Annotated in this window: 51 protein-coding genes and 1 pseudogene (2 of these 52 cut by a window edge); 28 read left to right on the top strand and 24 right to left on the bottom strand. The window is 59.1% G+C overall.

Features of this window, described 5'->3' with window-relative positions; genetic code table 11:
* The 3 genes from ACMXYH_RS06935 to ACMXYH_RS06925 form a co-directional block, all read right to left on the bottom strand.
* Positions 1-983 carry the 5' portion of an extracellular solute-binding protein gene (locus ACMXYH_RS06935; RefSeq protein WP_129437944.1) on the bottom strand. Its footprint begins 121 nt before the window's first position, so only the first 983 of its 1,104 coding nucleotides appear in the window; its start codon is at positions 981-983; its stop codon lies beyond the left edge, outside the window.
* Positions 984-1,214: 231 nt separating this feature from the next.
* A complete protein-coding gene (locus tag ACMXYH_RS06930) occupies positions 1,215-2,663 on the bottom strand; it encodes an aldehyde dehydrogenase family protein (RefSeq protein ID WP_415766680.1) in 1,449 nt (482 codons plus the stop codon).
* 8 nt (positions 2,664-2,671) lie between these two features.
* The gene (locus ACMXYH_RS06925) at positions 2,672-4,309 is read right to left on the bottom strand and encodes a 5-guanidino-2-oxopentanoate decarboxylase (RefSeq protein WP_415766679.1); all 1,638 of its coding nucleotides are present in this window, start codon (positions 4,307-4,309) and stop codon (positions 2,672-2,674) included.
* Positions 4,310-4,468: 159 nt separating this feature from the next.
* Between ACMXYH_RS06925 and ACMXYH_RS06920 the strand changes: the two genes are divergently transcribed.
* Positions 4,469-5,350 carry a LysR substrate-binding domain-containing protein gene (locus tag ACMXYH_RS06920; RefSeq protein ID WP_415766678.1) on the top strand — a complete coding sequence of 294 codons (882 nt, stop codon included), beginning with the start codon at positions 4,469-4,471 and terminating at the stop codon, positions 5,348-5,350.
* Positions 5,351-5,478: 128 nt separating this feature from the next.
* Here the strand turns inward: ACMXYH_RS06920 and ACMXYH_RS06915 are convergent, their stop codons facing one another.
* Positions 5,479-6,093, bottom strand: coding sequence for an NAD(P)-dependent oxidoreductase (locus tag ACMXYH_RS06915; protein WP_415766677.1), 615 nt, complete (start codon positions 6,091-6,093; stop codon positions 5,479-5,481).
* A gap of 41 nt (positions 6,094-6,134) precedes the next feature.
* On the bottom strand, positions 6,135-7,016 hold the full coding sequence (locus ACMXYH_RS06910; protein WP_415766676.1) for an MBL fold metallo-hydrolase: 882 nt from the start codon (positions 7,014-7,016) through the stop codon (positions 6,135-6,137).
* Positions 7,017-7,237: 221 nt separating this feature from the next.
* On the opposite strand from ACMXYH_RS06910, the gene ACMXYH_RS06905 reads away from it, so the two are divergent.
* Both ACMXYH_RS06905 and ACMXYH_RS06900 read left to right on the top strand, forming a co-directional pair.
* Complete coding sequence (locus ACMXYH_RS06905) at positions 7,238-8,143, top strand: LysR family transcriptional regulator (protein ID WP_415766675.1); 906 nt, start codon at positions 7,238-7,240, stop codon at positions 8,141-8,143.
* Positions 8,144-8,360: 217 nt separating this feature from the next.
* Positions 8,361-8,537: a hypothetical protein gene (locus ACMXYH_RS06900; RefSeq protein WP_415766674.1), complete on the top strand. Its 177-nt coding sequence runs from the start codon at positions 8,361-8,363 to the stop codon at positions 8,535-8,537.
* A gap of 9 nt (positions 8,538-8,546) precedes the next feature.
* Here the strand turns inward: ACMXYH_RS06900 and ACMXYH_RS06895 are convergent, their stop codons facing one another.
* On the bottom strand, positions 8,547-9,443 hold the full coding sequence (locus ACMXYH_RS06895) for a helix-turn-helix domain-containing protein (protein WP_415766673.1): 897 nt from the start codon (positions 9,441-9,443) through the stop codon (positions 8,547-8,549).
* 179 nt (positions 9,444-9,622) lie between these two features.
* Between ACMXYH_RS06895 and pobA the strand changes: the two genes are divergently transcribed.
* Both pobA and ACMXYH_RS06885 read left to right on the top strand, forming a co-directional pair.
* On the top strand, positions 9,623-10,816 hold the full coding sequence (pobA, locus tag ACMXYH_RS06890) for a 4-hydroxybenzoate 3-monooxygenase (protein WP_415766672.1): 1,194 nt from the start codon (positions 9,623-9,625) through the stop codon (positions 10,814-10,816).
* 80 nt (positions 10,817-10,896) lie between these two features.
* Positions 10,897-12,414, top strand: a complete 1,518-nt coding sequence (locus ACMXYH_RS06885) for an MDR family MFS transporter (RefSeq protein ID WP_415766671.1) — start codon at positions 10,897-10,899, stop codon at positions 12,412-12,414.
* Positions 12,415-12,567: 153 nt separating this feature from the next.
* On the opposite strand, the pseudogene ACMXYH_RS06880 reads toward ACMXYH_RS06885, so the two are convergent.
* The 4 genes and pseudogenes from ACMXYH_RS06880 to ACMXYH_RS06865 form a co-directional block, all read right to left on the bottom strand.
* Positions 12,568-12,845 (bottom strand): annotated as a pseudogene (locus ACMXYH_RS06880) (cache domain-containing protein); the annotation flags it as partial.
* A gap of 275 nt (positions 12,846-13,120) precedes the next feature.
* Positions 13,121-13,996, bottom strand: coding sequence for an ATPase (locus tag ACMXYH_RS06875; protein ID WP_415766670.1), 876 nt, complete (start codon positions 13,994-13,996; stop codon positions 13,121-13,123).
* 117 nt (positions 13,997-14,113) lie between these two features.
* The gene (locus ACMXYH_RS06870) at positions 14,114-15,106 is read right to left on the bottom strand and encodes an NAD-dependent epimerase/dehydratase family protein (RefSeq protein WP_415766669.1); all 993 of its coding nucleotides are present in this window, start codon (positions 15,104-15,106) and stop codon (positions 14,114-14,116) included.
* Positions 15,107-15,160: 54 nt separating this feature from the next.
* The gene (locus tag ACMXYH_RS06865) at positions 15,161-16,054 is read right to left on the bottom strand and encodes a LysR family transcriptional regulator ArgP (RefSeq protein ID WP_008156078.1); all 894 of its coding nucleotides are present in this window, start codon (positions 16,052-16,054) and stop codon (positions 15,161-15,163) included.
* A 96-nt stretch (positions 16,055-16,150) separates the two neighbouring features.
* On the opposite strand from ACMXYH_RS06865, the gene ACMXYH_RS06860 reads away from it, so the two are divergent.
* From ACMXYH_RS06860 to ACMXYH_RS06850, 3 genes are all read left to right on the top strand, one after another.
* Positions 16,151-16,552: an ACT domain-containing protein gene (locus ACMXYH_RS06860; protein WP_415766668.1), complete on the top strand. Its 402-nt coding sequence runs from the start codon at positions 16,151-16,153 to the stop codon at positions 16,550-16,552.
* A gap of 7 nt (positions 16,553-16,559) precedes the next feature.
* Positions 16,560-17,162: a LysE/ArgO family amino acid transporter gene (locus tag ACMXYH_RS06855; RefSeq protein ID WP_415766667.1), complete on the top strand. Its 603-nt coding sequence runs from the start codon at positions 16,560-16,562 to the stop codon at positions 17,160-17,162.
* 176 nt (positions 17,163-17,338) lie between these two features.
* Entirely contained in the window at positions 17,339-17,935 is a 597-nt protein-coding gene (locus ACMXYH_RS06850) for a superoxide dismutase (RefSeq protein WP_074874062.1), read from the top strand.
* Positions 17,936-18,109: 174 nt separating this feature from the next.
* Here the strand turns inward: ACMXYH_RS06850 and ACMXYH_RS06845 are convergent, their stop codons facing one another.
* Entirely contained in the window at positions 18,110-18,376 is a 267-nt protein-coding gene (locus tag ACMXYH_RS06845; RefSeq protein ID WP_415766666.1) for a DUF6124 family protein, read from the bottom strand.
* 1,212 nt (positions 18,377-19,588) lie between these two features.
* Between ACMXYH_RS06845 and ACMXYH_RS06840 the strand changes: the two genes are divergently transcribed.
* The 7 genes from ACMXYH_RS06840 (at position 19,589) to ACMXYH_RS06810 (ending at position 31,517) form a co-directional block, all read left to right on the top strand.
* A complete protein-coding gene (locus ACMXYH_RS06840) occupies positions 19,589-21,640 on the top strand; it encodes a putative bifunctional diguanylate cyclase/phosphodiesterase (RefSeq protein ID WP_415766665.1) in 2,052 nt (683 codons plus the stop codon).
* A 208-nt stretch (positions 21,641-21,848) separates the two neighbouring features.
* The gene (locus tag ACMXYH_RS06835) at positions 21,849-23,195 is read left to right on the top strand and encodes an imelysin family protein (RefSeq protein WP_415766664.1); all 1,347 of its coding nucleotides are present in this window, start codon (positions 21,849-21,851) and stop codon (positions 23,193-23,195) included.
* Positions 23,196-23,491: 296 nt separating this feature from the next.
* A complete protein-coding gene (locus ACMXYH_RS06830) occupies positions 23,492-24,919 on the top strand; it encodes a di-heme oxidoredictase family protein (protein ID WP_415766663.1) in 1,428 nt (475 codons plus the stop codon).
* Between the two features lie 26 nt (positions 24,920-24,945).
* Positions 24,946-26,010 carry an imelysin family protein gene (locus ACMXYH_RS06825; protein ID WP_134417439.1) on the top strand — a complete coding sequence of 355 codons (1,065 nt, stop codon included), beginning with the start codon at positions 24,946-24,948 and terminating at the stop codon, positions 26,008-26,010.
* 14 nt (positions 26,011-26,024) lie between these two features.
* On the top strand, positions 26,025-27,125 hold the full coding sequence (locus ACMXYH_RS06820; RefSeq protein ID WP_415766662.1) for a DUF1513 domain-containing protein: 1,101 nt from the start codon (positions 26,025-26,027) through the stop codon (positions 27,123-27,125).
* Between the two features lie 203 nt (positions 27,126-27,328).
* Positions 27,329-28,477 carry an efflux RND transporter periplasmic adaptor subunit gene (locus tag ACMXYH_RS06815; RefSeq protein ID WP_415766661.1) on the top strand — a complete coding sequence of 383 codons (1,149 nt, stop codon included), beginning with the start codon at positions 27,329-27,331 and terminating at the stop codon, positions 28,475-28,477.
* 13 nt (positions 28,478-28,490) lie between these two features.
* Entirely contained in the window at positions 28,491-31,517 is a 3,027-nt protein-coding gene (locus tag ACMXYH_RS06810) for a multidrug efflux RND transporter permease subunit (protein ID WP_415766660.1), read from the top strand.
* Between the two features lie 197 nt (positions 31,518-31,714).
* Here ACMXYH_RS06810 and ACMXYH_RS06805 read toward each other — a convergent pair whose 3' ends face one another.
* The 5 genes from ACMXYH_RS06805 to colR all read right to left on the bottom strand — a co-directional run bounded on the left by ACMXYH_RS06805 (position 31,715) and on the right by colR (position 35,443).
* Positions 31,715-31,942 (bottom strand): hypothetical protein, encoded by a 228-nt coding sequence (locus ACMXYH_RS06805; RefSeq protein WP_134417431.1) that lies wholly within the window; start codon positions 31,940-31,942, stop codon positions 31,715-31,717.
* 2 nt (positions 31,943-31,944) lie between these two features.
* Positions 31,945-32,658 (bottom strand): lipopolysaccharide kinase InaA family protein, encoded by a 714-nt coding sequence (locus ACMXYH_RS06800; protein WP_415766659.1) that lies wholly within the window; start codon positions 32,656-32,658, stop codon positions 31,945-31,947.
* 4 nt (positions 32,659-32,662) lie between these two features.
* Positions 32,663-33,331: a class I SAM-dependent methyltransferase gene (locus ACMXYH_RS06795; protein ID WP_129445063.1), complete on the bottom strand. Its 669-nt coding sequence runs from the start codon at positions 33,329-33,331 to the stop codon at positions 32,663-32,665.
* 161 nt (positions 33,332-33,492) lie between these two features.
* Positions 33,493-34,770, bottom strand: coding sequence for a sensor histidine kinase (locus ACMXYH_RS06790; protein ID WP_134417429.1), 1,278 nt, complete (start codon positions 34,768-34,770; stop codon positions 33,493-33,495).
* Complete coding sequence (gene colR / locus ACMXYH_RS06785) at positions 34,760-35,443, bottom strand: two-component system response regulator ColR (RefSeq protein WP_008155536.1); 684 nt, start codon at positions 35,441-35,443, stop codon at positions 34,760-34,762. Before colR ends, ACMXYH_RS06790 begins: the two co-directional genes overlap by 11 nt.
* A gap of 204 nt (positions 35,444-35,647) precedes the next feature.
* Here colR and ACMXYH_RS06780 point away from each other — a divergent pair, with 204 nt between their 5' ends.
* Together ACMXYH_RS06780 and ACMXYH_RS06775 are read left to right on the top strand one after the other, a co-directional pair.
* Positions 35,648-37,597, top strand: coding sequence for an LTA synthase family protein (locus tag ACMXYH_RS06780; protein WP_415766658.1), 1,950 nt, complete (start codon positions 35,648-35,650; stop codon positions 37,595-37,597).
* Between the two features lie 54 nt (positions 37,598-37,651).
* A complete protein-coding gene (locus ACMXYH_RS06775; protein ID WP_415766657.1) occupies positions 37,652-38,395 on the top strand; it encodes a phosphatase PAP2 family protein in 744 nt (247 codons plus the stop codon).
* 200 nt (positions 38,396-38,595) lie between these two features.
* Here the strand turns inward: ACMXYH_RS06775 and groL are convergent, their stop codons facing one another.
* The 4 genes from groL to ACMXYH_RS06755 all read right to left on the bottom strand — a co-directional run bounded on the left by groL (position 38,596) and on the right by ACMXYH_RS06755 (position 42,108).
* Entirely contained in the window at positions 38,596-40,239 is a 1,644-nt protein-coding gene (groL, locus tag ACMXYH_RS06770; RefSeq protein WP_129438004.1) for a chaperonin GroEL, read from the bottom strand.
* 49 nt (positions 40,240-40,288) lie between these two features.
* Positions 40,289-40,582 carry a co-chaperone GroES gene (locus ACMXYH_RS06765; protein WP_047532658.1) on the bottom strand — a complete coding sequence of 98 codons (294 nt, stop codon included), beginning with the start codon at positions 40,580-40,582 and terminating at the stop codon, positions 40,289-40,291.
* Between the two features lie 248 nt (positions 40,583-40,830).
* Positions 40,831-41,310, bottom strand: coding sequence for an FxsA family protein (locus ACMXYH_RS06760; protein ID WP_033057490.1), 480 nt, complete (start codon positions 41,308-41,310; stop codon positions 40,831-40,833).
* A 66-nt stretch (positions 41,311-41,376) separates the two neighbouring features.
* Positions 41,377-42,108, bottom strand: coding sequence for a HugZ family protein (locus ACMXYH_RS06755; RefSeq protein WP_415766656.1), 732 nt, complete (start codon positions 42,106-42,108; stop codon positions 41,377-41,379).
* A gap of 171 nt (positions 42,109-42,279) precedes the next feature.
* Here ACMXYH_RS06755 and ACMXYH_RS06750 point away from each other — a divergent pair, with 171 nt between their 5' ends.
* The gene (locus ACMXYH_RS06750) at positions 42,280-43,038 is read left to right on the top strand and encodes an SDR family oxidoreductase (RefSeq protein ID WP_415766655.1); all 759 of its coding nucleotides are present in this window, start codon (positions 42,280-42,282) and stop codon (positions 43,036-43,038) included.
* 119 nt (positions 43,039-43,157) lie between these two features.
* On the opposite strand, the gene apbC is transcribed toward ACMXYH_RS06750, so the two are convergent.
* On the bottom strand, positions 43,158-44,252 hold the full coding sequence (apbC, locus tag ACMXYH_RS06745; RefSeq protein WP_046055352.1) for an iron-sulfur cluster carrier protein ApbC: 1,095 nt from the start codon (positions 44,250-44,252) through the stop codon (positions 43,158-43,160).
* A 341-nt stretch (positions 44,253-44,593) separates the two neighbouring features.
* On the opposite strand from apbC, the gene metG reads away from it, so the two are divergent.
* The 8 genes from metG (at position 44,594) to ACMXYH_RS06705 (ending at position 51,482) form a co-directional block, all read left to right on the top strand.
* Positions 44,594-46,645 carry a methionine--tRNA ligase gene (gene metG, locus ACMXYH_RS06740; protein WP_046047100.1) on the top strand — a complete coding sequence of 684 codons (2,052 nt, stop codon included), beginning with the start codon at positions 44,594-44,596 and terminating at the stop codon, positions 46,643-46,645.
* A gap of 143 nt (positions 46,646-46,788) precedes the next feature.
* Positions 46,789-47,358 (top strand): electron transport complex protein RnfA, encoded by a 570-nt coding sequence (locus tag ACMXYH_RS06735; RefSeq protein ID WP_129438012.1) that lies wholly within the window; start codon positions 46,789-46,791, stop codon positions 47,356-47,358.
* Positions 47,355-48,365, top strand: coding sequence for an electron transport complex subunit RsxB (gene rsxB, locus ACMXYH_RS06730; protein WP_415766654.1), 1,011 nt, complete (start codon positions 47,355-47,357; stop codon positions 48,363-48,365). Before ACMXYH_RS06735 ends, rsxB begins: the two co-directional genes overlap by 4 nt.
* On the top strand, positions 48,352-49,344 hold the full coding sequence (locus tag ACMXYH_RS06725) for an RnfABCDGE type electron transport complex subunit D (RefSeq protein WP_415766653.1): 993 nt from the start codon (positions 48,352-48,354) through the stop codon (positions 49,342-49,344). Before rsxB ends, ACMXYH_RS06725 begins: the two co-directional genes overlap by 14 nt.
* On the top strand, positions 49,341-49,952 hold the full coding sequence (locus ACMXYH_RS06720) for an RnfABCDGE type electron transport complex subunit G (RefSeq protein ID WP_415766652.1): 612 nt from the start codon (positions 49,341-49,343) through the stop codon (positions 49,950-49,952). Before ACMXYH_RS06725 ends, ACMXYH_RS06720 begins: the two co-directional genes overlap by 4 nt.
* A complete protein-coding gene (locus ACMXYH_RS06715) occupies positions 49,945-50,532 on the top strand; it encodes an Rnf-Nqr domain containing protein (protein WP_129438020.1) in 588 nt (195 codons plus the stop codon). Before ACMXYH_RS06720 ends, ACMXYH_RS06715 begins: the two co-directional genes overlap by 8 nt.
* 25 nt (positions 50,533-50,557) lie before the next feature.
* On the top strand, positions 50,558-51,196 hold the full coding sequence (nth, locus tag ACMXYH_RS06710; protein ID WP_129438022.1) for an endonuclease III: 639 nt from the start codon (positions 50,558-50,560) through the stop codon (positions 51,194-51,196).
* A 106-nt stretch (positions 51,197-51,302) separates the two neighbouring features.
* On the top strand, positions 51,303-51,482 hold the full coding sequence (locus ACMXYH_RS06705) for a PA3496 family putative envelope integrity protein (RefSeq protein WP_007898493.1): 180 nt from the start codon (positions 51,303-51,305) through the stop codon (positions 51,480-51,482).
* Positions 51,483-51,569: 87 nt separating this feature from the next.
* Here ACMXYH_RS06705 and ACMXYH_RS06700 read toward each other — a convergent pair whose 3' ends face one another.
* On the bottom strand, positions 51,570-52,196 hold the full coding sequence (locus tag ACMXYH_RS06700) for a response regulator transcription factor (RefSeq protein WP_008155570.1): 627 nt from the start codon (positions 52,194-52,196) through the stop codon (positions 51,570-51,572).
* A 495-nt stretch (positions 52,197-52,691) separates the two neighbouring features.
* Here ACMXYH_RS06700 and ACMXYH_RS06695 point away from each other — a divergent pair, with 495 nt between their 5' ends.
* Positions 52,692-53,396, top strand: coding sequence for a hypothetical protein (locus ACMXYH_RS06695; RefSeq protein ID WP_129438024.1), 705 nt, complete (start codon positions 52,692-52,694; stop codon positions 53,394-53,396).
* A gap of 156 nt (positions 53,397-53,552) precedes the next feature.
* Here ACMXYH_RS06695 and ACMXYH_RS06690 read toward each other — a convergent pair whose 3' ends face one another.
* Positions 53,553-54,770 (bottom strand): argininosuccinate synthase, encoded by a 1,218-nt coding sequence (locus tag ACMXYH_RS06690; RefSeq protein ID WP_007898502.1) that lies wholly within the window; start codon positions 54,768-54,770, stop codon positions 53,553-53,555.
* 129 nt (positions 54,771-54,899) lie between these two features.
* Positions 54,900-55,808 (bottom strand): flagellar protein MotY, encoded by a 909-nt coding sequence (locus ACMXYH_RS06685; protein ID WP_415766651.1) that lies wholly within the window; start codon positions 55,806-55,808, stop codon positions 54,900-54,902.
* A 159-nt stretch (positions 55,809-55,967) separates the two neighbouring features.
* Between ACMXYH_RS06685 and pyrC the strand changes: the two genes are divergently transcribed.
* Positions 55,968-56,368, top strand: partial view of a dihydroorotase gene (gene pyrC / locus ACMXYH_RS06680; protein ID WP_129438028.1) — the 5' end (the start) only. The gene runs 646 nt beyond the window's last position; 401 of the gene's 1,047 nt are visible here — the first part of the coding sequence; its start codon is at positions 55,968-55,970; its stop codon lies beyond the right edge, outside the window.

Genomic DNA, 56,368 nt, shown 5'->3' with positions numbered 1-56,368 from the left:
TTGCGCGCTTCGGCGGAGATGATCGCCTTGGCGTTGACCGGGCCGTTGTAGATGTCTTCAGCCATCTTGCCCTGCACCAACGGGTCCAGAGAGTGGTTGATGAAGGCGTACGCCATGTCGGTGTCGCCCGGACGGTTCTTCGGCATCACCGATTGCATCAAGTCGGTGTAGAAACCTTCCTTCATGCCAAAGGTTGCACTCAGACCGTAGGCCGGATCGCGGATCTGTTTCGGGAAGAATGCCGGCGCGTACAGGCCGCCCATGTCCAGGGAACCGGTGCGGAACAGCTCGGCGATCTGGTTCGGGTTTTCACCCAGGGTTACCACGCGATCTTTCAGCTCGGCGAGTTTCTTGAAGCCCGGCTCAATGTTGTGTTCGTCACCACCGGCCAGTTTGGCGGCGATGATGATCAGGTCCATGGCCTCGGTCCAGTTTGGCGGCGGCAGGAAGATGTTCGGTGCCAGGTCCGCGTCCCACAGGGCGGCGTAGCTGTCCGGCGCTTCTTTCTGAGTGCGCGTGCTGTAGACCAGGCTGTTGCACCAGAGCAGGTAACCGATACCGTGGCCATTGGCGCCGGTGCGGTATTTTTCCGGTACATCGACCAGGTTCGGGATGCGGTTGAGATCGGGTTTTTCCAGCAGGTTGGCCGCGGCCAGACCTTCGGCGCCGACGCCTGCCAGGGTGATGATGTCGTACTGCGGACGATCACCGCCGGCCTTGAGTTTGGCGACCATTTCCGAGGTACTGCCGGTACGGTCAGCGATGACCTTGCAGCCGTACTTGTCTTCGAAGGTCGCGGCGATGTTGCGCAGGGCTGCCAAGCCGGTGTCATCGGACCAGGTCAGCAAACGCAGGGTCTTGCCCGCAAAGCGTGTGTCGCTGGCGTTAGCCTTGATGAACGGCATGCTCATGGCGGCCGCTGCCACCGAGGCTACGCCCACGGTTTTGATGAATTGACGTCTGTTCAGATCATGCTCGCCCATTACGGACTCCCTTTGTTTTTGTAGGTATGAGGCTGGTCGCAACCGTTGCATCTGCGCCGCCAGATCTGCTCCAAGCCCCCGTATTCACGGGGTTTGCGCTGAGCCGACGGGTTCATCCTGAGGTCGTGCAAAAAACCTGACTATCGATAAAAACTCATTGAAGCCATGACGCCAGCGCATGCCACGCTTTTTGAAACATAAGCCGAGGCATGCACTGACCCTTTCGAGTAGTCAGACCGCTCGAATCACGTGTTTGATTTCCTGGAAAGCCTGCAAACCCCACGGCCCCAATTCGCGGCCGATGCTGCTCTGTTTGTAGCCACCCCAAGCGGTCTGCGGGAAGATCACTTGCGGCGCGTTGATCCACACAAGCCCCGCCTGCAAAGCGTTGGCGACCCGATCTGCCGCTTCGGCGTCGCGGGTGACCACGCTGGCCACCAGACCGAACTGGCTGTCATTGGCCAAGGCAATCGCCTCGGCCTCGGTGGCAAAACTGCGTACGCAGATCACCGGCCCGAATATCTCTTCACACCACAGCGCACTGTCGAGGGGCACTTCGGTGAAAATCGTCGGCTGCAAAAAATAACCGCGTGACAGGTCTGCCGGACGATTGCCGCCGCAAACCAGTTTGGCGCCAGCACTCAAACCACGATCGATGTGGCCCAGCACACGCTGGTATTGCGCCTGATTGACCAGCGCGCCCATTTCCACGTTCGGGTCGAACGGGTCGGCTACACGAATGGCTTCGGCGCGGGCTTTCAAACGGATGAGGAATTCGTCCGCCAGTTCATCGGCGATCAGCACGCGGCTGGTGGCCGAACACATCTGCCCGGCATTGAAGAAACCGCCACCACAGGCCACTTCGACGGCCAATTCGAGGTCGGCGTCCTTGAGCACCAGCAGCGAGGATTTGCCGCCCAGTTCCAGGCTCACGCCCTTCACGGTTTCTGCGGCACGTTGCATAACTTGAACACCGACGGCGTTGCTGCCGGTGAAGGAAATCTTGGCGATGCGCGGGTCAGCGGACAACGGCGCGCCGACCGCCAAACCAGTTCCGCAGACCAGGTTGAACACACCCTTGGGCAGACCGGCCTCGGCAATGATCGTCGCCAGTTCCAGTTCTGGCAGCGGTGTCACTTCGGACGGCTTAAGCACCACGCAGCAACCGGCGGCCAGGGCCGGGGCGAGTTTCCAGGCGGTGGTGACCATCGGGAAATTCCACGGCACGATCAGGCCGACCACACCGCAGGGTTCGCGGCGCACACGAGCGCTGAAGTCGTCGGTTGGCAGCTCCACATTGCTGTCTTGCTTGGCATCGAGACCTTCGGCTAAACCTGCGTAGTACTCGAAGGTGGCGATCACGTCGTCGACATCGATGGCGGCTTCAAACAGCGGCTTGCCGTTGTTACTCGACTGCAAATGCATCAACTGTTCGCGACCGGCCTGCACGCCCACAGCAATTTTGCGCAGGATCGCGCCGCGCTCGGTGCCGGTGGTTTCCGACCATTCCGTGAAGGCATTGGATGCGGCAGTGACGGCTTGATCGACCGCCAGCTCATCGCCGCCGTTAACTGTGGTCAACAGGGCTTCGGTTGCCGGGTTGATCACGCGCAGGTGTTCGTTGCCAGCGGACCATTGGCCGTCGATGAACAGACCGTTGAGTGCCGTTGGGAAAGTCATGCGGAAAGTCATTTCGACACCGCCTTCATCCACACAGCCTGATCGATTTCAATCAGGGTCGGCCCCTGGCGATCGGCAGCGGCGCGCAGAGCGCTGCGCAGTTGCTCGACACCGCAGACGGCTTCGGCTGCACAGCCCAGCGCCTTGGCCACACCAATGAAGTCGGGGGTGTAGATGTCGACGCCAACCGGCTCGATGGCGCGGTTGACCATGTATTTCTTGATCTCTTCGTAGCCCTGGTTATTCCACAGCAGGACGATCACCGGGGTGCGCGCTTCAACGGCGCTGGCCAGTTCCGGCAAGGTAAATTGCAGGCCGCCGTCGCCGATCAGGCACACCACTGGAGGACGCGCGCCGTTTTCAACGCTGCCGCCGAGCCAGGCGCCAATCGCTGCCGGCAAGGCGTAACCGAGGGTGCCGTAACCGGTGGACGAGTTAAACCAGCGACGCGGGCGCTCCGGGTTGAACGTCAGGTTGCCGGTGTACACCGGTTGGGTCGAATCGCCGACGAAGACTGCGTTTGGCAGTTCGTGCAAGACGGTTTCCAGGAAGCGGGTCTGGGCCAGGGTCGGAGCATCCCAGGTGGCAGCCAGTTCGTCGCGCAAGCGTGCGGCACGGACCTGGCCCCAATCGTTACGGCGCTCAGCCAGCGAGTGGTGGGACAGTTCGCTCAGCAAGGCTTGAGCCGCGTTGCGCGAGTCAGCCACCAACGCGACTTTCGGCGGGTAGTTGCGCACGGTCTGGTCGGGGTCGATGTCTACACGCAACAGCACGCCGGGAATCTCGAAACCGCCGGCGAAGGTCACGTCGTAATCGGTCTCGGCCAGTTCGGTGCCGATTGCCAATACCACGTCCGCTTCAGCCACCAAAGCACGAGTCGCGACCAGGCTTTGGGTCGAGCCGATCAGCAACGGATGGTTTGATTCGAGCATGCCTTTGGCATTGATGGTCAGGGCTACCGGGGCGTCCAGCAGTTCGGCCAGTTCAGTCAACTCGGCCGCGGCATCGATGGCGCCGCCACCGGCGAGAATCAGTGGGCGCTTGGCCCCGGCCAGCAGCGCGGTCATGCGGCTGATTGCACTCGGCGAGGCACCGGCGCGGTCGATGTTCACCGGGACGCTGGCGAGCAGGTCATCGGCCTCTTCGACCAATACGTCCAAAGGAATTTCGATATGAACCGGACGCGGACGGCCGGCCTGGAACAGCGCAAAAGCGCGAGCCAGGACGCCCGGCAATTCAGCCGCCGACATCAAGGTGTGGGAGAACGCCGCAACGCCACCGACCAATGCGCTCTGGTTTGGCAGCTCGTGCAGCTTGCCGCGACCGCCGCCCAACTGGCTGCGCGATTGCACGCTGGAGATCACCAGCATCGGGATCGAGTCGGCGTAGGCCTGGCCCATGGCGGTGGTGATGTTGGTCATGCCTGGGCCGGTGATGATGAAGCACACACCCGGTTTGCCGCTGGTGCGAGCGTAACCGTCGGCCATGAAACCGGCGCCCTGTTCGTGACGCGGAGTGACGTGGTTGATGCTCGAACGGGCGAGCCCGCGGTACAGCTCCACGGTGTGAACCCCGGGAATGCCGAACACCTGCTCAACCCCGTAATCTTCGAGTAACTTGACCAATACTTCGCCGCACGTCGCCATGTCTTTGCCCTTCTTGTTCGTTTGAGACGCCGGACCTGCGCAGTGTTTATGATGAGTGGGCAGGTCCAGGGATGACCTCATTGGAACGGGCGACACGTAGCCGCAACAATGGATAAAAAGTCATACTAGCCATGTCCTCACGTCATACCTTGGATCCCAATGAAACGATTGCCTCCCCTGCCGGCGCTGCACACTTTTCTGATTACCGCGCAGTGCTGCAACTTCACCCGTGCTGCTGAACAGCTGTACATCACCCAAGGTGCGGTGAGTCGGCAGATCGCCGGGCTGGAAGAACATCTGGGTTATGAACTGTTCATTCGCCAGGCCCGAGGCCTTGACCTGACTGCCGAAGGAAGGGAATGGCTGCCACGGGTCCAGCAGATTTTCGGCTTGATCGACGAGGCGGTGGAGCAGATCGGCGAGAAGCGCGAAACCCTGCAACTCAAGGCCCCGACGTGCGTCATGCGCTGGCTGTTGCCACGGTTGTTGCAGTGGCAACGGGAACGCCCGGATGTGCCGGTGGAATTGACCACCACGGTCAAACACGGCGTGGATTTTCATCGCGAGCAATTCGATGCAGCGGTGATGTACGGCGCACCGCCGGACAGCTCATTGGTGTCTCAACATTTGTTTGATGAACAGCTGACGCCGGTCTGTTCCAAGCCGTTGCTCGAAGGTCCGGTGCCGCTGCTGACGCCGGAGGATCTGGAGCAGCACATGCTGCTGCACCCGACCCGGGATGAACGGGACTGGAAGGCCTGGCTGGCCACCGCCGATATTCGCTTGAGCAATGTCGCCAAGGGTCAGCATTTCGAAACGCTGGACCTGGCGATGTCGATGGCATCCCAAGGGACAGGCGTGGCGATCGGGGATTGGTCGTTGATTGGCGATGATTTGAGTGCGGGGCGGCTGGTCATGCCGTTTGAATTGAAGGTGAAGACGGGGTTGGCGTATTACCTGGTTTTCCCCGAGAAACCCGGACCTTCGCCGAAGCTGCGTGAGTTGATGGGATGGTTGGTGGAGCAGGCTCAGAGCCGCTGAGCCCTGCAGGATTGGCGCGCATCCTGTGGGAGCGAGCTTGCTCGCGATAGCGGTTGATCATTCAACGAATATGTCGACTGACCCACCGCCATCGCGAGCAAGCTCGCTCCCACAGGTTTTCAGTGAACTCAATAACCGACGGTGAACCGCTGCCGAGGGTGCTTTGGCACTTCCACTTCATCCAGCATCGCAATCGCATAATCAGCAAAAGCAATCCAGCTCCGCCCTTCGCTACTCACCAGCAAATCATCCTTGCCGATCCGAAACGTCCCCGTGCGCTCACCTTCGACAAACTCTGCCGACGGCGACACAAAGGTCCAGTCCAGCTCTTTTTCCTGCCGCAGGTTTTCCAGAAACAGCGCACCCGCGCTGGCCTCAGCCTTGTACGCCTGCGGAAAACCCTCGCTGTCGATGACGCGGGTTCCGTCCGGCAGCAACAGCGAACCGGCACCGCCCACCACCAACAGACGTTTTACGCCGGCCTTCTGCACCGGCTCGATGACGGCGCTGGCAGGAAGGGTCGCGAAGTGCGCAGCGCTGATCACCACGTCATGGCCAGCGACTGCCGCTTGCAAGGCTTCGGCGTCCAGGGCATCCACATTTCTGCTCACCACACCGGCACGTTGGCCGATCTTCGACGTGTCGCGGGCGATGGCGGTGATGCTGTGACCACGACGCAGGGCTTCTTCCAGCAGTTGGCTACCGGCACGACCGGTGGCACCAATGATTGCGATCTTGCTCATGACGTTCTCCAGTGTTGATCAGTGAGAGTAGGTGAATCGGGTTACCACTTCATCTCGCCCTTGGCGACTTTGGCGCTCAGTTCAAGCGAGCTTTCTTCACCCAGCTTCGGGTAGCGTTTTTTCATCGCTGCGATCAGCGCGGCAGCGTCCTTTGCCTTCGCGGTTTCCTCGTCGAATGCCTTGATGTAATCGGCGGTGAACTGCACGGCGGCCAGCGAACGGGCGCTCTCACCGAGGTAATGACCCGGCACAATGGTTTTCGGTTTCAGGGTTTCGATGGCATGCAGCGTAGTCAGCCAATCGGCGTGGGACTGCGGCGTCTGGGTGTCAGCCATCCACACATGGATGTTTTCTGCGACGACGACGCCACCGACCACAGCCTTGATCGACGGAATCCAGACAAAGGTGCGATCCGGCTGCTTGCCCTCCAGACCCACTACCTGCAACTTCTGCCCTTCGAGCATCAGGCTGTCGCCTTTGAGTACATCCGGCACGATGGTTTTGGCAGGCACGTCGGTGCCCATTTTCGGCCCCCAGAACGCCAGTTTGCCGTCGACGGTTTTCTGGATGTGATCCACGGTCGGCTGCGAGGCGAGCACTTTGGCGTTGGGGAATGCGGCGGTCAGGGTCTCGAGGCCGAAGTAGTAATCCGGGTCACCGTGGCTGATGTAAATGGTGGTCAGTTGCTTGCCGCTGGCGCGGATCTTTTCGACCACTTGCTCGGCCTGGGATTTGCCAAATTGTGCATCCACCAAAATCGCGTCTTTCTCGCCGCTGACCAACACCGAGGTCACCGGGAAGATCGCCTTGTCGCCCGGGTTGTAGACGTCCAGGGTCAGGCTCGATGCAGCCGCTGCGTGGGCGGCGAAACCGAGGGTGGCGGTGGCCAGCAAAATACGTTTAAGCGAGGTGAAGCCGATCATCTGTTGCTCCGTTGTCGATGGCCAGGGTTGGCCGATGGCTCTGTAGGAGCTGACGAGTGAAACGAGACTGCGATCTTGTGACTTTGCTTCTTAAAGGCAAGATCAAAAGATCGCAGCCTCGTTTCACTCGTCAGCTCCTACAGGGGACAGAGCTTAGTTGCATGACTCAGTACAAAAAATGCGATGCTGGGACATAGTTTGTTTCTGAAAGTGAGCAAATGATGGATCGTCTACAAGCAATGCGGGTGTTCGTCACAGTGGTTGACCTCGGCAGCCAGTCGGCCGCCGCCGATCACCTGGACCTGTCACGGCCCGTGGTTTCGCGCTATCTGGCGGAGCTGGAGGATTGGGTCGGCGCACGCCTGATGCACCGCACCACGCGCAAGCTGAGCCTGACCGCTGCCGGCAGTGAAATCCTGCCCCGTTGTCGGCAGATGCTCGACCTGTCCACGGACATGCAAGCCGCCGTCAGCGAACCGGACGAGGCACCACGCGGCCTGTTGCGCATCAGCGTCAGCACTTCGTTCGGTCAGGCACAACTGGCGGATGCCATGGCCGCTTACGTCAAACGTTACCCTGGTGTAAGCATCGATATGCAGATGCTCGACCGCACGGTGAACCTGGTGGATGAGCGCATCGATCTGGCGATCCGCACCAGCAACGACCTGGACCCGAACCTGATCGCGCGGCGGTTGACCGTCTGCCGCTCGGTGATCTGCACCTCCCCCGCTTATCTGCTCGAACACCCGACACCGCTGCGGGTCGAGGATCTGAGCCAGCACAATTGCCTGACCCACTCCTACTTCGGCAAAAGCCTCTGGCATTTCGAGGAGGACGGTGAGCAGGTGTCAGTGCCGGTGCAGGGCAACATCAGCGCCAACGAAGCCAGCACGTTGTTGCGCGCGACGATGGCTGGCGCCGGGGTGGCGATGCTGCCCAGTTATCAGGCGGGCGTGCATATCCACAGCGGCGAACTGATCCGCCTGCTGCCCCACGCCGAACCCCGGCAAATGAACATTTACGCGGTGTATGCCTCACGCAAACACATGCCGGCGGCGTTGCGCAGCATGCTGGACTTTCTGGTGCTCAGATTTCCAGAAGAACCGGCGTGGGATATCGGCCTGTAACCAGATCAAATGTGGGAGCGGGCTTGCTCGCGAATGCGGTCGATCATTCAACATTGATGGCGACTGACCCACCGCTTTCGCGAGCAAGCCCGCTCCCACATGGGGATATTAGTGTTCTGAATGTCGGGTTACATGCGCAAGCCACGCGCCTGGCAACTCACAGGCACTGACCTATGCTCAAAGTAATACCGAAGGGTATTCGTTCAGAGGTCACGCCATGAACACCAAAACACGAAGATACCTCGCGATTTTCATCACCTGCGCAGCCACGCTCGCGCTGTATGGCACCGCGGCCTGGCGCGTTGAGCAGTTGCGACAACTGCCCCGTGAATACGCGAGCTGTAACTTCGAGCGCTGCATTCCCCACAACGCGACCCTCAACGCCCTCAAGTAACGAAGGGGATCAGGCCTCGTTGTCCTGATCGGCCTTCAAGCGGTCACGAAATGCCTTGGGCGAGATCCCCACTCGACGCCGGAACAGGCGCGTGAAGTTGGTCGGATCAGAGAACCCCAACACGTCGGACATTTCATAAATGGTCATGCTGGTATAGGTCAGCAAACGCTTGGCCTCCAGCAACTGACGCTCGTGCATGATCTGCAACGCCGGTTGTCCCGCCAGCTCACGGCAGGTGCCGTTGAGGTGTGACACCGAAATCCCCAGCCGATGAGCCAGGTCCTCGACTTTGACGTGTTGGCGATAGGTCTCTTCCACCAGTTGGATAAACCCGTTGAGGTATTCCCGGGCACGCTGCGGACGCTGGCTGGCGTTGCGACGGGAAATCACCTGGCGGCTGACCCACACCATGATCACGCTGACCAGCGAATGCATGAGCATTTCGCGAGCCGGTTGGTGGCCGGTGTACTCGTCTTGCAGCGCTGAAAACAGGCTGTTGAGGTATTCGCCTTCCTTGCCCGCCGGATAACTTTCGGCTTGGGCCAGGGCGTTCACCGAATTGCCGAGTTGCGCCTGAAGGTGGGCAACCAGCGGCGCGGCAAGGGTCACGACAAACCCTTCGACGTCCTCGGAAAACCGGTAGCCATGCACCGATAACGGCGGCAAAACCAGGATCGCCGGCTCGGTCAGTTGCGTACGTTTGCCTTCGATTTCAAGCTCTGCCTGACCTTTGAATACGAAGAGCAACTGGCACAAATCGGCGTGACGGTGGGGTTTGATTTCCCATTGATGTTCGCGGCTGCGTTTGGAAATGGTTTCACAGTGCAGCAAGTCCGGGGTCGGCCAATCCAGGCTTTCACCGTAGAGCTTGAACACTGGAATCGAAGGTAGGTCAGGCTTGTTCATCACTTCAATCCAGGCCTCGGGGGTAGGCGGGCGATAATCGCACCGATTGGCAGAATGTACAGGTATCGGCTCAGTTTTCCCCTTCAATTGACAGACTCGCGAGAGAAAAATGCAAGCACTCGATCCATAAAAATTACTCACCGGCCCTGGTCGCGTGAAGCTTGCGAGTCATAAAAACAATGAAAACGCTGAAAACCCAAATCGCCATCATCGGCGCCGGTCCGTCCGGTTTATTGCTCGGCCAATTGCTGCACAACGCCGGCATCGACACCCTCATTCTCGAACGCCAGACCCCGGACTATGTGCTTGGACGAATCCGTGCCGGCGTCCTCGAACAAGGCATGGTAGAGCTGTTGCGCCAGGCTGGGGTGGGTCAGCGCATGGACGCCGAAGGGCTGGTCCACACAGGCTTCGAACTGGCCCTCGACGCACGCCGGGTACACATCGATCTGCAAGCCCTGACCGGTGGCAAAACGGTGATGATCTACGGTCAGACCGAGGTCACTCGCGACCTGATGGCCGCTCGTCGGGAGGCCGGTGCGCAGACGATTTACGAGGCAAGCAACGTCGTTCCTCACGGGATGAAAACCGAAGAGTCGTTCGTGACTTTTGAGAAGGACGGCGAGCTGTATCGACTCGATTGCGACTACATCGCCGGGTGCGACGGTTTCCATGGCGTGGCCCGGCAGGCGATTCCTGCCGAGTGCCTGAACGTGTTCGAGCGGGTCTATCCGTTTGGCTGGCTGGGGATTCTTGCCGATACCCCGCCTGTTCACGAAGAGCTGGTTTATGCCAGGCATGAGCGCGGTTTTGCCCTGTGCAGCATGCGTTCGGCCACCCGCACCCGCTATTACCTCCAGGTGCCGGCCGACGAGCACGTCGAGAACTGGTCTGATCAACGCTTCTGGGATGAACTCAAATCCCGTCTGCCTGGCGCGTTGGCAGCGTCGTTGGTCACTGGACCTTCCATCGAAAAAAGCATCGCGCCGTTACGCAGTTTTGTCGTCGAACCGATGCAGTACGGGCGGATGTTTTTGGTCGGCGACGCTGCGCACATCGTCCCACCCACCGGCGCCAAGGGCCTGAACCTGGCGGCCAGCGACGTCAGTACGCTGTTCAACATTCTGCTGAAGGTTTACCGAGAAGGCCGTGTGGATTTGCTGGAGAAGTACTCCGAGGTCTGTTTGCGCCGGGTGTGGAAAGCCGAAAGGTTTTCCTGGTGGATGACCTCGATGCTGCACCGTTTCGAGGATAACGACGCCTTCAGTCAGCGCATCGCCGAGTCGGAACTGGCGTACTTCGTCGACTCCGAGGCTGGTCGAAAAACCATTGCAGAAAATTACGTCGGCCCTCCGTACGAGGCTATCGAATAGCCTGCTATCGACTTACACTGGCGAGCATCCCCGCTCGCCTTGCTCCTTGCGGGTCAATCACTGTCCGCAGGTTCTAACCCGTGACCAATCTCAACCAGCCTGAAACGCCCAAACCGGCCATTCGCAGCGTGTTGATCGCCCTGATGCTGGCAATCTTTCTGGGCGCGCTGGACCAGACCATCGTCGCGGTGTCGATGCCGGCCATTTCCGCACAATTCAAGGACGTCAGCCTGCTCGCCTGGGTGATTTCCGGCTACATGGTGGCGATGACGGTGGCCGTGCCGATCTACGGCAAATTGGGCGATCTGTACGGTCGCCGCAAGTTGATGCTGTTTGGCATGGGGCTGTTCACGGTCGCTTCGCTTTTCTGCGGCATGGCCCAGAGCATGGAGCAGCTGGTGCTGGCGCGGATACTTCAAGGCATCGGCGCTGGCGGTATGATTTCGGTCAGCCAGGCGATCATCGGCGACATCGTGCCGCCCCGGGAGCGCGGCCGCTATCAAGGCTATTTCAGCAGCATGTACGCCGTGGCCAGCGTGGCCGGACCGGTACTCGGTGGCTACATGACCGAGTACCTGTCGTGGCGCTGGGTGTTCTTGATCAATCTTCCATTGGGCCTCGGTGCCTGGCTGGTGGCCAATCGAACGCTGGTGGGTTTGCCAGTGCCACAACGCAAACCGATCATCGATTACCTCGGCACGTTGCTGATGATCATCGGCTTGACCGCCTTGTTGCTGGGCATCACCCAGGTCGGTCAGGGCCATTCGTGGCGCAGCGCCGAAGTGCTGGGCCTGCTCGGTTGTGCGGTGTTGGTTCTGGCGCTGTTCGTCTGGCATGAACGCCGGGCGCGGGAGCCGCTGCTGCCGATGCATTTGTTCGCCAACCGGAATGCGATCCTGTGCTGGTGCACGATCTTCTTCACCAGTTTCCAGGCGATCTCGCTGATTGTGTTGATGCCGCTGCGCTTCCAGAGCGTTACCGGCGCCGGGGCCGACAGCGCCGCGCTGCACCTGTTGCCGCTGGCGATAGGTTTGCCGATCGGTGCGTATTTCGCCGGCCGCCGGACCTCGGTGACCGGGCGCTACAAACCCATGATCCTGACCGGGGCCCTAATCATGCCTATCTCGATTCTCGGTATGGCGTTCAGTCCTCCCCAGGCCTTTGTGCTCAGTAGTCTGTTTATGTTGCTCAGCGGGATCGCTAGCGGCATGCAGTTCCCGACGTCCTTGGTCGGTACGCAGAACTCGGTGACACAACGGGACATCGGTGTCGCCACCAGCACCACCAACCTGTTCCGCTCACTGGGCGGCGCGGTGGGTGTGGCCTTGATGTCAGCCCTGCTGTTGGCGTTGTTACAGGACTCAAGTTTTGCCCACCTGGCCGGCTCTTCGATGATTGCCGAGGGCAGTTCGGGGAACGTCTTGCTCGATGGTTTGAACGCCGCGCCGGGGGATGCGCAGAACGCCTTGCGCGCCGAGCTGCTGCTGACCTTTCAACATTTGCTGATGGTCAGTGCGGCGGTGTCGCTGCTGGGGCTGGCGGCGGCGGTTGCCATGCCGAATATGGTGTTGCGGGGGCGCGAGGATAAGGTTCGATAGACGGACCGAGTCGCCTGCATTCGCGAGCAAGCCCGCTCCCACATTGGATCTCCGTCGTACACAAATGCTGTGATCACTGAAGATCTACTGTGGGAGCGGCGGTGCGACGATTCGACTTGCTCGCGAAAGCGGTGTGTCAGGCACCGCCATTCAAGGGCTGTAATACCCGACAGCCACCAGAAAATGCCCGACCTTTTTCAGGTAGGCATGCTTGTCCTCGACCTTGCCGTCGGACCAGTTCTGCCAGCGGTATTCGGCCCGAGCATCACGCCCTTGGTGTCGACCACGAACACGTAACGATCCTTGTCGACAAACTCGCCCTGACGGCTGAAAGCAGCGAAGGCCTTGTCGCCATTGTCGTGGTAGTACGCCAGGGCTTTTTCCAGCAGGGCTTTGGCAGCCTGGCTGTCGTCCTTTTCCGTGCCGGCAGCTGAACCTGGCCTCGTTCTTGTTGGTGTTCAAGAGCGTAGACGGCTTGGGATTTGTACGAATATTCAGGAAAGCACAGAGCGAGCAGCTGTCGAAGGCTGCGTTCGGCTCTGTAGCAGCTGTCGAGCCCCAGCGAGGCTGCGTTCGGCTGCGAAGCAGTCGTAAATCAATCAACGCGGTGCTTCAGGTAAACCGAGTTAATTGAATTGACGACTGCTGCGCAGCCGAACGCAGCCTCGCTGGGGCTCGACAGCTGCTACACAGGCCGGTTGAAGGCTCACTGCCTTGCGCGCAGCTGCTGCTGCAAATTCTGGATCTGCGCCTGAAGGGTGTTGATGTTGCGGGTGACCTGGCTACGGAAGGCGTCGAACTCGGCGGTATTGGTCCCGCCTGGCGTCGCGGCCGGGCGATTGTCCTGTTGGCTTTTGAGGACAATGACTTCCTGCTCCAGACGCTCGATGGCGGCGCTCGGGTTGCCTTGTTTCTTCAGTGCAACGATGTCAGAGCCAAGGCTTTTAAGTTGCGCGTCGAATTTGTCTGTGTCCGCCGGGTTGCTTTTCAGCACGGCTACATCGCTGTTCAAGACTTTGACCTGAGCCTGCAATTGAATGGTGGCGGCCTGTTGTTCGGTGCCTTGCGCGGTTATCTGCGCCAAGCGCTTATCCAGATCGGTGGTCTGTGCACTCATCTGCGCCAGGCGTTTGTCCAGATCGGTGGTCTGGCCGACAACGCCTTGCTGTTGTTTGCTTTGATCCTGGAGCTTGCTTTCCAGCTGTTTGATTTGCAGCTTCAAGGCTTCACTGTCGCTGCTGACGTTGGTCTGACTGGCGACAACCTTGCCGGAAATGTCCTGCAAGCGCCCCGCCGCATCCTCACTGATACGCGCGAAACTTTCCTGGGTCGCCACCAATTGCTGTTCCATCAGCGAGAGCTGCTGGAAGCTCCACCAGGCAAGGCCTGCAAAAGCAAAGAACAAGGCGCCAACCAGCGCCCACAGCGGGCCGGTGCTCGCGCTTTTGACTTTGACGACTGGCGCGGGCCGCGAATGCACGGTGGTGCGAGCGGTGGTCGGAAAATCATCGTCGTCGAGGCTGTCGGCACGCAGGCTCGGTACATCGTCGAAGTCGTCGTTGGCATCGTTACGCATGGACATTGAGTCAACCTTTGTGGAACGCGGTGATGGCTTGATGCGGCGCAGTATAACCCCCACTGCCGCATCGATTGACCCTCAACCCCGAACTCGGTTCAGTGTGCGGCGCTAACCCGCGCGTCAGCGAATGTCCTGGGCCTTCCACCAGCCGCAGAATTCATCGAGGGCGGTCCAGAGACTGACTTTCGGATCGTAGTCCAGATAATGCCGGGCGCGGCTGATGTCCAGGGTGAAATTTTTGTTCATCACCTGCATACCCAGGCGCGACAGGGTCGGTTCGGGACGACCCGGCCACAACTTGCACACCCCCTCGTTGAGCGCCGCTACGGTGTAGGCCAATCCGTAGGAACGGTAGCGCGTGACCTGTGGGACATCCATCTTGCGCATCACGTAATTGACCACGTCCCACAACGGCACCGGCTTGCCGTTGCTGATGTTGTAGGCCTTGCCCAAGGCCGAACCACTGGCCAGCAAACTGCTGAGCAACGCTTCATTGAGGTTTTGCACGCTGGTGAAATCAACCTTGTTCAGGCCGTTGCCGATGATCGCGAGCCGTCCTTTACGCTGCATTTTCAGCAGCCGCGGAAAGATGCTCATGTCGCCAGCCCCCGTCACGAAACGCGGGCGCAGGGCCAGGGTTTCGAGGCCGAACTCCTGAGCGCCGAAAACTTTTTGCTCGGCCAGGTATTTGGTCGCGGCGTAGGGATGCTTGAAGCGCTTGGGCACCTGTTCTTCGGTCAGCCCCAGGTGATCGCGGCCATCGAAGTAGATCGACGGCGACGACAAGTGAACCAGTCGTCGAACCCGCTGTTTCAGGCAGGCCTCGACCACGTTTTCAGTGACCTGGACATTGCCTTGATGGAAATCCTGATAACGCCCCCACAAACCGACCGCACCGGCGCAATGCACCACGGCTTCGACGTCTGAGCACAGGTCGCGTGCCAGTTCCGGGTCGCTCAAGTCACCCTGGGTGAACTCGGCGCCACGGCGCACCAGATGCTCCACACTTTCGGCCCGGCGACCGTTGACCCGCACGTCCAGGCCCTGCTCCAGGGCAAAACGCGCAAAGCGCCCGCCAATGAAGCCGCTTGCGCCGGTAACCAGAATCTTCATGAATTGCTCCGAATATTTCGTTTTGCGTATTGCGTGAGGTCTTGACGCTGCCCGTCAGTCCAACGGCACCAGCCATTGCTTCGACGAACGCACCAACTGATCGGTGAGCAACCCCAGCAACTGACCGCCATTGCGCCAATGATGCCAGTACAGCGGCACATCGATCGGCTTATCGGGCAAAAGCTCTACCAATACACCGCGTTCCAGTTGCTCGCGCACCTGCAGTTCAGGCACCAGGCCCCAACCGAGTCCCGCTTCCGTGAGGCGGATGAAACCTTCGGACGAGGGGCATAGATGGTGTTCGAATCCGCCATCGACGCCGAGGGACGCGAGGTAGCGATGCTGTAGGAAATCGTCCGGGCCAAAGACCAGCGCGGGGGTTTTCGACAACAGATCGGCGCGTACACCTTCAGGAAAATGCCGGGCGATAAATGCTGGGCTGGCCAGCGCACGGTAGCGCATGGCCCCCAGCAAAACGCTGCGCGCGCCGGCCACCGGGCGCTCGCTGGCGCAGACGCACGCCGCGACTTCACCGGCGCGCATGCGTTTGAGGCCGACAGTCTGGTCTTCGACCACTAGATCCAGCAGCAGATGCTGTTCCGCGCAAAAATCCCCGACCGCCACGGCCCACCACGTGGCGAGGCTGTCGGCATTCAAGGCGATGCGCAGACGTTCCGGCAGACCTTCTTCATCGAGTGCCGGCACCAGGGTTTGCAAGTCCCGTTCAAGCAAACGCACTTGCTGCACATGGTTGAGCAGCCGTCGGCCGATTTCGGTCGGGGCCGGCGGTGTCACCCGCACCAGCACTGGTTGGCCGACTCGCGCCTCGAGTAATTTGATGCGCTGGGAGATCGCCGATTGCGACAAGCCGAGCACCTGGGCCGCACGTTCGAACCCGGCCTGCTCGACCACCGCGGCCAAGGCAGAAAGCAATTTATAGTCGAACATCAGTTTTCCTAATGAGCGATCAGCATGATTGGTTTTTCTTATACAGCCTGACACCGGAGAATAGCCAGCAAGAACTCTTGAACAAGGATCATCGACATGGCTGGCGAAACTTCATTGGCAACCTTGCTGCGCAGCATGAGCCCGCAGCTCAACGTCGGCGAATACGTGTTCTGCACCCTGCGCGACGGCCAGTTGCCGGCAGGCCTTGAGATTGTCGGCAGCTTTCGCGAGCAGGAAGGTCTGACAGTGATTCTGGAACGTTCCCACGCCGAGAAGGCCGGATTCAGTTTCGATTACGTCACGGCCTGGATCACCTTGAACGTGCACTCGGCCCTCGAAGCCGTCGGCCTGACCGCCGCGTTCGCCACGGCATTAGGCCAGGCGGGCATCAGCTGCAACGTGATTGCCGGCTATTACCACGACCATTTATTCGTCGGCCAGGCCGATGCCGAACGCGCCCTGCACGTGCTGCGGGATCTGGCGGCCAACGCGGAGTAAACATCTTATGTGGCAAAGCTATGTGAACGGCCTGTTAGTGGCCGCGGGGCTGATCATGGCGATCGGCAGTCAGAATGCGTTTGTGTTGGCTCAGAGCCTGAGGCGTGAACATCACCTTCCGGTGGCGGCGTTGTGCGTAACGTGCGATGCACTGTTAGTCGCCGCTGGCGTGTTCGGCCTGGCGACCGTGCTGGCGCAAAACCCGACTCTATTGGCAGTCGCCCGTTGGGGTGGCGCGGTATTTCTGATTTGGTATGGCAGTCAGGCGCTGCGTCGGGCCTGCTCGAAACAGAGCCTGCAACAGGGCGAAAGCCAGACCGTGCGCTCGCTGCGCGCGGTGATGCTCAGTGCTTTGGCCGTAACGCTGCTTAACCCGCACGTTTATCTGGATACCGTGTTGCTGATCGGCTCCCTCGGCGCCCAACAAACCGAGCCCGGCGCTTATGTCATGGGGGCGGCCAGTGCGTCATTGCTGTGGTTTTTCACCCTGGCGCTCGGCGCGGCGTGGTTGGCGCCATGGTTGGCTCGGCCAAGTACCTGGCGAATTCTCGATATGCTGGTGGCGGTCATGATGTTCACAGTGGCCTTTCAATTAATCGTCGCCAGCTGATTATTCCAAAAGGCTCTGGAACCTCTATTCCACACAGTTGTTGCGTGGTTATGCCGCACCCCCGGTGCTATGATCCGATCCGATGCGCCGAAAAGAGTACAAACTCCCCGGCGCTTGTCTGGCCGCCCGTGATCGGCCTTGCGCTCACCGCAACTGACCTGATTAGGAGAATCATCATGGCTTTCGAATTGCCGCCGCTGCCTTACGCACACGATGCCCTGCAGCCGCACATTTCCAAGGAAACTCTGGAATACCACCACGACAAGCACCACAACACCTATGTCGTGAACCTGAACAACCTGGTGCCAGGCACCGAGTTCGAAGGCAAGACTCTGGAAGAAATCGTCAAATCTTCCTCGGGCGGTATCTTCAACAACGCCGCTCAGGTCTGGAACCACACCTTCTACTGGAACTGCCTGGCGCCAAACGCCGGCGGTCAACCAACCGGCGCACTTGGCGACGCGATCAACGCAGCCTTCGGTTCGTTCGACAAGTTCAAGGAAGAGTTCAGCAAGACTTCCATCGGCACCTTCGGTTCCGGTTGGGGCTGGCTGGTGAAAAAGGCTGACGGTTCCCTGGCCCTGGCCAGCACCATCGGCGCCGGCAACCCGCTGACCAACGGCGACACCCCGCTGCTGACCTGCGACGTCTGGGAGCACGCTTACTACATCGACTACCGCAACCTTCGTCCAAAATACGTCGAAGCGTTCTGGAACCTGGTCAACTGGAAATTCGTGGCTGAGCAGTTCGAAGGCAAAACCTTCACCGCTTAAGATCGATACCCATAAAAAACCCGGCTTAGGTCGGGTTTTTTTATGGGCGGTGGAAATGTGGTGCCTGGGCGGCCGCCTTCGCGAGCAGGCTCGCTCCCACAGGGGGAATACATTTCAAAGGTGGGAGCGGGCTTGCTCGCGAAGAACGATAACACGGTCAACCTGACGGAATGCCTAGCCCTGTGGGTCGACGATATCCAAAGCCCTATTCACAGCAAGGTCCGCCAGCATGACGATCTGGGCAATGGCCAACGCCGTACTGCGCTGGGAGCCGGTCAGGTAGGTGGCGAAATCACTGGCCAAGACGTTGGCTGAAGCCAATGACTCACAGGCGTGAGCCAGGAGGGATTCGGTATCCATGTCGGGGGCGATCATGAACATAGTGTTGGGACTGTAGGGTTTGGTGGTGTTGAAGGGGGGATCGGGGATTAATTTATCCAAGGGAATGCCTATGCGTTGGGTGCCAATCCCTTGCCGTTTCTCACGCGACGAAGAGGTGGCAGCTATGTGCGAGGTGAGAAACCGGTCATAGACACCCGGCCAGACCGAAGTCTGCCCGCACACAGCCGCCATAACGCATTTGCAGCAGATAAGCAGGCGGCAATTATGCGGATAGTGGCGCTGGATGACTATGACTTGCCGGGTTCTCACACCCGATCGCTGAGTTTTCAGCGACAGCCAAAGATTATTGACCCCGCTTCCGACATGCAACCTGAAAATCTCGTGGGAAAGTTCTACCGACTTCCTACACAACAAAAACCCCTGTGGGAGCGAGCCTGCTCGCGATGGCGGCAAGTCAGCCATGTTGGTATTGGATGCGCCGCCATCTTCGCGAGCAGGCTCGCTCCCACAGTGAATTGATGTGTGACAGGAAGAAACAGGTCGGCTGTCAGGCCGCCTTCGCGGGCAAGCCATGCTCCTACAAAATCAAAAGCAGAAGCAGCTCGGCGTGCACCGCTCCGCCCCTCACCACTCAACAGGCCGAGCGTTAGCTCGCCTGCAGCTCTTGATCTTGATCCACCCGCCCCTTCGGGAGGCTGAGTGGAGGTGTTCATCTGGGGGGTAGGCGCGCAGCGCCGTTCGACGAAGTCGAACACATCGAGAGGAGGTCGAAGCGAAGCCGACCGGAGGCGATGCCCCCAGATGAATGCCGGAGCGAAGGAACGCCGAGCCTAGGCGAGGGGCCGGACGCTTGGGGCGAGACCTTTGGTTACTTTGGGGCGTTTGCCAAAGTGACACGCCGTAAGGGCGGAACCATAGGTGGCCGTTACCGCAGAAATGGATATGTACTCGGTCAACCAACAGCTTGGTCGGCTGACAGGCCGCCATCGCGAGCAAGCTCGCTCCCACATTCAAAACGTGTACATCCGCAGAAACCAGGGCGATTTCCCACGATGAAACCAGCCTTCAGCCCCTTGCCCCAACGCCACAGCCGTCTAACATCAACCAAACGGAAAATATGTCCAAATCCCCCTCAAGTTGAAGGACTCAACAACCGACACAGTACAAATAGCGCAAATACTCCCAACGACAGCATTTCGGCCAAGCTACAGGCAAAACCCCATGTGATTGATTGTCCCTTTGACTGCCATCACCGGATTGCCAATACTCACGGCAACTTGACGCTACCCGCACGGAACAAGGAATGACTCTTTGAAGCTGGAACTCAAGAACAGCTTGTCGGTGAAGTTGCTTCGGGTCGTGCTCCTGTCGGCATTGATCGTCGGCGTGGTCTTGAGCTGCGCGCAGATCGTTTTCGATGCCTATAAAACACGCCAGGCCGTGGCCAGCGATGCCCAACGCATCCTCGACATGTTCCGCGACCCCTCGACCCAGGCCGTCTACAGCCTGGACCGGGAAATGGGCATGCAGGTGATCGAAGGCCTGTTTCAGGACGACGCTGTGCGCAAGGCCTCCATTGGCCATCCCAACGAAGCCATGCTCGCGCAAAAGTCTCGCGAGCTGCAGCATTCCGACAGTCGCTGGCTGACCGACCTGATCCTCGGCAAGGAACGCACCTTCACCACCCAACTGGTCGGTCGCGGCCCTTACAGCGAGTATTACGGCGACTTGAGCATCACCCTCGACACCGCCACCTACGGCCAGGGTTTCATCGTCAGTTCGGTGATCATCTTCATCTCCGGCGTGTTGCGTGCGATGGCCATGGGGCTGGTGCTGTACCTGGTCTATCACTGGCTGCTGACCAAGCCGCTGTCGCGGATCATCGAACACCTCACGGAAATCAATCCGGATCGCCCCAGCGCACACAAAATCCCGCTACTCAAGGGGCATGAAAAGAACGAACTGGGGATCTGGATCAACACCGCCAACCAGTTGCTCGAGTCAATCGAGCGCAACACCCATTTGCGCCACGAAGCGGAAAACAGTCTGCTACGCATGGCCCAGTACGACTTCCTCACCGGCCTGCCGAACCGCCAGCAATTGCAGCAACAACTGGACAAAATCCTGGTAGACGCCGGCAGGTTGCAACGTCGGGTCGCGGTATTGGTGGTCGGCCTCGACGACTTCAAGGGCATCAACGAACAATTCAGCTACCAGACCGGCGACCAACTGCTGCTGGCCCTGGCCGATCGCCTGCGAGCTCACAGTGGACGCCTTGGCGCCCTCGCCCGCCTCGGCGGCGACCAGTTCGCCCTGGTTCAGGCCGACATCGAACAACCCTACGAAGCGGCCGAACTGGCCCAAAGCATTCTCGATGACCTGGAAGCGGCATTTGCCCTCGATCATCAGGAGATTCGCCTGCGCGCCACCATCGGCATCACCCTGTTCCCCGAGGACGGTGACAGCACCGAGAAGCTGCTGCAAAAAGCCGAGCAGACCATGACCCTGGCCAAGACTCGCTCGCGCAACCGTTATCAGTTCTATATCGCCAGCGTCGACACCGAAATGCGCCGCCGTCGCGAGCTGGAAAAAGACCTGCGCGACGCCTTGGCCCGTGGCCAGTTCTACCTCGTCTACCAGCCGCAGGTCAGCTATCGCGATCACCGGGTGGTGGGTGTCGAGGCGCTGATTCGCTGGCAGCATCCCGAGCACGGGCTGGTCCCGCCGGACTTGTTCATCCCCCTGGCCGAGCAGAACGGCACTATCATCGCCATCGGCGAATGGGTGCTGGATCAGGCGTGCAAGCAATTGCGCGACTGGCATGACCAGGGTTTCGTCGACCTGCGCATGGCGGTGAATCTGTCCACAGTGCAGCTGCACCACGCCGAGTTGCCACGGGTGGTCAACAACCTCCTGCAGATGTACCGCCTGCCACCGCGCAGCCTGGAGCTGGAAGTCACCGAAACCGGCCTGATGGAAGACATCAGCACGGCCGCACAGCACCTGCTGAGCCTGCGCCGCTCCGGTGCGCTGATCGCGATCGACGACTTCGGCACCGGTTACTCGTCATTGAGCTATCTGAAAAGCCTGCCGCTGGACAAGATCAAGATCGACAAGAGCTTCGTTCAGGACCTGCTCGATGACGACGATGATGCGACCATCGTTCGGGCCATCATCCAGCTGGGCAAGAGCCTGGGCATGCAGGTGATTGCCGAAGGCGTGGAAACCGCCGAGCAAGAGGCCTACATCATCTCCGAGGGCTGTCACGAAGGTCAGGGCTATCTCTACAGCAAGCCGCTGCCGGCGCGGGAATTGAGCGCGTATCTGAAACAGGCCCAGCGCAGCAATGCGGCTATTTTGTAAAACATCAAAAGATCGCAGCCTCGTTTCACTCTGTAGGAGCTGTCGAGTGAAACGAGGCTGCGATCTCTTGATCTACGACACAACTCCCGCCTGAATAAGAAATATTTCCAGGTACAGCCCTTTACAGATAATGCGAAAGATTTGCATTATGTCGCAGTTTTGCGCGCTTGCTGCGCCATTCCACCCTTCTCGAAGCAGGATGTTCGCCATGATTCGTATGCCTCTGGCTACCGCCAGTCTGTTGGCCATCGCTATTTCCCTCGCCGGTTGTGGCGAAGGCAAAGACAAAGCTGCCGCTGCGCAAGCACCGACTCCGGCCGCCAGCACCACGGCCCCGGCGGCTGCACCTGCCGCTGCCAGTAAAGTCGATGAAGCCGCGGCCAAAGCCGTTGTCGCGCATTACGCCGACATCGTCTTCGCCGTTTACAGCGATGCCGAATCCACCGCGAAGACCCTGCAAACCGCCGTCGACGCCTTCCTCGCCAAGCCGAACGCCGACACCCTGAAAGCCGCCAAGGCTGCCTGGATCGCTGCCCGCGTTCCTTACCTGCAGAGCGAAGTGTTCCGCTTCGGCAACACCATCATCGACGACTGGGAAGGTCAGGTGAACTCTTGGCCACTGGACGAAGGCCTGATCGACTACGTCGACAAATCCTACGAGCACGCACTGGGTAACCCGGGCGCCACGGCCAACATCATCGCCAACACCCAGGTTCAGGTCGGCGAAGACAAGGTCGATGTGAAAGACATCACCCCGGCAAAACTTGCCAGCCTGAACGAGCTGGGTGGTTCCGAGGCCAACGTCGCCACCGGCTACCACGCGATCGAATTCCTGCTCTGGGGCCAGGATTTGAACGGCACCGGCCCTGGCGCCGGCAACCGTCCAGCTTCCGACTACCTGGAAGGCAAAGGCGCAACCGGCGGTCATAACGATCGTCGTCGCGCTTATCTGAAGTCCGTGACCCAACTGCTGGTCAGTGACCTGGAAGAAATGGTCGGTAACTGGAAGCCGAACGTGGCCGACAACTACCGCGCCACCCTGGAAGCCGAGCCAGCTGAATCCGGCCTGCGCAAAATGCTGTTCGGCATGGGCAGCCTGTCCCTGGGCGAACTGGCGGGCGAGCGCATGAAGGTTTCCCTGGAAGCCAACTCCCCGGAAGACGAACAGGATTGCTTCAGCGACAACACCCACAACTCGCACTTCTACGATGCCAAAGGCATTCGTAACGTGTACCTGGGCGAATACACCCGCGTCGACGGCACCAAAATGACCGGCGCCAGCCTGTCGTCCCTGGTGGCCAAAGCCGACCCGACTGCCGACACCGCGCTCAAAGCCGACCTGGCCGCCACCGAAGCCAAAATCCAGATCATGGTCGATCACGCCAACAAGGGTGAGCACTACGACCAACTGATCGCCGCCGGCAACACCGCTGGCAATCAGATCGTCCGCGACGCTATCGCTTCCCTGGTCAAGCAGACCGGTTCGATCGAAGCCGCCGCTGGCAAACTGGGCATCAGTGACCTGAACCCGGACAACGCTGATCACGAGTTCTGATCAACGCTGGCTGAATAAAAAGGCGACCTTCGCAGGTCGCCTTTTTTATCCCTGCCCAAAATCGGGTTTCACACCGGTCAAAATGTGGGAGCGGGCTTGCTCGCGAAGGGGCCATCACAGACAACATCTCCAGTGCGGCAAACACCGCTTTCGCGAGCAAGCCCGCTCCCACAGGGGATTGCGGTTTTCCAGAAAAACCCTGCTCCACATCAACCAAACGATAATTCCTCTTATTCAATCTCCCCTGCCCTGTTAGACTTTGCGCCCCTTGTTTTGCTCGTCTTGCAGGATGTCCGATGCCCTCGCTGCCTCTTCGCTTGTCCGCACTGTTTCTGGCCCTGGGCCTGAGTGCCTGCGATGACGCCCCGCGCTTTACCCAAGCCGAACCCGGTGAAGCCCGGTCCGGTGGCAGCGCAACCGTGCGCAAGACCGATCAGAACTCATTTTCCCTGCCGTCCGCCAATCTGCCGCCGTCACGGCGCGTGGACTTCAGTGTCGGCAACAGTTTTTTCCGTAATCCCTGGGTGATCGCGCCGTCGACCACCACCGCCCGGGATGGCCTCGGGCCGTTGTTCAACACCAACGCGTGCCAGGGCTGCCACATCAAGGACGGCCGCGGTCATCCGCCCACGCCTGATGCGCAGAACGCCGTGTCGATGCTGGTGCGCCTGTCGATTCCCGATACGCCGGCGTATGCCAACGTCATCAAGCAACTCGGTGTCGTCCCGGAGCCGGTCTACGGCGGACAATTCCAGGATATGTCCGTGCCGGGTGTCGTGCCGGAAGGCAAAGTGCGCGTCGATTACACGCCCGTTCCGATTCGTTTCAAGGACGGCACCGAAGTCGAGTTGCGCAAGCCGACGTTGCAAATCACCCAACTCGGCTACGGCCCGATGCACCCTGACACCCGTTTCTCGGCCAGGGTTGCACCGCCAATGATTGGCCTCGGCCTGCTCGAAGCGATTCCCGACGAAGCGATCCTGGCCAATGCCGAGGCTCAGGCAAAAGACAAAAACGGCATCGCCGGACGCCCGAACCGGGTCTGGGATGACGCGCAGCAAAAAACCGTTCTCGGGCGATTTGGCTGGAAGGCCGGCCAACCAAACCTCAATCAACAGAATGTTCACGCGTTCTCCGGCGACATGGGCCTCACCACCAGCCTGAGACCCGTTGATGACTGCACCGACGCGCAAACCGCCTGCAAACAGGCACCGAATGGCAATGGCCCGGATGGCGAGCCGGAAGTCAGCGACAACATCCTGCGCCTGGTGCTGTTCTACAGCCGTAACCTCGCCGTACCGGCCCGCCGCGATGTCAGCGCCCCCGAGGTGCTGGCCGGCAAGACTCTGTTTTTCCAGGCCGGATGCCAGTCCTGCCACACCCCGAAATACACCACCGCCGCCAACGCCGCAGAACCTGAACTGGCCAATCAAGTGATTCGCCCTTACAGCGATCTGCTGCTGCACGACATGGGCGACGGTCTGGCCGACAACCGTAGCGAATTCCAGGCCAGTGGCCGCGACTGGCGCACCCCGCCGTTGTGGGGCATCGGCCTGACACAGGCGGTCAGTGGCCACACCCAGTTCTTGCACGATGGCCGCGCCCGCAATCTGCTCGAAGCCGTGCTCTGGCATGGCGGCGAAGCAACAGCGGCGCAACAACAGGTTTTGTCTTTCAATGCCGAGCAGCGCGCTGCGTTGCTGGCGTTCTTGAATTCCCTTTAATACGTATTCCATAGCGGGAGCCCGACATGTTCCGTCCCAAATTGTTGTTCACCAGCCTTGCCGCGCTAGCCTTGGGCGCCTGTTCGCCTCAGGATCCGCAGGCCGTCACGTCGGCGGCCATCGCCAAGTCGGTGATCCTGCCGACCTACACGCGTTGGGTTGAAGCCGACCGCCAATTGGCCGTCAGCGCCCTCGCCTACTGCGAAGGCAAGGAAAACCTCGACACCGCCCGCGCCGACTTCCTGCACGCGCAGAAAGCCTGGGCCGAGCTGCAACCGCTGCTGATCGGGCCGCTGGCCGAGGGCAATCGCGCCTGGCAGGTGCAGTTCTGGCCGGACAAGAAAAACCTCGTCGGCCGTCAGGTCGAGCAACTGGTCACCGCACAGCCGCAGATCGATGCCGCTGCCCTGGCCAAGTCCAGCGTTGTGGTTCAAGGCCTTTCCGCCTACGAATACATCCTGTTCGACAGCAAGCCAGACGTGGCCAACGACGCGCAGAAAGCCAAATACTGCCCGCTGCTGAAAGCGATTGGCGAGCGTCAGAAACAGCTGGCCGAAGAGATCCTGAAAACCTGGAACAACACCGACGGCATGCTCGCGCAATTGAGCAAATTCCCGAACCAGCGCTACGCCGATTCCCACGAAGCCATCGCCGATCTGTTGCGCGTGCAAGTCACCGCCCTCGACAGCCTGAAGAAAAAACTCGGCACGCCGATGGGCCGTCAGACAAAGGGTGTGCCACAACCGTTCCAGGCCGATGCATGGCGCAGCCAGTCGTCCCTGACCGGCCTCGAAGCCAGCCTCGCCGCCGCCAAAACGGTATGGGAAGGCGTCGACAACAAAGGCCTGCGCGGCCTGTTGCCGAGCGAGCAAAAACCTTTAGCCGACAAGATCGACGCCGCTTACGCCGCGTCCCTGAAACTGTTCGCCAGCAACCAGCGCTCGCTGACCGAGATGCTCAACGACGATGCCGGTCGCCAGCAACTCAACGACCTCTACGACAGCCTCAACGTCGTCCACCGCCTGCACGAAGGCGAACTGGCCAAGGCGCTAGGCATTCAACTGGGCTTCAACGCCAACGACGGTGACTGATGAGGGCAAGTTCCATGCTGCGACGCCAGGCTCTGACGTTAGGTAGTTTGCTGCTGGGTGCGATGACACTGGGCGGCTGGACGCTGTTCAAGCAAAAGGACAAAAGCCCGCTGCTGCTCTCGGCGCGGGACGACACCGACGGCAAACACTACGCCGTCGGCTATCGGCTGGACGGCACCCGGGTGTTTGCCACCCAGGTCGGCCAGCGTTGCCACGACATCATCAACCACCCGACGCTGCCGATTGCGCTGTTCGTCGCCCGTCGCCCTGGCACCGAGAGTTACCTGATCGACCTGAGCGACGGCACGCTGCTGCAAACCGTGACCTCGCTGCCGAACCGGCACTTCTACGGTCACGCGGTGATTCACAAAAGCGGCGACTGGCTGTACGCCACCGAGAACGATACCTCCGATCCGGGTCGAGGCTTGCTCGGTGTGTATAAGTTCGAAGGCGAGCGGCTGGTACACAGCGGCGAGATTTCGACCCACGGCGTCGGCCCGCATCAGGTGTCGTGGATGCCCGATGGCGAAACCCTGGTGGTGGCCAATGGAGGCATTCGCACCGAGGCCGAAAGCCGCGTCGAGATGAACCTCAATGCCATGGAGCCAAGCCTGGTCCTGATGCATCGCGATGGCACCCTGCTGAGCAAGGAAACCCTCGCCCAGCCGATGAACAGCGTGCGGCATTTGGGAATCGCCAGCGACGGCACCATCGTCGCCGGCCAGCAGTTCATGGGGCCGTCTCACGAGTCGTCGGAACTGCTGGCGATCAAGCGTCCCGGCCAGCCATTCGTGGCCTTCCCGGTGCCTGAGCATCAGTTGCAGGCCATGGGGCATTACACCGCCAGTGTCGCGGTGCACAGCGAACTTCGCCTGGTCGCGTTGACCGCGCCACGGGGCAACCGCTTTTTCATCTGGGACCTGGACAGCGGTGAAGTGCGCCTGGACGCACCGCTTCCCGATTGCGCCGGAGTCGGCGCGGTAGCCGATGGCTTTGTCGTGACTTCGGGCCAGGGGCGCTGCCGGTTCTACGACTGCCGCCAGACAGATCTTGTAGCAAAACCCCTTGAGCTGCCTGCGGGGCTCTGGGATAACCACCTTCACCTGATGGCGTGAATAACACCGAAAAGATCGCAGCCTTCGGCAGCTCCTACATTGGAATGCGTACACTTTGTAGGAGCTGCCGAAGGCTGCGATCTTTTCAGGCCAACGCCAATCGATAGCCTTACACCCTATTAGTTCTGCCAGTTGGAATCAACCTCCCACTCGGAGTAATGTGCCCGACTGTCTCACCTGATTTTCTCCAAGGAAGTGGAAATATGCTGCGTCGCCGCATGCTGATCATGTTGGGTGTTGTTTTGCTGATCGTGCTGGTCCTGGCCGGTTACAAAGCCTTCTCCATCTACACGATGATTCAGGGCTTTGCTGTGCCGAAACCGGCGATCAGTGTTGCTGTGGCCACTGCTACCGAACGGCCGTGGCAAGCCCGCCTGCCGACCGTCGGCACCCTCAAGGCACTGCAAGGCGTCGACCTGAGCCTGGAAATCGCCGGCACCGTCACGGATGTGCAGTTCGAGTCGGGGCAGAAGGTTAAGGCCGGTCAGCCGATCGTCCAACTCGATAGCGCCGTGGAAACCGCCCTGCTGGAAACCGCCCTCGCCGACCTCGGACTGGCCCAAGTGGATTACAACCGTGGCAGCCAGCTGGTGGGCAGCCAGGCGATTTCCAAAGGCGAGTTCGACCGACTATCGGCGGTATTCAAAAAGAACAAGGCCACGGTCAATCAGCTCAAGGCTTCGCTTGAGAAAAAACGCATCGTAGCGCCGTTCAGTGGAACCATCGGCATTCGTCAGGTGGACGTCGGTGACTACGTGGCCAGCGGCACCATGATCGCCACCCTGCAAGACCTCAGCAGCCTCTATGTAGACTTCTTCGTGCCCGAGCAGTCGGTACCGAAGATCGCCCTCGGCCAACCGGTACAGATCGTTGTCGCGGCCTACCCGACACAAACCTTCCCCGGCACCATCAGCGCGATCAACCCGAAAGTCGAAAACAGCACGCGCAATGTCCAGGTCCGCGCGACCCTGGCCAATCCCGACAGCAAACTGTTGCCGGGGATGTTCGCCAGCCTGCAAGTGTTGTTGCCCGACCCGCAGCCGCGCATCGTCGTGCCGGAAAGCGCGATCACTTACACGCTGTACGGCAACTCGCTCTATGTCGTCGCGCAGAAAAAAGCCGAAGACGGCAGCCTGGAAAAAGACGACAAGGGCCAACCGATCCTGATCGCCGAACGGCGTTTCATCGAAACCGGTGAGCGCCGCGATGGGCAAGTGATGATCACCAAAGGTGTGCAGAACGGCGAAAAAGTGGTCACGGCCGGCCAGATCAAACTGGACAACGGCGCACACATTGCGATCAGCGACGACAAGACCTTAGCCGAGAAGAACAGCCCGCCGCGCGCGGACTGATCAAGGAACCCCCATGGCTTTTACCGACCCGTTCATCCGCCGCCCGGTGCTCGCCACCGTGGTCAGCCTGTTGATTGTGCTGCTGGGCTTCCAGGCCTGGAGCAAGCTGCCGCTGCGCCAATATCCACAAATGGAAAACGCCCTGATCACGGTGACCACCGCTTATCCCGGGGCCAACGCCGAAACCATTCAGGGCTACATCACCCAACCGATGCAGCAAAGTCTGGCCAGTGCCGAAGGTATCGACTACATGACGTCGGTCAGTCGCCAGAACTTCTCGGTGATCTCGATCTACGCGCGCATCGGCTCCAACAGCGACCGCTTGTTCACCGAACTGCTGGCCAAAGCCAACGAGGTGAAGAACCAACTGCCTCAGGACGCCGAAGACCCGGTGCTGAGCAAGGAAGCCGCCGACGCCTCGGCACTGATGTACATCAGCTTCTTCAGCAAGGAGCTGAGCAACCCGCAGATTACCGACTACCTGTCGCGGGTCATCCAGCCAAAACTGGCGACCCTGCCGGGCATGGCCGAAGCCGAGATTCTCGGCAACCAGGTATTTGCCATGCGTCTGTGGCTGGATCCGGTCAAGCTGGCCGGTTTCGGCCTGAGTGCCAGCGACGTGACCGATGCAGTGCGCAAATACAACTTCCTCTCCGCCGCCGGCGAAGTGAAAGGCGAGTACGTCGTCACCAGCATCAACGCCAATACCGAGCTCAAGTCCGCCGAAGCCTTTGCCGCGATTCCGCTCAAGGTCGAGGGTGACAGTCGCGTGCTGCTCAGCGATGTGGCGCGGGTTGAAATGGGTGCGGAAAACTACAATTCGATCAGCTCCTTCGGCGGGACCCCTTCGGTGTACATCGGCATCAAGGCCACGCCCGGCGCCAACCCGCTGGACGTGATCAAGGAAGTGCGCAAGATCATGCCGGACCTGGAAGCCCAACTGCCGCCGAACCTCAAAGGTGAAATCGCCTACGACGCCACGCTGTTTATCCAGGCCTCGATCAACGAGGTGATCAAAACATTGTTCGAAGCGGTGCTGATCGTCATCGTGGTGGTGTTCCTGTTTCTCGGCGCGCTGCGTTCGGTGGTGATCCCGGTGGTCACCATCCCGTTGTCGATGATCGGCGTGATGTTCTTCATGCAGATGATGGGCTACTCGATCAACCTGCTGACGTTGCTGGCGATGGTATTGGCCATCGGCCTGGTGGTGGACGACGCCATCGTCGTGGTGGAAAACATCCACCGGCACATCGAAGAAGGCAAGACGCCGCTGGATGCGGCCATCGAAGGCGCTCGGGAAATCGCCATGCCGGTGGTCTCGATGACCATCACCCTGGCGGCGGTCTATGCGCCGATCGGCTTCCTGACAGGGCTCACGGGGGCGCTGTTCAAGGAGTTCGCCCTGACCCTGGCCGGGGCGGTGGTGATCTCCGGCATCGTCGCCCTGACCCTGTCGCCGATGATGTGCGCCTTTTTACTGCGTCACGACGAAAACCCCAGCGGTCTCGCCCATCGCCTGGACCTGATTTTCGAAGGCCTCAAGCGCCGTTACCAAAGCATGCTGCACGGCACCCTGAACACCCGGCCGGTGGTGCTGGTGTTTGCGGTAATCGTGCTGTGCCTGATCCCGGTGCTGCTCAAGTTCACCAAGTCGGAACTGGCGCCCGATGAGGACCAGGGCATCATTTTCATGCTGGCCAACGCCCCGCAACCGGCCAACCTCGACTACCTCAACACCTACACCGACGAATTCATCACGATCTTCAAGGAGTTTCCCGAGTATTACTCCTCGTTCCAGATCAATGGATTTAACGGTGTACAGTCGGGGATCGGCGGTTTCCTGCTCAAACCGTGGAACGAACGCAGCCGTACGCAAATGGCGATCCTGCCCGAGGTCCAGCGCAAACTGGAGAGCATCTCCGGGTTGCAGATCTTCGGTTTCAACCTGCCCTCCTTGCCCGGCACGGGCGAAGGGTTGCCGTTTCAGTTTGTCATCAACTCAGCCAACGATTACGAGTCGCTGCTGCAGGTGATGGACCGAGTGAAAAAACGCGCGATGGAGTCCGGCAAGTTCGCCTTCGTCGACGTCGACCTGGCCTTCGACAAACCTGAAGTGGTGGTGGATATCGATCGCGCGAAGGCCGCACAAATGGGGGTTTCCATGCAGGACCTGGGCGGGACGCTCGCGACGTTGCTGGGTGAGGCGGAGATCAACCGTTTCACCATTGAAGGTCGCAGCTACAAAGTCATCGCGCAGGTCGAACGACCTTTCCGAGACAACCCTGACTGGCTGAACAATTACTACGTCAAGAACACCCAAGGCCAACTGCTGGCCTTGTCGACCCTGATTACCGTGACCGACCGGGCGCGTCCACGGCAGTTGAACCAGTTCCAGCAACTCAACTCTGGCATCCTGTCCGGGGTGCCGCTGGTCAGCATGGGTGAAGCCATCGACACCGTGCGCCAGATCGCGCGGGAAGAGGCGCCGGTGGGTTATGCCTTCGACTATGCTGGCGCATCCCGGCAATACGTCCAGGAAGGCAGTGCGCTGTGGGTCACCTTCGCCCTGGCGCTGGCAATCATTTTCCTGGTACTGGCGGCCCAGTTCGAAAGCTTCCGCGATCCGCTGGTGATTCTGGTGACCGTACCCTTGTCGATCTGTGGTGCGCTGATCCCGCTGTTCCTGGGCTGGTCGAGCATGAACATCTACACCCAGGTCGGCCTGGTGACGTTGATCGGGCTGATCAGCAAGCACGGAATCCTGATCGTCGAATTCGCCAACCAGTTACGCAAGGACAAAGGCCTGACGCCGCGCGAGGCCGTGGAGGAAGCGGCGGCCATTCGTCTGCGTCCGGTGTTGATGACCACTGCCGCGATGGTGTTCGGCATGGTGCCGTTGATCATCGCCACGGGGGCGGGAGCCGTCAGCCGGTTCGACATCGGCACGGTGATCGCCACGGGGATGTCGATCGGGACGTTGTTTACGTTGTTTGTGCTGCCGTGCGTGTACACCCTGTTGGCTAAACCCGATAAACCCTAGGGAACACACATAACCTGTGGGAGCGAGCTTGGTCCGGGCGGCGTTCCGACGATAGCGGTGTAACAGTCACCTCATCGCTGAATGTGCCACCGTCATCGCGAGCAAGCTCGCTCCCACATGGACGGTGCAAGGCTCGAAAGTCGGGAATAAAAAAAGGCCTCGCATTAGCGAGGCCTTTTATTTTGGCTTCAATCTGTTCAACTTTGTGGCCTCAATCCTTGAGAAAGTCCGAACATGAACAGCAATAAATCATGATCGGGTTGGGATGCCACGGATGCCTTCGCAACGCGTGGCAATGGACAGTGTGCGTCGCCGTTCACTGAACTGAGGACTTGCGTGCGGGGCTGCTCCCAAGCCGCCACCGCCAGTGAAGCAACTGCCAAGGCTCCTATTAAAAATATACCTCGTGCAATTTCGAGTTTCATTGCTATAAACCCTTGATAGCGCTGCCAAACGCCGTCTTATAAAAGTAGACGAGTTTTTGCCAGTCCGTCGTGCTGAACGACGAGTGGCGACGCAGTTGCTTCATGTCATGAGTAGCCGCTTGCCGGGCGGTGAAACGCTGCCGACATTTTTCCAGATCGATCAAGGCCACTTCAACTTTGGCAGCCTCGCCTTCACCGGTGACGCGCACGAACACGTGCTTGGCATAAAGGCAGCTGTGCTGCCAGCGGCCCTTGTGCATCCGGGCCAGGTTCTCGGCCAGTTCCTTCAACACTCGATCATGCACAGCCTCACCGTGATGCTCGCGACCGCCGCCAGCGTACCAGTGTTCGATTTCCTCGTAGCCGTCCAGCGCCTTGGTGATCAGCAATGCGCGCCATTTATGCACCGGATCGCGCTGTGCACCGCAGAAAACGATTTCCGGAACGCGAACGTCGAGCAGGTTCAGGGCGATGAGCGCATCACGCTCGCGCAACACCGTCGGCCGACCGAACGGGTGCAGCAAGCTGCGATGGATATGCCCGGACTGACGTTTAACGTACAGCAGCTGTCCATTGCCGCTCACGACGCGCTGCACACCGCTTTCTCCACCGCGACGGGCGTTGGGTTCTTCTACCCATTCACCGCGCTGATTCCAAAAATAATCGAAGCGGTCCTGGGGAGCGACTTCCGTTTCTGCTGCACATTGCACTGCCATTCTGTTACCTCTTGCGTAATACGTAGACCCGCCACATGGCATAGAGCGGTAAAAAGTCCAGTTGTTCCTGAATAAGAAAACCCGCCTGCTCGAATTCCTTTTCAACCGTAGCAGCCGGTAACACAAATCGATTTTGGTAACCTACATGCCCACGTGTTCTCTCAAGCCGCTTGCGTTTCCACGCTTTGAAATTGCCGTCCACCCACAAAGAAAGGATCACGCTGTCGCGAGTGACTCGCTCGAACTCGCGCAAAATAGCCAGTCGATGCTCGGCTTCACCGATGTGATGGAGCAAACGCATGCAGAAAATGCTGTCGACGGCGTTATCAGGCAAGGCAATGTCGAATGCAGAAGTGTGCAAGGGTTGTACCCGTTTCACCACATCGGCAGGTTGCGCCTGCATGGCGATCTTCAGCATGGATTCAGAGTTGTCGGCCCCGATGATGGCGCGATTGGTTTTTTCCGCCAGCAAAGGCCAAAAGCGCCCCGCACCGCAGGGCAAATCGAGGATCAGCCCCGGCTCACCGGCCAGTGCCAATGCCTTGCGCGCCAGTTGCTCGTCACGCCAGTGGGACAGGCGGCGGCCAAAGCCATCCTGGTGTTTGCGCAAGTATCGTTGAGCGTGTTGATCGTCGTATTTTTCGGAAAAATCCAGTTTGATCGGGCCGTCCATCATCAAGGTTTCCTGAGCTGCTGATGGCTCCCACGATAGGTCGCGCCGTGTCAGCGTCAGGTCATGCCGCTGTGAAAAAAATGTCATGCAAAACCCGAATTATTTCGAGGATTCACAGGACGAAAACGATTGTATCGGGTTAATGCGTTTCAATAAGGCGATCAGTTACTCGTTGACAACTCCACCTGAAAACGACAGCCGTTGGGTTCCATGTTCGTCAGACTGACGCTCCAACCCTGGTTTTCACAGATCCGTTGCACCAGCGACAGCCCCAGCCCCAGGCCTTCGCCGCGTTTCTCGCTGCCCCGCACGAAGGGCTCGAACATCGCCTCGCGTTTTTCCTCGGGAATGCCCACGCCACTGTCTTCGACGATGAAACCGGTGGCCGTCAGCGTCAGGCGAATAAACCCGCGCTCGGTGTAATGCAGCGCATTACGCAGCAGGTTGCCCATGACCGCGTGCAGAAGGGTTGCGTTGTAGCTGGTGTTTGCCGGGTTGCCCGGTTCAAAGATCAGCGCCAGCCCCTTGGACTCGATCGGCTCGCGCCACAGATTGAGCAGTCCATCGGCGACCTGGTTCAGGTTCTGCTGGGGCGACATGCTGGCGTCTTCACGTTGTTTGCGGGCCAACATCAGAAAGGTTTGCACCAGCTCGCGCATCTCTTCACAGGCGCGGGCGATTCGCTCGACCTGAGCACGTCCACGCTGATCGATGCCGGGGTTTTCCAGCAGCAGCTCGCAGGAACTGGCCAGCACCATCAATGGCGTGCGCAGTTCGTGGCTGACGTCACTGGTGAACAACCGTTCGCGGGTCAACGCCTGGCGCAAGCGCCCGAGGGTAGCGTCGAAGGCCACGGCCAACTCGCCCACCTCATCAGCGGCGTAATCCGGCGCCAGCGGTGGCGCCAGACCTAACAATTGGTCACGGTGTCGGACCTGGCGGGCCAGTCGCACCACGGGCGCCATCACTTTGCGCGCCAGTATCCAGCCGAGAAACACCGCCAATGCCAGACTCAGAACGAAGCCCACCAGCACCACGGCAAACAGCACCCGTTCACGCTCTTCGAAATCGCTCTGATCCTGTAACAGCACATAACGCCGGCCGTCGACGACTTCAACCATCGCGTGATACGACAGTTGCTCACGAAACACTTCGTGAAAACCCGGCTCCAGATGGCGTAAATCCTTGGGCAACTGAAAATCGCCCGGCCCGCCACTGAAATAGAACAGCTGGTCCGGCTCGGGACGGTGGCTCCAGTCCGTGACACTGTCCATCAACAACAGCCGTTGTAAATCGCCCCCCAGACCTGCCGAAATCAGTTTTTCTTCCACCAGGTGCACGGTCGCCACAATGCCCATGGCGAAGGCCCCTGCCACCAATGCGCTCATCAGCGCAAAGGCGATGATGATCCGTTGAGCAAGGCTCTGCTTAAACTCCATCACGGCCCTCGGCCAAGCGATAACCCACACCGTGCACGGTTTGCAGCAACGGTTTGGCGAACGGCTTGTCGATCACTTGGCGCAATTGATGGACGTGGCTGCGCAGGCTGTCGCTGTCCGGGCAGTCGTCACCCCACAGCGCCTCTTCGAGAATTTCCCGGCGCAGCACATGAGGGCTTTTCTGCATCAGCACCGCCAGCAACTTCAGGCCCACCGGGTTGAGTTTGAGCAGACGACCTTCGCGGGTCACTTCCAGGGTGTCGAGGTCGTAGTTCAGATCGCCGACCTGCAAAGTACGGCGACCGCCACCCTGGGTGCGACGCATGACCGCCTCGATGCGCGCCGCCAATTCAGACAGGGCAAAGGGTTTGATCAGGTAATCATCGGCGCCGGATTTGAAACCTTGCAGCCGGTCGTCCAATTGATCGCGGGCGGTGAGCATGATCACCGGCGTGTCGCGGCGCGCGTCTTCGCGCAGGCGTTTGCACAGGGTGTAACCGTCGATGCCTGGCAACATGATGTCGAGCACGATCAAGTCGTAATGCTCGGTGGCCGCCAGGTGCAAGCCTGACAAACCGTCCTGCGCGCAATCCACGGTGTAACCCTTGAGCCCCAGGTAATCGGCCAGATTGGCCAGGATATCGCGGTTGTCTTCAACCAATAGAATTCGCATGGGTATCTCCTGCGTACACAGTAACGGCCGTCGTGGCCCGCGCAGCTTAAGGCCAAGCGTGGCTCAGGGCTAGGGTTACGGTGGCTGGAATCAATCCGCTCAACCAAATGATAGAGTTAACACGTTTTTCACTATCGATTCACAAGCCGACTACAGTGGAGGCGCGAGAATCCCACGCAATTGTTGTTAAGGAATGCACACACAATGGACCTCTTCAAGACCGCGCCAATGCGCTTTCTCCTGCTCGTCACCGGCACATGGCTGGTCATTTTCTTGCTGACCCGCACGGTTTTGCTGCTAACCCATCTGGATGAGGCCGGTAGCGGATTTCTGTCGGTGTTTGGCATTGGCCTGCTCTACGACCTGGGCTTCATTGCCTATGCAGCGCTGCCGATGGGTCTCTACTTGCTGCTCTGCCCACCGGCCTTATGGCGCCGCCGCGGCCATCGCTGGTTCCTTCAGGGACTGCTGACCGTCAGCCTGTTCGCCATGTTGTTCACCGCGGTAGCCGAGTGGCTGTTCTGGGATGAGTTCGGTGTTCGCTTCAACTTTATCGCCGTCGATTATCTGGTGTACTCCGACGAAGTGCTGAACAACCTTCTTGAGTCCTACCCGATCGGCACGCTGCTGAGCATCCTCGCCGTGCTGGCCGTGGCCCTGAGTTTCGCGCTGCGCAAACCCTTCAATGCCGCACTGGACTCACCCTTGCCCCCGCTGCGCGGGCGCCTGCTGAATGCGCTGGGCCTGTTGATCGTCGCCGGTCTGAGCCTGCAATTGCTCAGCCAGGATTCACCGCGCGCACAGGGCGGCAATGCCTATCAGAATGAACTGACGAGCAATGGCCCGTATCAGTTCTTCGCCGCCTTCCGTAACAATGAACTGGATTACCCGCAGTTCTACAGCAGCCTGCCGCCGGAAGTGGTTGCGCAACAGATTCGTGCCGAACTGAGCGAACCCAATGCGCGTTTCATCGGCGAGGATCCGCAGGACATTCGCCGGATGATCGACAACCCGGGCACTGTGCGCAAACCCAACATTGTGCTGGTGACGATTGAAAGCTTCAGCGCCAAGTACATGGGCAGTAACGGCGACGAGCGCAACCTGACACCCAACCTCGATGCCTTGCGCAAGCAGAGCCTGTACTTCAACAACTTCTATGCCACCGGCACCCGCACCGATCGCGGCCTTGAGGCCATTACCCTGGCGATCCCGCCAACCCCGGGGCGTTCGATCGTCAAGCGTGTGGGGCGTGAAAGCGGTTTCGCCAGCCTCGGCCAGCAACTCAGCGCCGTGGGTTACGACAGCGTGTTCGTCTATGGCGGACGCGGTTACTTCGACAATATGAACGCGTTCTTCAGTGGCAACGGTTACCGTGTGGTGGACCAGAGCAGCGTCGATGAATCAGAGATCCACTTTAAAAATGCCTGGGGCATGGCTGACGAAGATCTCTACAACCAGACCCTCAAACTGGCCGACGCTGACTACGCGAAACAGCAGCCGTTTCTGCTGCAACTGATGACCACCTCCAACCATCGCCCTTACACCTACCCGGACAACCGGATCGACATCAAATCCGGCAACGGTCGCGACGGTGCGGTGAAGTACACCGACTATGCCATTGGTCAGTTCCTCGATCAGGCGCGCCAAAAGCCGTGGTTTGACAATACAATCTTCGTCTTCGTCGCCGACCACACGGCCGGCAGCGCCGGCATGGAAGACTTGCCGATCAAAAACTATCAGATTCCGTTGTTCATCTATGCACCGAAGCTGATCGATGCACGGGAAACCGCGCAGCTGGCCAGCCAGATCGACCTGGCGCCGACCTTGCTGGGTTTGCTGAACCTGGATTATCAATCGACCTTCTTCGGCCGCAACCTGCTGCAGGACAATCCACTGCCGCCCCGCGTGGTCGTTGGCAATTACCAGCATTTGGGCTTGTTCGACGGCAAGGATTTGGCGATCCTGAGCCCTCGCCAAGGGCTGCGCCGCCATGATGCAGCACTGACTGAGAGCCGCGAGTCCCGAGCCACCGCCAGCGACCCGTTGATTGCCCGTGCTATCACCTATTACCAAACCGCCAGTTATGGCTTCAAGCAACAGCTGCTTGGCTGGAGGGCGCCCATGGAGGGCACCGACCAAGTCAGCGCACATTAATCGAATCGCCCCGGGCTGATGCCCCGGGGCTTTTTCCTTTGTTCAGGATCCACCATGCCATCAACTGCTGTCCGTCCCGCCTCCCGCCCGCTGAATTTCTGGGTGTGCCTGGGCGTTCCCGCCATCGCGGCGATCATTCTGATGCTGCTCGAACTGACGTCCCTGGACATGGATCTTGCCAAGCTGTTCTATGACCCGGTTGCGGGTGATTTTATCGGACGGCACAGTTCCTTCCTGGAAGACATCCTGCATGACCGCGCCAAGCAGGTGGTCATCGCCTTCTCGGTGTTGGCCATCTTCGGCTTCATCGCCTCCTTTTTCATGGACCGGCTCAAACCGATCAAACGGGAATTGGGTTGCCTGGTACTGTCTCTGGCGCTGGCAACCTCCTTTGTCACGCCAGTCAAAGCGGTGACGGCCGTGCAATGCCCGTGGAGCCTTGAGCAATTCGGCGGCCACGAAATCTACAGCGAACTGCTCAGCCCTCGCCCGCACACCGATAAACCGGGTCGTTGCTGGCCCGGCGGTCATGCGGCGACCGGTTTCACACTGTTTGCGCTGTTCTTCGTCCTGCGGGACCGTCGTCCGCGTCTGGCGCGCCAGGCGCTTGTGTTCGCTTTCGCGTTGGGCACGGTGTTTTCGATCGGCCGGATGATGCAGGGCGCGCACTTCTTTTCGCACAATGTGTGGACGGCGATTTTCTGCTGGCTGATTTGTCTGGGGTCGTATTACTACATCCTGTATCGCCCGGCTTCCAAGGCTGATCGAGTGGCTAAAGCATCACCAGTCAACGCCTGAAATACAAAACCAATGTGGGAGCGAGCTTGCTCGCGATGAGGCCATAACCTTCACTATTGATGGTGACTGTTATGCCGCTATCGCGAGCAAGCTCGCTCCCACAGTGGTCCGGTGCAATTTCAAGATCCAGGTAAATCGAAGGCAATAAAAAGCCCCGCCTGCTGATCGCAGGCGGGGCTTTTTATAGGGGTCAGGCTGGCTTACATCATGCCGCCCATGCCGCCCATACCGCCCATGTCTGGCATGCCGCCGCCAGCTGGTTTGTCGTCCGGAGCATCAGCGATCATGGCTTCGGTGGTCAGCATCAAGCCACCAATGGACGCCGCAGCCTGCAGAGCAGAACGAGTCACTTTGGTAGGGTCGAGGATGCCCATTTCAATCATGTCGCCGTATTCGCCGGTAGCAGCGTTGTAACCGAAGTTACCCGAACCTTGCTTGACCTTGTCGACTACTACGCTTGGCTCGTCGCCGGAGTTGGCAACGATCTGACGCAGTGGCGATTCGATAGCGCGACGCAGTACAGCAATACCGACGTTCTGATCAGCGTTGTCGCCTTTCAGTTCGCTGATGGCTTGCAGAGCGCGAATCAGCGCTACGCCACCGCCAGGTACCACGCCTTCTTCAACGGCTGCACGGGTAGCGTGCAGGGCGTCTTCAACGCGGGCTTTCTTCTCTTTCATTTCAACTTCGGAACCAGCGCCAACCTTGATCACTGCAACGCCGCCGGACAGCTTGGCCAGACGCTCTTGCAGTTTTTCACGGTCGTAGTCGGACGAAGTGTCGGCCACTTGCTGACGGATTTGCAGAACGCGAGCCTGGATATCAGCTTCAACGCCGGCGCCGTCGATGACGGTGGTGTTTTCCTTGGTTACGGCTACGCGCTTGGCATTACCCAGGTGTTCCAGGGTAGCGCTTTCCAGGCTCAGACCGATCTCTTCGGAGATAACGGTACCGCCGGTCAGGACAGCGATGTCCTGCAGCATGGCCTTGCGACGGTCACCAAAGCCAGGAGCCTTGACGGCAACCACTTTGACGATACCGCGCATGTTGTTCACAACCAGAGTCGCCAGGGCTTCGCCTTCAACGTCTTCGCTCACGATCAGCAGCGGACGACCTGCTTTGGCAACGGCTTCCAGTACTGGCAGCAGTTCACGGATGTTCGAGATTTTCTTGTCGACCAGCAGGATCAGCGGACCGTCGAGCTCGGCAGTCATGGTCTCTGGCTTGTTGACGAAGTACGGGGACAGGTAGCCACGGTCGAACTGCATGCCTTCAACAACCGACAGTTCGTTTTCCAGGCCCGAGCCTTCTTCAACGGTGATCACGCCTTCTTTACCGACTTTTTCCATGGCTTCGGCAATGATGTCGCCGATGGAGTTGTCGGAGTTGGCCGAGATGGTGCCGACCTGAGCGATTGCCTTGGTGTCAGCGCAAGGCTTGGACAGGGCTTTCAGCTCTTTGACGATAGCGATGGTCGCTTTGTCGATACCGCGCTTCAGGTCCATCGGGTTCATGCCGGCAGCGACGGCTTTCAGGCCTTCGTTGACGATCGATTGAGCCAGAACGGTAGCGGTGGTGGTGCCGTCGCCTGCGTCATCGTTGGCACGGGAGGCAACGTCTTTGACCAGCTGCGCGCCCATGTTTTCGAAGCGATCTTTCAGCTCGATTTCTTTGGCAACGGACACGCCGTCCTTGGTGATGGTCGGAGCGCCGAAGCTCTTCTCGATGATCACGTTACGGCCTTTAGGGCCCAGGGTCGCTTTTACTGCGTCAGCCAGGACGTTGACACCGGCGAGCATTTTCTTGCGGGCGGAATCGCCGAATTTAACTTCTTTAGCAGCCATGATCGATATTCCTTAAATACTTTGTAGTAGCGGGAAAATGAGCGGGGAATCAGCCTTCGATAACAGCGAGGATTTCGTTCTCGCTCATTACCAGCAGGTCTTCGCCGTCGACTTTCACGGTGTTGCTGCCGGAGTACGGGCCGAACACAACCTTGTCACCCACTTTAACGGCCAGTGCACGCACTTCACCGTTGTCCAGCACGCGGCCGGTACCGACAGCGAGGATCTCGCCGCTGTTGGCTTTTTCAGCAGCCGAACCTGGCAGGACGATACCGCCAGCGGTTTTCTTTTCTTCTTCGCTGCGACGGATGACGACGCGGTCATGCAGAGGACGAAGCTTCATTGTCGATCTCTCCTAATTGTGGTTTTCATCGGCCGGTGTATTCCCGGCGGGTTTAACAAATCCGGCAGTGCCGGGTGCGGTTCGTCAAGCGAACCGCGGAAGTCTGTCTGGCGTAATCGCCAGAAACCTTGCGGTGACCGTTACATAAGGGCGCATAAGCTTATTACAAGGGCGAGGAAGCAAATTTTTTCAGGTTGCTACCCCACAAACGAACACGGCACCCGAAGGTGCCGTGCCGGTATTGCGGATTACTTGGTATCGCGGTGTTCGAATTCGCCTTCGATCACGTTGGGCTCTCGGCCCAGCGGCTCGCGGGTCGCAGGGCCGCCGCCACGTGGCTGAAGGTCGTCGGCGAATGCACGCTGACGGATTGCCGCCTCTTCGGCACGCTGGCGCATTTTATTGGCCAACAGTCGACGAGAGATCGGCAGCAACATGATCAGACCCAGCACATCAGTGACGAAGCCCGGCAGGATCAACAGACCACCCGCCAGCGCCAGCATCAAACCTTCGAGCATGGTCTGGGCCGGCAACTCGCCGCGGTTCAGGCTTTCACGAGCACGCAATGCGGTTGCCAGACCAGCGATACGCAGCACGAACACGCCGAGCATCGAGCCGAGAATGACCAGCAGCAGGGCCGGGAAAAACCCGATCGCCCCGCTGACCTTGACGAATACGAACAGCTCCAACACCGGAAACAGTACAAAGAGCAATAAAAAAGGGCGCATCAAATGGTTCCTCAACGCAAGAATGCCTTGCCAGTCTTCCCTAGATGACGTCGCCGATTCGTGAATTCAAGCGTCGGCCACTTCATTTTTCGGCCAATGTTCGGCGTGAGCCAGGAAAACCAAGGCTTCGCGCACTTGTGTCGGCGTATTACACGGCGCTTGAAACGGCAACCAATAGAGCCCCTGACCAATGCGCAGGTGCATGCCTTCGGTGTCGATACCCGCCAGTTGCGCCGGCTCGGTTTTCGGCAGGCCCGCCAGTTCGACGTAGTGGGCGATGGCTTTGGCGTGATCGGCATTCATGTGCTCGACCATGCTCGCTTCGGCTTTTCCGGCGAACGGGTTGGCCAGCGTTAACTGATCGACCCAGTGAATCGCACCGAAGCCGCCGATGTAACGGTGACGTACCGGTTTGAGCACCCAGAAATCGAAATCGTGGGCCTTGTGGTAGCTCTGCGAATCCGGGAAATAGCGGTAGTAACGCTCAGCCGCCGCTTCGATGGCGGCCTCGGCCTCGAGCTTTTCTGCTTCGGCGAGGTAGGTCAGGCGACCAACGGCTTGCACATCTTCAGCCCCGCGCTCGCCCACAAACAGTGAGCATTTTGGATCTTTCTGCAGGTTGTGGGTGTGCTGGGCGATACGGCTGATAAGGATCAGCGGCCAGCCCTGTTCGTCCAGACAGTACGGAACCACGGAGCCAAACGGGAAACCGGGCATCGCCTTGGAGTGCGTCGAGAGCACTCCACGGTATTCCTTGAGAAGCAATTCTCGGGCATTCTTGGCCGCTTCAACGCTCAATTTATGACTCCTTATATAGAATCCGTCAAAAAAACGGACAGGCGCCTGGGGATAAGTTCCAGCACGCCATCGGGGGCAGTTCTCATGTGCAGCCAAGCCGTATCAGGTGCAGATTGAGAGGCTACTCTCTAAAAGGAAACCACTCCTCTGATCTGCTATTGGGGCATGCGAATGCAACTCACTGACAAAGTAATCATTATCACGGGCGGTTGCCAGGGTTTAGGCCGTTCCATGGCCGAGTATTTCGCCGGTAAAGGCGCAAAGCTGGCGCTGGTGGACTTGAACCAGGAAAAGCTCGACGACACCGTCGCCGCTTGCAAAGATAAAGGCGTCGAGGCTCGCGCTTATCTGTGCAATGTCGCCAATGAAGAGCAAGTGACCCATATGGTCGCCCAGGTTGCCGAGGACTTCGGCGCGATCCATGGCCTGATCAACAACGCCGGGATCCTGCGCGATGGCCTGCTGATCAAGGTCAAGGACGGCGAGATGACCAAGATGAGCCTGGCCCAGTGGCAGTCGGTCATCGACGTCAACCTGACCGGCGTATTTCTGTGCACCCGTGAAGTCGCGGCCAAAATGATCGAGCTGAACAACAGCGGCGCGATCATTAATATCTCGTCGATCTCCCGTGCTGGCAACGCCGGCCAGACCAACTACTCCGCCGCCAAGGCCGGTGTCGCCGCGGCGACCGTGACCTGGGCGAAGGAATTGGCACGCTACGGTATTCGTGTGGCAGCCATTGCACCGGGCTTTATCGAAACCGAAATGACGCTGAGCATGAAACCTGAGGCGCTGGAGAAGATAACGTCCGCGATTCCGCTCAAGCGCATGGGCAAGCCTGAAGAGATCGCCCATTCGGCGGCGTACATTTTCGAGAACGACTACTACACCGGTCGGATTATGGAGTTGGATGGCGGGTTGCGGATCTAAAGCAAGATCAAAAGATCGCAGCCTCGCTTCGCTCGACAGCTCCTACAGGTGAATGCAAAACCCATGTGTAGGAGCTGTCGAGTGAAACGAGGCTGCGCTCTTTTAACAGTCGACGCAGATCAATCGTCGCTGATGGTGATGTTCGGCATCGCAGGCGATACCGCTTCCTGCAACACGATTCGCGCGCCGACATGGCGGGCCAGTTCCTGGTAAACCATCGCAATCGGGCTGTCAGGCTCGGCGATCACCGTTGGCTTGCCGCCGTCGGCCTGTTCGCGGATGGCCATCGCCAGCGGCAACGACGCCAGCAGCTCGACGCCGTACTGGTTGGCCAGCTTCACACCACCGCCCTCACCGAACAGATGCTCGGCATGCCCGCAGTTGGAGCAGATGTGCACGGCCATGTTTTCCACCACGCCCAGCACCGGAATGTTGACCTTGCGGAACATCTCCACGCCCTTGCGTGCGTCCAGCAATGCCAGATCTTGCGGCGTTGTAACGATCACCGCGCCGGCCACCGGGACTTTCTGCGCCAGAGTCAGCTGGATGTCGCCGGTGCCTGGTGGCATGTCGATGACCAGGTAATCCAGATCGCCCCAGGCTGTCTGAGTGACGAGTTGCAACAAGGCGCCGGAAACCATCGGCCCGCGCCAGACCATCGGCGTGTTGTCGTCGGTCAGGAACGCCATGGACATGACTTCGACACCGTGGGACTCGATCGGAATAAACCACTTCTGATCCTTGACCTTGGGTCGGGTGCCTTCAGGGATGCCGAACATGATGCCTTGGCTCGGTCCGTAAATGTCCGCGTCGAGGATCCCGACCTTGGCGCCTTCGCGGGCCAGGGCCAGGGCCAGGTTGGCGGCAGTGGTGGATTTACCCACACCGCCCTTGCCGGATGCCACGGCCACCACGTTCTTGACGTTGGCCAGACCCGGGATCTGCGCTTGAGCCTTGTGCGCGGCAATGACACTGGTGATCTCGACGCGCGCGATGGTCACGCCGTCCAGCCCTTCAATGGCCATTTGCAGCAACTGCGCCCAGCCACTCTTGAACAGGCCGGCGGCGTAACCCAGCTCCAGCTGGACGCTGACGCGATCACCCTGAATGTCGATGCCGCGTACGCACCCGGCGCTGACCGGGTCCTGGTTCAGATAAGGGTCGGTGTATTGGCGAAGGACGGCTTCCACCGCTGCGCGATTGACGGCGCTCATGGGCAACTCCGATAGCAAGACTGGAAAATCAGGCGGGTATCGTACCTGTTCTATAGTCCGGACGGCATGCTTTCAGAATGTGACAAATAACCCATGGTCGAATGCTGCCTGTAGCAGCTGGCGAAGCCTGCGTTCGGCTGCGCAGCAGTCGTAAAACCAGACACCGCGGTGTTTCAGGTAGTCCGAGTTGCCCGGATTCACGACTGCTGCGTCCGAACGCGGCCCGAGCCGAACGCAGGCTTCGCCAGCTGCATGGACCGTGGATACGGGTCGCGGGGGTGAAAAATATGCGCCGGCGCTTTATAGTGGCCGACCTCCGTTTCATCAAGTAGCCGAGCCCCATGTCCGAGCCACGCAAGATCCTCGTCACCAGCGCCCTGCCCTATGCCAATGGTTCGATCCATCTTGGCCACATGCTGGAATACATCCAGACCGATATGTGGGTGCGCTTCCAGAAGCACCGCGGCAATCAATGCATTTATGTCTGCGCCGACGACGCCCACGGTTCGGCCATCATGCTGCGCGCGGAAAAGGAAGGCATCACCCCGGAACAACTGATCGCCAACGTCCAGGCTGAACACAGCGCCGACTTTGCCGAGTTCCTGGTGGACTTCGACAACTTCCACTCCACTCACGCCGAAGAAAACCGTGAGCTGTCGAGCCAGATCTACCTGAAGCTGCGCGACGCCGGGCACATCGCCCAGCGTTCGATCACTCAGTACTTCGACCCGGAAAAGAAAATGTTCCTGGCCGACCGCTTCATCAAGGGCACCTGCCCGAAATGCGGCACCGAAGACCAGTACGGCGACAACTGCGAAAAATGCGGTGCGACCTACGCGCCGACCGACCTGAAGGATCCGAAGTCGGCGATCTCTGGCGCCACTCCGGTGCTCAAGGATTCCCAGCACTTCTTCTTCAAGCTGCCGGACTTCCAGGAAATGCTGCAAGCCTGGACCCGCAGCGGCACCCTGCAAGAAGCCGTGGCGAACAAAATCGCCGAATGGCTGGACGCCGGCCTGCAACAGTGGGACATCTCCCGCGATGCGCCGTACTTCGGTTTCGAAATCCCGGACGAGCCAGGCAAATACTTCTATGTATGGCTGGACGCGCCGATCGGCTACATGGCCAGCTTCAAGAACCTCTGCGACCGCACGCCTACACTTGATTTCGACGCGTTCTGGGGCAAGGACTCCACCGCTGAGCTGTACCATTTCATCGGCAAGGACATCGTCAACTTCCACGCCCTGTTCTGGCCAGCCATGCTCGAAGGCGCCGGTTTCCGTAAACCGACCGGCATCAACGTACACGGCTACCTGACCGTCAACGGTCAGAAAATGTCCAAATCCCGCGGCACCTTCATCAAGGCCCGGACCTATCTGGACCATCTGTCGCCGGAATACCTGCGCTACTACTACGCGGCGAAGCTGAGCCGTGGCGTCGACGACCTCGACCTGAACCTCGAAGACTTCGTGCAGAAGGTCAACTCCGACCTGGTCGGCAAAGTCGTCAACATCGCCAGCCGTTGCGCCGGTTTCATCCACAAAGGCAACGCCGGTGTACTGGTGGCGGGCAATGCCGCGCCGGAACTGACCGAAGCGTTCCTCGCCGCAGCGCCGAGCATCGCCGAAGCCTACGAGGCTCGCGACTTCGCCCGTGCCATGCGCGAGATCATGGGCCTGGCCGACCGTGCCAATGCCTGGATCGCCGACAAGGCACCGTGGTCGCTGAACAAACAGGAAGGCAAGCAAGACGAAGTCCAGGCCATCTGCGCCCTGGGCGTCAACCTGTTCCGCCAGTTGGTGATCTTCCTCAAACCGGTGCTGCCGCTGCTGGCCGCCGACGCCGAGGCGTTCCTGAACGTCGCGCCGCTGACCTGGAACGACCACGCTACTTTGCTCAGCAACCATCAGCTGAACGAGTTCAAACCCTTGATGACCCGTATCGACCCGGTAAAAGTGCAAGCCATGAGCGACGCCTCGAAAGAAGACCTGACCGCCAGCGCTACCGACACCGGCGACGCTGCACCTGCCGGCAATGGCGAACTGGCCAAGGATCCGCTGTCACCGGAAATCGAGTTCGATGCCTTTGCCGCTGTCGACCTGCGCGTCGCCCTGATTCTCAAGGCCGAACACGTGGAAGGTGCCGACAAACTGCTGCGCCTGACCCTGGACATCGGTGACGAGCAACGCAACGTGTTCTCCGGGATCAAGAGCGCTTATCCGGACCCGTCCAAGCTCAATGGTCGTCTGACCATGATGATCGCCAACCTCAAGCCACGGAAAATGAAGTTCGGTATCTCCGAAGGCATGGTGATGGCGGCCGGCCCTGGCGGTGAAGAAATCTACCTGCTCAGCCCTGACAGCGGCGCCAAGCCAGGTCAGCGCATCAAGTAAGGCTCTGCTGTAAACCGATCCCACAGTCGTGCCAGGCGCGACTGTGGGATTTTCATGTCTGGCCCACCCTCCGTCCTTGCCGGATAATGCCTAAGCTTTTTTAGACCGCTCCGTTAAAAAGCCCCGTTCTTGCCGGCACGATCATGACCGAAATTGTTCTTACGCTTATCAGCACTGCCCTGATCAACAACCTCGTGTTGCACTGGCCGCTGGGCGTCGATCCGCTGCTGGGCAACGAGCATCGACAGGTCCATGCGTTGGGCCTTGCGACGACGTGTTTGATGCTGATCGTCGGCACGCTGGGTTACTCGGCCTACCGTTGGTTGCTGGTCCCGCTGGAGCTGACGTCGCTGCGCCTTTTCGTCTTCCTTCCATTAAGCGTTCTGCTGATTGGCCCGCTGCTGAAAGTGCTTTCCCGGTTACTTCCAAAGCTTGCGTTCGATGGCCTCTGGCCCCTGCTGCTGGGCAATGCTGGCGTACTCGGCCTGACGCTGCTCAATGCTCAGGACGACAAAGGCTTCTTCCACGCCATGGCCCTGAGCCTGGGTGCCGGCCTGGGCTTCTGGCTGGTACTGAGCCTGTTCAGCGACTTGCGCCAACGCACAATCGAAAATGATATCCCCCTGCCCTTTCGCGGCCTGCCCATCGACCTGATCGGCGCCGGATTGATTGCAGTGGCCTTTCTCGGATTCAGCGGACTGATCAAAACATGAGTCTGATTCAACGCATCGACGCCCTCTTGCCGCAGACCCAATGTGGCAAGTGCGGCCACCCCGGATGCAAACCGTACGCCGAAGGCATTGCCAGCGGCGAACCGATCAACAAATGTCCGCCGGGCGGCAGCGAAACCATCGCGGCCCTGGCCGAGCTGTTGAAAGTGCCGGTGCTGGAACTGGACGTCAGTCGCGGTTCGGCCCCGGCGCAGATCGCCTTTATTCGTGAAGCGGAGTGTATTGGTTGCACCAAGTGCATCCAGGCCTGCCCGGTGGATGCCATTGTCGGCGCGGCGAAATTGATGCACACGGTGATCGTCGATGAATGCACCGGTTGCGACCTGTGCGTAGCGCCCTGCCCGGTGGATTGCATCGAGATGCGGCCGTTGCCGCTGGACACGGTGCTGCCGATTGTCGGCGGCCTGGCGTTGAGCCTTGAGGAACAACGCGCCCGAGCGGCCAAGCGCAATCACGCGCGACGCCGATTTGAACAGCGCAACGCTCGCCTGCATCGCGAAGAAGAACAGAAAATCGCCGAACGTCGGGCCCGAGCCCAGCGCGCCGTCCAGCCCAGTGAGGTGGCGACACTCGACCCGGTTCAGGCCGCTCTTGAGCGAGTCCGTGCACAGAAGGCAGCGAATGCGGATGTGGCGCTGAAAAAGGCCAAGATCGATCTGGCGATGAGTCGGGCGCAATTGAACAAGTCACTCAAGGCGTTCGGGCATCCGCCGACCTTCGAACAGCAGTCGCAGCTGATCGTCCTGCAACAGCAATTCGAGGTTGCCGAACAGGCGTTGGCAAAACTGGAAAGCTCTGCACCGCCAGCCGCGGCCCCCGTAGTTCCGGCGAAAAATACGCAGCTGAATCGGGCAAAGATCCAGTTGGCCATGCGCCGTGCCGAACTCAAGAAAGCCCAATCCAGCGAAGCGCCGGCAGAGCAGATCGAAGCCCTGGAACTCGCGGTGAATGAAGCCGAGCGTCAGGTGGATGCCTATGCCGCCCCTTGAATCGGTCGACGAACGCCTCCAGCAAGCCATGAAACTGGTATTGCTGGCCACCGTGCCGGGGATGCTGGTGTTTTTCTGGCTGTATGGCTGGGGCGTGTTGATCAACCTGACTCTGACGGGTATTACCGCACTGGCCGTTGAAGCGACCGTGTTGCGCTTGCGCAAGCTTGCGCTCAAGCCGAGCTTGAGCGACGGCAGTGCGCTGGTCAGCGCGACGCTGTTGGCTCTGGCCTTGCCGCCTTATTGCCCGTGGTGGCTGACGGTCTGTGCCGCGGCGTTCGCGATGGTGTTCGGCAAACACCTGTATGGCGGCGTTGGCAAGAACCCGTTCAACCCGGCAATGCTGGGCTTCGCCCTGGTGCTGGTGACCTTTCCCCAACAGATGACCCACTGGCCGTCATCCCATGGGCTGGACCTGATCGGCGGCTTGCAGCAGGTGTTCGGGTTCAGCCTCGGGCAGACGCCAGACGCCTGGGTCCAGGCCACGGCGCTGGACAGCCTGCGGATCAACAAAAGCCTGACCATGGACGAACTGTTTGCAGCCAACCCGGCGTTCGGTCATTTCGGCGGCCGAGGCATGGAATGGGTCAACCTGGCCTTTCTGGCAGGTGGCGCGTTTCTGCTGCAACGACGGGTGTTCAGCTGGCATGCGCCGGTCGGCATGCTCGCCAGCCTGTTCATCGTCAGCCTGCTGTGCTGGAACGGCTCGGGCTCCGACTCCCATGGCTCGCCGCTGTTTCATCTGCTCACTGGCGCGAGCATGCTGGGTGCATTCTTCATCGTCACGGAACCGGTGTCCGGCGCAAAAAGCCCCGGCGCACGACTGCTGTTCGGCGCGGGCGTCGGGCTGCTGACGTACCTGATTCGTACCTGGGGTGGTTATCCGGACGGCGTAGCCTTTGCCGTGCTGTTGATGAACCTCTGTGTGCCGGCGCTGGAGCGGTTTGCCACCTCTAGACTGGAACGAGGGGCGCCATGAGCCGATCGTCGAGCGTTGTGATCCTGGTGTTGCTGGCAGGCCTGGGGATTGGCGCGACTTACCTCGTGCAACACACCAGCGCGCCGCGCATTGCGGCCGAACAGCGCCTGATCGACAGTCGTAACCTGCTGGACCTGCTCCCGGCTGAAAGCTACGACAATCAGCCGCTGGAACAGCCGCTCGCCCTCGAAAGCACTGGATTGGCCAACAGCACGCTGCTAGGTGGCTACCTGGCGACCAAGACTGGCCAACCCAGCGCCGTGTTGCTGCGCAGCCAGACCCCGGGTTACGAGGGTTCCATCGAATTGCTGATCGCCATCGGCGCAAACGGCAAGGTGCTGGGCGTCAAAACGCTCAAGCAATCGGAAACGCCGGGGCTGGGCGGTCGACTCGCTGACTGGCCCAATGCCTGGCTTCAGGCTTTTTCCGGAAAGTCCCGAACAGAACCTGCCGACAATGGCTGGGCCTTGAAAAAGGATCAGGGGCAATTCGATCAAATGGCGGGCGCGACCATTACTTCGAGAGCGGTCATCAACGCCATCCATGACGCGTTGCGCTACTTCGACGAACATCAGCAACAGTTGATCGGGAGCAGCGCTCATGAATAAGTCATCGACGCTGCAGAATTCACTGATGCTTGCACCGCTGATCGGTGCCACGGATTCATTGGTGTCCGCTCTGGGCTTGTGGCTGATGTTCATCGTGGTGATCAGCGCCTTTGGAGTGAGCATGGGCGCGTTGCGATCCCGACTTGTCCCGGCGACACGTTTGCTTGCCAGCGTCCTGTTGGCGGCCACGCTGACCAGTTGCGCGGAGCTCGCCGTGCAAGTCTGGTCGCTGCAATGGCACCAACATGTAGGGTTCTATGCAGGATTGATTGCCTTGCAATGCGTTGTGCTGGAACACACCGGTTTTTTCCAGAGCGCCTGGCGTGATCGCCTGCGCCTGTGTGGCCTGTTCGGCGCGTTGATGGCAGGCCTTGGCTTGCTGCGCGAACTCATCGGCAGCGGGACACTCGGCAGCCATCTGCCATGGCTGGCGGGCACTGCGCAAGCGGACTGGCAAGGCTGGGTGCTGACTGCCGACGGTGGCTTGCGCCTGGCCACCCTGGCCCCTGGCGGATTCATTCTGCTGGGACTGCTGTTCGCCGCACGTCAGGCCTGGACCCGCTCGACGCCCCCACACTGACCGCCTTCGAGGAAACGCACTGCCCATGAATGCCGCAAAACGTCTGGAAATTTTTCGCCGATTTCACGAAGACAACCCGGAACCGAAGACCGAACTGGCCTACTCCTCGCCGTTCGAATTGCTGATATCCGTGATTCTCTCGGCGCAGTCGACCGATGTCGGCGTTAACAAGGCCACCGCCAAACTCTACCCGGTGGCCAATACGCCGGCGGCGATTTATGCCCTGGGTGTCGAAGGCTTGTCGGAATACATCAAGACCATCGGCCTGTTCAACAGCAAAGCGAAAAACGTGATCGAGACCTGTCGATTACTGGTGGAACGTCATGGAGGTGAAGTGCCGCAAACCCGTGAAGAGCTGGAAGCGTTACCCGGCGTCGGCCGCAAGACCGCCAACGTAGTGCTCAACACCGCGTTCCGTCAGCTGACCATGGCCGTGGACACGCATATTTTCCGGGTCAGCAACCGTACCGGCATTGCTCCAGGCAAAAATGTGGTCGAGGTTGAGCAAAAACTGATGAAGTTCGTGCCGAAGGAATATCTGCTCGACTCCCATCACTGGCTGATCCTCCACGGACGCTACGTTTGCCTGGCCCGCAAGCCTCGTTGCGGCAGTTGTCGGATCGAAGACTTGTGCGAATACAAGCAAAAGACGTCGGACGATTGAGGCGCTATTAGGTTTTTCGATTTATCGATTGAAAAAATCTTTTTTACCCGCCGGGAGATTATCGATATAAGGAGCGCCAAAGGCAGCCTTAGCCTGGAGTAGCACTATGAGCACTGGCAAAGAGCAATTGGACGTAGAAGACGACTTCACCCCTGTTGAAGCTGATGATGCTGAACCGGTGGTTGAAGTGGCGAAGACCAACCTGAGCAAACGCCGTACCATCGACAATCTGTTGGAGGAGCGCCGACTGCAAAAGCAATTGGCCGATTACGATTTTGATCTATGACACCTAAAAGCCTCCCGAAACGGAGGCTTTTTACTAAGTACCGCCTGATGCCCCCCGCTCATCGCGCCTCGTCAAACGCTGGGGCAGTCACACCAGACCATTGCGTTGAGCCAATTCGATCAGATCGACCAGGGAACGTGCATTGAGTTTCAATAACAGACGAGTCTTATAAGTACTGACAGTCTTATTGCTGAGGAACATTCCATCGGCAATCTCCTTGTTGGTCTTGCCTCGGGCCAATTGTTGCAAGACCATCATTTCCCGTCCCGACAGACGATCCACCATATCGGCTTCACTGGCGTTCCCCAAACTGGAACGTACGGTATGCAAGGCTTGATTCGGAAAGTAACTGTAGCCTGACAATACTGCCTTTATTGCACTGAGCAATTCAGTGAGATCCTGTTGTTTACAGACATACCCTGCAGCACCCGATTGCATGCAACGCATAGAGAAATGCCCGGGTGCCTGGGAAGTTAGTATCAGTACTTTCATGGGCATTGCTGTCGATGTCAGACGCGCAATGACTTCCAGCCCATCAAGTTTTGGTATTCCAATATCAAGGATGACAATATCCGGCATATGCTCACGGGCAAGTTGCAACGCATCCACGCCATTATCTGTCTCTGCAATAACTTCGTAGCCGTGACGCTCCATTAGCATACGTACCGCAAGACGAATGACGGGGTGATCATCCACGATCAGCACTTTATTCATGGGCAAGTCCAATTTTCGCTGTTCGAATTTTTAGAGCCCGCACGATAGCCTAGTCGTTTCACCCATGGCATGCCGCCCCCCTCGGCCACCCACACCTAGAGACATTCCCTACAAACAACACGGATTATTCTTACAAAAATTCTGCAAATACAATGCTTCAGAAAATTTATCAGTCTTACGACATTCTATTTATTAAAATTTTTTTGTATCAATTTACAACCCAAAGAACAGAACAACAATACTGAGCACCGGCAATCTCACAGTCGATGCCTAATGAGCTATCCTGAAAAGTAACTGATATTTTCGGACCCGGAATTCTTACAAAAAACAACGCGCGCCCAACATCAATTTATTCTTACAGAAAAACCAGCAAACGTTTTATTGCAAGAAAGACAGATATACCCGAAGCACTAACAATGCAGTTAACATGACAAAGAATCACTAACCATAGCCCACAACCCACCGAGAAAATATAAACTTAAATGAGTAAAAAACATGAACAAACTCAAACAAAGAATCTCCAACCCCATGACACTTATTGCGATATTCGCAACTCTGTCTGAAACATCAGCAGCCGTCTCTCTGCCCTTTCTCGGAGAGGATGAAAAAGAGATATACGTTTGGTTCCTGATCAGCTTTCCTTTTTATTTGCTCTTTCTTTTCTTTGCCACTTTAAACTTCAACTATCGGTCGCTTTATGCACCCTCCGATTTTGAAAAGAGCAAGCATTTCATAAAAGCCATGGACAACACCGAGCCTTCGGAAAAGAACGACACCCGGTTGACGCCCGAAAGTTCTGCACCGAGTACGTCGCCGATGGATCGCAGATCCACTCATCCGCCTTGTAATGCGCAGGATCCACCCGAAACCGATTTGCAGACAATCCTCCCCGCTGAGCACTACATCCGACTGCCCGAGCGCCTCAAGGACCTGTACATCGTTGATGCACGCGGTATGAGCCAAAAGATCGAACTGGGTGCCTCGCTGGAGAAAATTCAGAAAGAACAGGGAAAACCTGCGCATGTGATCGTCTTCATCACCTGTGCCGAATCGGAGAGATTGCTGAAGGAAAGCGCACTCAAACACTCAAAAAACGCAAAGAAACACAGCGGTGTACCGTTCTGTGTTGCTTACAATTTGAATTCAAATGGCGTTACGGTCATTGATCAAACGTACCCACTGGCCACCAGTGGCGTTTGAAGCCCGGTCTAAAAAAAAGCAGGAAGGAGGGTGTTAAAAGCACAGGAAGGATGCCGCGATGCAAAGTCAGGTAGATCATCCCCTTTTCAGAACGATGGCCTTGTCTATGACAAGGCCATCCTTCCATTACGGTCGCTGCACTACAGTCTCAAGGTCTCAGAAAAGCTTCCGGCCTTTGTTCGCCGCAATACGCATGCGCAAGGCGTTGAGCTTGATGAAGCCCGCCGCGTCGGCCTGGTTGTAGGCGCCGCCATCTTCTTCGAAGGTCGCGATGTTGGCATCGAACAACGATTCGTCGGACTTGCGACCGGTGACGATCACGTTGCCCTTGTACAGCTTCAGGCGCACAACGCCGTTCACGTGGGCCTGGGATGCATCGATCATCTGTTGCAACATCAGACGCTCAGGGCTCCACCAGTAACCGGTGTAGATCAGGCTGGCGTATTTAGGCATCAGCTCGTCTTTGAGGTGAGCCACTTCGCGGTCCAGGGTGATCGATTCGATCGCACGGTGGGCGCGCAGCATGATGGTGCCGCCTGGGGTTTCGTAGCAGCCACGGGACTTCATGCCTACGTAACGGTTCTCGACGATGTCGAGACGGCCAATACCGTGTTCGCCGCCGATACGGTTCAGGGTCGCCAGCACGGTGGCAGGGGTCATTTCGACGCCGTCCAGCGCGACGATATCGCCGTTGCGGTAGGTCAGTTCCAGGTATTGCGCTTTGTCAGGAGCCTTCTCCGGGGAGACGGTCCATTTCCACATGTCTTCTTCGTGCTCGGTCCAGGTGTCTTCCAGCACGCCGCCTTCATAGGAGATGTGCAGCAGGTTGGCATCCATCGAGTACGGGGATTTTTTCTTGCCGTGACGCTCGATCGGGATGTTGTGCTTTTCAGCATAATCCATCAGCTTTTCACGGGAGAGCAGGTCCCATTCGCGCCACGGAGCAATCACTTTCACGCCTGGCTTCAAGGCGTAGGCGCCCAGTTCGAAACGAACCTGGTCGTTGCCCTTGCCGGTAGCGCCGTGGGAAATGGCGTCAGCACCGGTTTCGTTGGCGATTTCGATCAGGCGTTTGGCGATCAACGGACGAGCGATGGAAGTACCCAACAGGTACTCGCCTTCGTAAACGGTGTTGGCGCGGAACATCGGGAAAACGAAATCGCGCACGAATTCTTCGCGCAAGTCGTCGATGTAGATCTCTTTCACGCCCATGGCCTGTGCCTTGGCGCGTGCAGGTTCGACCTCTTCGCCCTGACCCAGGTCAGCGGTGAAGGTCACGACTTCACAGTTATAAGTATCCTGCAGCCACTTGAGGATCACCGAAGTGTCCAGGCCGCCGGAATACGCCAGAACGACCTTGTTTACGTCCGCCATGCCATCACTCCACGGGGTTCTACGGAAAGCCGTCAAGTCTACCGGTCATGCAGGATAATTTACAGAGGCGCGACAGCTTATGACGACGAAGCGACAGATTATGTCGAGTGAGCGACGATTGCAGCGGGTTCAGGAGGTCGACGCGGCGCTCGCCGATGCAGTGGCCTGAGGGGCCGGCGTTTCAGTGGGCGCAACGCGCGCGAGGTGCACATTGACCCGACGGTTCTTCGCCCGGTTGGCGGAATTGGTATTGGGCGCCAATGGATAACGCTCGCCGTGAAAGCGCACGGTGATCTGCGATTCCTGAATGCCGTTGGCCTTGAAGAACTCCATGACTGCCAGGGCCCGACGCCGCGACAGGTCACGGTTGGTCAGGCGGTTGCCGCTGTTGTCGGAGTGGCCATCGAGTTCGATGTGGTTGACCGTCGGGTCGGCCTTCATGAACGCCAGCATCACTTGCAATTGAGCCTTGGCTTGCGCGTCGAGATCGATGCCTTCGCCGGGGAAGCCGATCTGCGATTGTTTAACCTGCTCGAAATTCTTCGGCAGCAGTTTTGCCACACAGCTCTGGTAGTCGTTGAAGGCGTTGCTGAACTTGACCGGCAGCAGGCGCACTTCCGACACCCGGCCATCGCCCGAGTAATGTCGAACGACCGGACTGCGGCCATCCATCAGGCCACTGATCAAGCGGCCGGCCTGAACTTGCGAACTGTTGAACAGCACGTTGCCGCTGCCGATCCGCACAGAACCGAGGTTGATGTCGCCACGCCCCGGCTGCCAGGGTGCAGCCGCCGCCAGCAAGGTAGCCGAACCGCCGCCGATCATCGCGTTGTAGGACTTCAGACGAAACGTCGCTTGCTCGCCAGCGCGGTGCACGAACTCACCCGAACCAAAATCGGTGATCGGTTGACTCAGGCGGCACTCGAACTTGTCTCCTTCGACCGTCCACTCGATGCTCTCCAGACGGGTCTGGAAAGTGAGCGCCATCGCTGGAAGGCTGGCAAACACGCTGAGCAAGGCTAAATAACGCTGGCGCACGGGAGGCTCCACTGGCTTCTACAACAAAAAGACCGACACACAGATGTTTACGGCATACCTGTTGGATATCGGAAGCTTCCAGCAAAACTTGATAGCGAGTGCCTGGAAGAGTCTTTTCCGGTAGCATTCCCCTCAGTTTGACCCGCCTGGAATCCCCTCATGTCCGACCGCCTGACCCTGCTGCGTCCCGACGACTGGCATATTCATCTTCGCGATGGTGCTGTGTTGCCCAATACAGTCGCGGATGTCGCGCGCACCTTTGGTCGCGCCATCATCATGCCCAACCTGGTACCTCCGGTGCGTAACACCGCTGAAGCCGACGGCTATCGCCAGCGGATTCTCGCTGCACGCCCGGCTGGCAGCCGCTTCGAACCGTTGATGGTGCTGTACCTGACCGACCGCACCCAGCCCGAAGAAATTCGCGAGGCCAAGGCCAGCGGCTTCATTCACGCCGCCAAGCTGTATCCGGCCGGCGCGACCACCAACTCGGACTCCGGTGTCACCAGCATCGACAAGATTTTCCCTGCACTTGAGGCCATGGCCGAAGTCGGGATGCCCTT

Origin of the sequence: Pseudomonas frigoris (genome assembly GCF_047758635.1) — a bacterium.
Taxonomy (GTDB): domain Bacteria; phylum Pseudomonadota; class Gammaproteobacteria; order Pseudomonadales; family Pseudomonadaceae; genus Aquipseudomonas; species Aquipseudomonas frigoris.
Note: the sequence above shows the minus strand (reverse complement) of the source record. Positions and strands in the feature narration are given on the sequence as shown.

What these genes read in the sequence shown, in the direction of transcription:
- ACMXYH_RS06815 (WP_415766661.1), top strand. Translation starts at nt 27,329, where the DNA reads ATGCTGCGTCGCCGCATGCTGATCATGTTGGGTGTTGTTTTGCTGATC.
- ACMXYH_RS06805 (WP_134417431.1), bottom strand. Translation starts at nt 31,942, where the DNA reads ATGAAACTCGAAATTGCACGAGGTATATTTTTAATAGGAGCCTTGGCA.
- colR (WP_008155536.1), bottom strand. Translation starts at nt 35,443, where the DNA reads ATGCGAATTCTATTGGTTGAAGACAACCGCGATATCCTGGCCAATCTG.
- ACMXYH_RS06810 (WP_415766660.1), top strand. Translation starts at nt 28,491, where the DNA reads ATGGCTTTTACCGACCCGTTCATCCGCCGCCCGGTGCTCGCCACCGTG.
- apbC (WP_046055352.1), bottom strand. Translation starts at nt 44,252, where the DNA reads ATGAGCGCCGTCAATCGCGCAGCGGTGGAAGCCGTCCTTCGCCAATAC.
- ACMXYH_RS06900 (WP_415766674.1), top strand. Translation starts at nt 8,361, where the DNA reads ATGAACACCAAAACACGAAGATACCTCGCGATTTTCATCACCTGCGCA.
- ACMXYH_RS06775 (WP_415766657.1), top strand. Translation starts at nt 37,652, where the DNA reads ATGCCATCAACTGCTGTCCGTCCCGCCTCCCGCCCGCTGAATTTCTGG.
- ACMXYH_RS06875 (WP_415766670.1), bottom strand. Translation starts at nt 13,996, where the DNA reads ATGTCCATGCGTAACGATGCCAACGACGACTTCGACGATGTACCGAGC.
- ACMXYH_RS06925 (WP_415766679.1), bottom strand. Translation starts at nt 4,309, where the DNA reads ATGGCGACGTGCGGCGAAGTATTGGTCAAGTTACTCGAAGATTACGGG.
- ACMXYH_RS06855 (WP_415766667.1), top strand. Translation starts at nt 16,560, where the DNA reads ATGTGGCAAAGCTATGTGAACGGCCTGTTAGTGGCCGCGGGGCTGATC.
- ACMXYH_RS06905 (WP_415766675.1), top strand. Translation starts at nt 7,238, where the DNA reads ATGGATCGTCTACAAGCAATGCGGGTGTTCGTCACAGTGGTTGACCTC.
- ACMXYH_RS06735 (WP_129438012.1), top strand. Translation starts at nt 46,789, where the DNA reads ATGACCGAAATTGTTCTTACGCTTATCAGCACTGCCCTGATCAACAAC.
- ACMXYH_RS06865 (WP_008156078.1), bottom strand. Translation starts at nt 16,054, where the DNA reads ATGTTCGACTATAAATTGCTTTCTGCCTTGGCCGCGGTGGTCGAGCAG.
- ACMXYH_RS06910 (WP_415766676.1), bottom strand. Translation starts at nt 7,016, where the DNA reads ATGATCGGCTTCACCTCGCTTAAACGTATTTTGCTGGCCACCGCCACC.
- ACMXYH_RS06765 (WP_047532658.1), bottom strand. Translation starts at nt 40,582, where the DNA reads ATGAAGCTTCGTCCTCTGCATGACCGCGTCGTCATCCGTCGCAGCGAA.
- ACMXYH_RS06825 (WP_134417439.1), top strand. Translation starts at nt 24,946, where the DNA reads ATGTTCCGTCCCAAATTGTTGTTCACCAGCCTTGCCGCGCTAGCCTTG.
- ACMXYH_RS06870 (WP_415766669.1), bottom strand. Translation starts at nt 15,106, where the DNA reads ATGAAGATTCTGGTTACCGGCGCAAGCGGCTTCATTGGCGGGCGCTTT.
- ACMXYH_RS06760 (WP_033057490.1), bottom strand. Translation starts at nt 41,310, where the DNA reads ATGCGCCCTTTTTTATTGCTCTTTGTACTGTTTCCGGTGTTGGAGCTG.
- ACMXYH_RS06725 (WP_415766653.1), top strand. Translation starts at nt 48,352, where the DNA reads ATGCCGCCCCTTGAATCGGTCGACGAACGCCTCCAGCAAGCCATGAAA.
- ACMXYH_RS06705 (WP_007898493.1), top strand. Translation starts at nt 51,303, where the DNA reads ATGAGCACTGGCAAAGAGCAATTGGACGTAGAAGACGACTTCACCCCT.
- groL (WP_129438004.1), bottom strand. Translation starts at nt 40,239, where the DNA reads ATGGCTGCTAAAGAAGTTAAATTCGGCGATTCCGCCCGCAAGAAAATG.
- ACMXYH_RS06695 (WP_129438024.1), top strand. Translation starts at nt 52,692, where the DNA reads ATGAACAAACTCAAACAAAGAATCTCCAACCCCATGACACTTATTGCG.
- ACMXYH_RS06795 (WP_129445063.1), bottom strand. Translation starts at nt 33,331, where the DNA reads ATGGACGGCCCGATCAAACTGGATTTTTCCGAAAAATACGACGATCAA.
- ACMXYH_RS06830 (WP_415766663.1), top strand. Translation starts at nt 23,492, where the DNA reads ATGCCCTCGCTGCCTCTTCGCTTGTCCGCACTGTTTCTGGCCCTGGGC.
- ACMXYH_RS06780 (WP_415766658.1), top strand. Translation starts at nt 35,648, where the DNA reads ATGGACCTCTTCAAGACCGCGCCAATGCGCTTTCTCCTGCTCGTCACC.
- ACMXYH_RS06930 (WP_415766680.1), bottom strand. Translation starts at nt 2,663, where the DNA reads ATGACTTTCCCAACGGCACTCAACGGTCTGTTCATCGACGGCCAATGG.
- ACMXYH_RS06800 (WP_415766659.1), bottom strand. Translation starts at nt 32,658, where the DNA reads ATGGCAGTGCAATGTGCAGCAGAAACGGAAGTCGCTCCCCAGGACCGC.
- ACMXYH_RS06850 (WP_074874062.1), top strand. Translation starts at nt 17,339, where the DNA reads ATGGCTTTCGAATTGCCGCCGCTGCCTTACGCACACGATGCCCTGCAG.
- nth (WP_129438022.1), top strand. Translation starts at nt 50,558, where the DNA reads ATGAATGCCGCAAAACGTCTGGAAATTTTTCGCCGATTTCACGAAGAC.
- ACMXYH_RS06790 (WP_134417429.1), bottom strand. Translation starts at nt 34,770, where the DNA reads ATGGAGTTTAAGCAGAGCCTTGCTCAACGGATCATCATCGCCTTTGCG.
- ACMXYH_RS06715 (WP_129438020.1), top strand. Translation starts at nt 49,945, where the DNA reads ATGAATAAGTCATCGACGCTGCAGAATTCACTGATGCTTGCACCGCTG.
- rsxB (WP_415766654.1), top strand. Translation starts at nt 47,355, where the DNA reads ATGAGTCTGATTCAACGCATCGACGCCCTCTTGCCGCAGACCCAATGT.
- ACMXYH_RS06860 (WP_415766668.1), top strand. Translation starts at nt 16,151, where the DNA reads ATGGCTGGCGAAACTTCATTGGCAACCTTGCTGCGCAGCATGAGCCCG.
- metG (WP_046047100.1), top strand. Translation starts at nt 44,594, where the DNA reads ATGTCCGAGCCACGCAAGATCCTCGTCACCAGCGCCCTGCCCTATGCC.
- ACMXYH_RS06895 (WP_415766673.1), bottom strand. Translation starts at nt 9,443, where the DNA reads ATGAACAAGCCTGACCTACCTTCGATTCCAGTGTTCAAGCTCTACGGT.
- ACMXYH_RS06750 (WP_415766655.1), top strand. Translation starts at nt 42,280, where the DNA reads ATGCAACTCACTGACAAAGTAATCATTATCACGGGCGGTTGCCAGGGT.
- ACMXYH_RS06915 (WP_415766677.1), bottom strand. Translation starts at nt 6,093, where the DNA reads ATGAGCAAGATCGCAATCATTGGTGCCACCGGTCGTGCCGGTAGCCAA.
- ACMXYH_RS06690 (WP_007898502.1), bottom strand. Translation starts at nt 54,770, where the DNA reads ATGGCGGACGTAAACAAGGTCGTTCTGGCGTATTCCGGCGGCCTGGAC.
- ACMXYH_RS06835 (WP_415766664.1), top strand. Translation starts at nt 21,849, where the DNA reads ATGATTCGTATGCCTCTGGCTACCGCCAGTCTGTTGGCCATCGCTATT.
- ACMXYH_RS06820 (WP_415766662.1), top strand. Translation starts at nt 26,025, where the DNA reads ATGCTGCGACGCCAGGCTCTGACGTTAGGTAGTTTGCTGCTGGGTGCG.
- ACMXYH_RS06920 (WP_415766678.1), top strand. Translation starts at nt 4,469, where the DNA reads ATGAAACGATTGCCTCCCCTGCCGGCGCTGCACACTTTTCTGATTACC.
- ACMXYH_RS06720 (WP_415766652.1), top strand. Translation starts at nt 49,341, where the DNA reads ATGAGCCGATCGTCGAGCGTTGTGATCCTGGTGTTGCTGGCAGGCCTG.
- ACMXYH_RS06700 (WP_008155570.1), bottom strand. Translation starts at nt 52,196, where the DNA reads ATGAATAAAGTGCTGATCGTGGATGATCACCCCGTCATTCGTCTTGCG.
- pobA (WP_415766672.1), top strand. Translation starts at nt 9,623, where the DNA reads ATGAAAACGCTGAAAACCCAAATCGCCATCATCGGCGCCGGTCCGTCC.